Source organism: Pseudomonas sp. AGC41, assembly GCF_057334555.1.
This window is the reverse complement of the sequence record NZ_JBHFJB010000081.1, coordinates 49,472-107,142: the sequence shown is the minus strand read 5'-3', so window position 1 is coordinate 107,142 and position 57,671 is coordinate 49,472. Positions and strand designations below refer to the sequence as shown.

Sequence of the window (57,671 nt, the reverse complement as noted above, 5' to 3'; positions counted from 1 at the left end):
TCGGCGCTACGGCCATTGGCTTCGTTACGGAATTTGAACGCCAGCTTGCCCAGGTCCACCGAGGCCGCGCCGAGCTTGAGCTCGCTCATGGCCTTGAGCAGGGGGAATGTTTCGTGGACGGAGAGTTCGCTGTCGTCGGACGAACGGTGGCGAGCAAAGCGGTGGGCCTTGAGGATCGCGATGACAGACTGGTTGATCAGGCTGCGGCCATAGATCGAGCTCACCACGTTGTTATTGCGGTAGAGCTGACCGATGAGAGGGATCATCGCTTCTGCGAGAGCTTCACGATCAATCCATTCACCAAGACACTGGTCGGGCTTCTGAGTCACGGTAACCTTCCACATGTAGGGGCTGAAAAAAGGGGCTACATTATGCCGCCGAGTCATCGGCGGAGCAATGCGCGCCCGTCGCGCCGTGGTTTTGCGTTCCTGCAGCATAGTCCGCGACTGACAGAAGCCCCCTTCCCCCGCTACAATTGTCGACTTTGTCGCAACGCTGGAGCTCAACCTTCCGTGCCCGTTCTGCGTCTTCCGCTTCTCCCTGCCGCGGCAGGTAAACAGCACTGGGGCAACCTGCCCGGTGCCGCCCTGAGCCTGGCTATCGCCGAGGCTGCCAGCGCTGCAAAGCGCTTCACCCTGTTGTTGACCGCCGACAGCCAGAGCGCCGAGCGGCTGGAACAGGAGCTGGGTTTCTTCGCCCCGGATTTGCCAGTGCTGCATTTCCCGGATTGGGAAACCCTGCCCTACGACCTTTTTTCGCCGCACCAGGACATCATTTCCCAGCGCATCGCCAGCCTTTACCGGCTGCCGGAGCTCAGTCATGGCGTTTTGGTAGTGCCGATCACGACAGCCCTACATCGCCTGGCGCCGACCCAGTTCCTGCTGGGCAGCAGCCTGGTGCTGGACATCGGCCAGAAGCTCGACGTCGAGCAAATGCGCACCCGGCTTGAGGCCAGCGGCTACCGCTACGTCGATACGGTGTACGAGCACGGCGAGTTCACGGTCCGCGGCGCGTTGATCGACCTGTTCCCGATGGGCAGCAAATTGCCCTATCGCATCGACCTGTTCGATGACGAAATCGAGACCTTGCGCACCTTCGACCCGGAAAACCAGCGCTCCATCGACAAAGTACAGTCGATCCGCCTGTTGCCGGCCAAGGAATTCCCCCTGCAAAAAGACGCCGTGACGCGTTTCAAGGCGCGGTTTCGCGAGCGTTTCGACGTGGACTTCCGCCGCTGCCCGATCTTCCAGGATTTGAGCAGCGGCATTACCCCGGCCGGTATCGAGTATTATCTGCCGCTGTTCTTCGAAGAAACCTCCACGCTGTTCGATTACCTGCCCCAGGACACCCAGGTATTCTCCCTGCCCGGCATCGAGCAAGCGGCAGAAAACTTTTGGAATGACGTGCGCAACCGCTACGAAGAGCGGCGTGTCGACCCGTCCCGTCCTTTGTTGCCACCCGCCGAGTTGTTCCTGCCGGTTGAAGACTGCTTCGCCCGCCTCAAGAGCTGGCCGCGCGTGGTGGCGAGCCAACAGGACGTGGAAACCGGCGCTGGTCGCGAACGCTTCCCCGCCAAGCCACTGCCGGACCTGGCAATCGAAGCCAAGGCCACGCAACCGTTGGCGGCCCTGGCCGGTTTCCTCGATGAATTCCCTGGCCGCGTGCTGTTCACCGCCGAGTCCGCCGGCCGTCGCGAAGTATTGCTGGAGCTGCTCGAACGCCTGAAGCTGCGACCGAAGACTGTCGACAGCTGGCCGGATTTCGTCGCCGGCAAGGATCGTTTGGCAATCACCATCGCGCCACTCAATGATGGGCTGGTCCTGGATGACCCCGCCCTGGCCCTGGTCGCCGAGAGTCCGTTGTTTGGCCAGCGGGTGATGCAGCGTCGCCGTCGCGAGAAGCGCGCCGACGCCGCCAACGACGCGGTCATCAAGAACCTCACCGAGCTGCGCGAAGGCGCGCCGGTGGTGCACATCGACCACGGCGTGGGCCGCTACCTGGGCCTGGCGACCCTGGAGATCGAAAACCAGGCCGCCGAATTCCTCACTCTGGAATACGCCGAGGGCGCCAAACTCTACGTGCCGGTGGCGAACCTGCACCTGATCGCCCGCTACACCGGCAGCGATGATGCGCTGGCGCCGCTGCATCGCCTGGGCTCGGAAACCTGGCAGAAAGCCAAGCGCAAGGCCGCCGAACAGGTGCGCGACGTGGCCGCCGAATTGCTTGATATCTACGCCCGTCGCGCCGCGCGCGAAGGCTACGCGTTCGCCGACCCGAAAGCCGATTACGAAACCTTCAGCGCCGGCTTCCCGTTCGAGGAAACCGTCGACCAGCAGACCACCATCGAAGCCGTGCGCGCCGACATGCTCGCGCCCAAGCCGATGGACCGACTGGTCTGCGGCGACGTCGGCTTCGGCAAGACCGAAGTGGCGATGCGCGCCGCGTTCATCGCCGTGCACGGCGGCAAGCAGGTGGCGATCCTGGTGCCGACCACCCTGCTCGCCCAGCAGCACTACAACAGTTTCCGCGACCGCTTCGCCGACTGGCCGGTGACCGTGGAAGTGATGAGCCGCTTCAAGTCGACCAAGGAGGTGAATGCCGCCGTGGCCGACCTGGCCGAGGGCAAGATCGACATCGTCATCGGTACGCACAAACTGCTCCAGGACGACGTGAAATTCAAAAGCCTCGGGCTGGTGATCATCGACGAAGAACACCGTTTCGGGGTGCGCCAGAAAGAACAGCTCAAGGCGCTGCGCAGTGAAGTCGACATCCTGACCCTGACGGCCACGCCGATCCCCCGGACGCTGAACATGGCAGTGTCGGGCATGCGCGACCTGTCGATCATCGCCACGCCGCCGGCCCGCCGCCTGTCGGTGCGCACGTTCGTGATGGAGCAGAACAAAAGCACGGTCAAGGAAGCGCTGCTGCGGGAGCTGCTGCGCGGCGGCCAGGTCTATTACCTGCACAACGACGTGAAGACCATCGAGAAATGCGCCGCCGACCTCGCCGAGCTGGTGCCTGAAGCCCGCATCGGCATCGGCCACGGACAGATGCGCGAGCGCGAACTCGAACAGGTGATGAGCGACTTCTATCACAAGCGCTTCAACGTGTTGATCGCCTCGACCATCATCGAGACCGGCATCGACGTGCCAAGCGCCAACACCATCATCATCGAGCGCGCCGACAAGTTCGGCCTGGCCCAGTTGCACCAGTTGCGCGGCCGGGTCGGACGCAGCCACCACCAGGCCTATGCCTACCTGCTGACGCCGCCGCGCCAGCAGATCACCCCAGACGCGGAAAAGCGCCTGGAGGCCATCGCCAACACCCAGGACCTCGGCGCCGGCTTCGTGCTGGCCACCAATGACCTGGAAATCCGTGGCGCCGGCGAATTGCTCGGCGACGGCCAGAGCGGCCAGATCCAGGCCGTCGGCTTCACGCTGTACATGGAAATGCTCGAACGCGCGGTCAAGTCGATTCGCAAGGGCGAGCAACCGAACCTCGACCAGCCCCTGGGCGGCGGGCCGGAGATCAACCTGCGGGTACCAGCGCTGATCCCGGAAGACTATCTGCCGGACGTCCATGCGCGGCTGATCCTCTACAAACGCATCGCCTCGGCCACCGACGAAGAAGGCCTCAAGGACTTGCAGGTGGAAATGATCGACCGCTTCGGCCTGCTCCCGGAGCCAACCAAGAACCTGGTGCGCACCACGCTGCTCAAGCTCAAGGCCGAGCAACTGGGCATCAAGAAAGTCGACGGCGGGCCCAACGGCGGCCGCATCGAATTCGAAGCCCAGACGCCGGTCGATCCGCTAGTACTGATCAAGCTGATCCAGGGCCAGCCCAAACGCTACAAGTTCGAAGGCGCCACGATGTTCAAGTTCATGGTGCCCATGGAACGCCCGGAAGAGCGTTTTAATACCGTGGAGGCGCTGTTCGAGCGCCTCACTCCGACCACTGTTTGAAGGACGCCCGATGCGCCTGTTTCGCTCCTTGACGTTGTTGATGCTCCTGGTCGCCCCCCTGGCCTTCGCCGACGATCTGTATCAGGTGGAAATGATCCTGGTTCGCCAGAACGCCGAACCGGCCATTATCAGTCGCGCCGCACCGGAAGACTGGGACGCCGGCGCACAACGCCTGGGCGCGGACAGCCAGCGCACGCCGGCATTGGGCAACATCGTCGAGAAACTCAATGCCAGCGGCCAATACAGCGTGCTGATGCATAAGGCCTGGCAACAGAACCTCGGCGAACAGGGCAGCAAGATCGCCGTCAGCGACGGCGCCGAACAGTTCGGCCAGTTCCCCATCGAGGGCACCCTGGAGCTGAAACTGGGTCGTTTTACCGACGTCGACGCCGACTTCTGGGTCAACCAGATCGACGCCAATGGCCTGGTCACCGCCAGCGAACGCCTCAAGCAACAGAGCCACACCAAGAACGGCCAGCTGAATTTCCTCGATAACGGCCACCTCGGCCTGCTGATCAAGATCACTTCGCTGACCGCGCCCGCGCCACGGCAGGCGCCCGAAGCGATTCCGGACTGACCGGCGCGCCTATGCCCTCGCCCCTGAGCAAACCCCTGGCACCCTCCTGGGTCAATCGATTCAAGGAACAAAGCCTGGAGCGCGGACGCCGATACGCGCTGGAGAATCGCGTCAGGATCGTCGAGACAGGCGACAGCACCGTCATCGCCAGCTGCGAAGGCTCTGGCGGCAGCGTCTATCGTCAGACCATTCGCCTCAAGGAGTCAGCCAAGGGCACGCTGATCCTGCTCGAAGCGGCCTGCTCCTGCCCGGTGCGCATCAACTGCAAACATTGCGCAGCGGTCTTGTTGCAGGTCCAGGAAACCCTGGCCTACCCAGCCGCCGAAAAAGACGCACACCTGCTGGAAAAACTCCAGGCGGTGCTCGACAACCGCAGCCCCAAGGCTCCGCCGCAGGTGCTGGTGGAAAACGTGCAACCGGTGCCGCGCCTGTGGCTGGCGAGTATCGAGTTCAGCGCCTTCGAGCCGCGCAACGGCAAAATGCAGCGCTACATCCAGCACCGCGCCGCCCTGTCCTTCAGCTACCTGGACGAATACGTCAGCGGCCAGCGCAACACCGACGTACTGATTCGCCAGGAAACCCAGACGCTGCGCATAAAACGCCAAACCGATGTGGAACAGTCCTACCGCGAGCAACTGCGAATCCTCGGCTTCAAAATCGCGACCCGGCAAAGCAAGGCGCTCCCGGAAAGCGCTGGCGAGCTTTACGAGATGGTCAACGACAGTGCCTGGTTGACCTTTACCCTCAATGACCTGCCAAAACTGCGCAACCAAGGTTGGGAGCTGCAGATCGACGAAGACTTCGGCTTCGACCTGACGGCCGTGGACGAGTGGTACGCCAGCGTCGAGGAAACTCCGGAGCGAGACTGGTTTGATCTGGAACTGGGGATCATCGTCAACGGCGAGCGCTTGAGCCTGCTGCCGATCCTGCTGAACCTGATGCGCTCGCACATCGAGCTGTTCAACCCGGAACGCCTGGCCCGGCGCCGCGATGACGAACTCATCCTGGTCAACTTGCCGCACCGCCCCAACTCGGAATTCGGCCCGCAGCAAGTCGCGCTGCCCTATGGACGCCTGAAACCGGTACTGGCGACCCTCGGCGAGTTTTACCTGCAAGAACCCGGCACCAGCAAACTGCGCCTGAACAGCGCGGACGCCCTGCGCCTGAACCCGCTGCAAGACATGCCGCTGCGCTGGGAAGGTGGCGAACACATCCGTGGCCTGGCCCAGCGGCTGCGCGACATCAAGGATTACACCGCCACAGCGCCGGAAGGCTTGAACGCCACGCTGCGGCCCTATCAGCTCGAAGGCCTGAGCTGGATGCAATCGCTACGACAACTGGAGGTTGGCGGCATTCTCGCGGATGACATGGGCCTGGGCAAAACCCTACAGACCCTGGCGCACATCCTTAGCGAAAAAAACGCCGGCCGCCTCGACAGACCGTGCATGGTGGTGATGCCGACGAGCCTGATTCCCAACTGGCTCGATGAAGCCAGCCACTTCACCCCGCAGCTCAAGGTATTGGCGCTGTACGGTGCCGGACGCAAGAAACATTTCGAACGGTTGGCCGACTACGACCTGATCCTGACCACCTATGCATTGCTGCCCAAGGATGTCGAGCGCCTTAAAGAGCAACCGCTGCACGTATTGATCCTGGATGAAGCCCAGTACATCAAGAACCCCACCAGCAAGGCCGCCCAGGCCGCCCGTGAGCTCGATGCCCGGCAGCGGTTGTGCCTGTCCGGCACGCCACTGGAAAACCACCTGGGTGAATTGTGGTCGCTGTTTCATTTCCTGTTACCGGGCTGGCTCGGCGACATCAAGGATTTCAACCGCGACTACCGGGTGCCGATCGAAAAACGCGGCAGCGCCGTACGATTGCAGCACCTTAACGGTCGGATAAAACCGTTTCTGCTGCGCAGGACCAAGGAACAGGTCGCAACCGAATTGCCGCCAAAGACCGAGATCATCCACTGGGTCGAACTCAGCGACGCCCAGCGGGACGTCTACGAAACCATGCGCCTGGCGATGGACAAGAAGGTGCGTGACGAGATCACCCGCAAAGGCGTGGCGCGCAGCCAGATCATCATCCTCGAGGCGCTGCTCAAGCTGCGCCAGGTGTGCTGCGACCTGCGCCTGATCAGCGACGCCGCCCTGCCAACCCGAGGCAGCGCTTCGGGCAAGCTCGACAGCCTGATGGAAATGCTTGAGGCATTATTTGAAGAAGGTCGGCGGGTGCTGCTGTTTTCCCAGTTCACGTCCATGCTGGCGCTGATCGAAGACGAACTGAAAAAGCGCGGTGTGGAATACGCCATCCTGACCGGCCAGACCCGAGACCGACGCACTCCGGTGAAGGAATTCCAGAGCGGCAAGCGTCAGATCTTTCTGATCAGCCTGAAGGCCGGAGGTGTGGGTCTGAACCTGACGGAAGCGGACACGGTGATTCACTACGACCCGTGGTGGAACCCGGCCACCGAAAACCAGGCAACCGACCGCGCCTATCGCATCGGCCAGGAGAAGCCGGTGTTCGTCTACAAGCTGATAGCCCGGGGAACGGTCGAAGAAAAGATCCAACTCCTGCAGAAGGAAAAATCCGATCTCGCGGCCGGCGTGCTGGATGGGCGCGTGGCCGGGGACTGGAAACTGCAGAACGAAGACATCGAGGCGTTGTTCGCACCGCTGCCGGATAAGCTGGAGAAACGCTGAGGTTGGTTTATGCCTGTGGGAGCAAGCCCGCTCGCGATGGCTGACTTTCAAACGACATGGACTGAATGTGCGGATCAGGCCTTGGGCAACGGAGCAAACAATGCTTCGATGTCGCTTTGCTCAAGCTTCCATCCTCCCGCTGCTCCGCCATCCAACACCCCGCCTGTCAATGCCGCCTTGTTCTCCTGGAGGGCCTGTATCTTCTCCTCCACCGTACCCCGGGCAATCAGCTTGTAAACGAAAACAGGCTTGTTTTGACCGATCCGATAAGCCCGGTCGGTCGCCTGATTTTCCACCGCCGGATTCCACCACGGATCGAAGTGGATAACGGTATCGGCAGCCGTCAGATTGAGTCCTGTACCACCCGCCTTGAGGCTGATCAGAAAAAGCGACACCTTGCCACTCTGGAAATCCCTCACCGGTGTACGACGATCGACCGTACTACCGGTCAACAGCGAATAGGCAAGGCTGCGCTTTTGCAGTTCTTCCTCAATCAACGCCAACATGGAGGTGAACTGGGAAAACAACAGGATCTTGCGTCCTTCGCTGAGCAGTTCTTCGAGCATCTCCATCAAGCTGACCAACTTGCCACTGCCAAAGCGCGGTGTTTTAGTGGCTTGCTCGGTATTGAGCAATCGCAGATCGCAACAGACCTGGCGTAGCTTGAGTAACGCGTCAAGGATGATGATCTGGCTACGAGCCACGCCGCTGCGAGCAATTTCGTCGCGGACTTTCTTGTCCATGGCCACGCGCACCGTTTCATAGACATCCCGCTGCCCGTCGCTGAGATCGACCCAATGGGTGATTTCGGTCTTGGGCGGCAGCTCGGTCGCGACCTGTTCCTTTTTTCGGCGCAGCAAGAAGGGTTTTATGCGGGCAATCAAATGCCGCATGCGCTCCTGATTGCCGTGTTTTTCGATGGGCGTGCGATAGTCACGATTGAAGGTTTTGCTATCTCCCAACCAGCCGGGCAATAGAAAGTGAAACAATGACCAGAGTTCGCCGAGGTGATTTTCCAGCGGCGTGCCGGACAGACACAGACGCTGCCGGGCGTCGAGGTCGCGAGCAGCCTGGGCGGCCTTACTGGCAGGATTCTTGATATTTTGTGCCTCATCAAGAATCAGCACACTCCAGGCCTGGGGCTTCAATACCTCCAGATCCCGCGGCAACAAGGCATAAGTGGTCAATATCAGATCGTACTGACCAAGGCTGGCAAAGTCTTTTTGCCGGGCCGCACCATGAAGTGCCAGCACGCTGAGCTGAGGCGTAAAGCGTGCTGCTTCGTCGAGCCAGTTGGGAATCAGGCTGGTGGGCATGACCGCTAGCGCCGGGACATCGAGGCGCCCTGCTTGTTTCTCGCACAGCAAATGAGTCAGGGTCTGTAGAGTTTTGCCCAAGCCCATGTCATCACCCAGAATGCCGCCCACTTCCAGCTCGCGCAGGGCTTGCATCCAGTTAAGCCCTTCGAGTTGGTACGGCCGCAGCACAGCCTTGAGCCCATCGGGCGCCGGGACATGCACATGGGTCGCCTCATGCAACCTTTTGGCAAATGTGCGCAGTCTTTCTCCGCCCTTCCACACCAATGGCACGCCTTCGAGCGCATTGAGCCTGGCCGCATCAAAGGCGTTCAAACGTATCGAGTCACCCCGGTGTTCTTTCATGTACAACTCACCGAGGGTAGCCATCAACGGCTTGACGCGCCCATACGGCAACGCGACCCTCACGGAGGGGCCTGCCATGAACGTTCCACTGTTGAGCTCAAGCAACAACAACTGTTCATCACTGCGCTGATCGAGATTGGCCGGTTCCATCATCTCGGGACTTGAGCGAAGCAGATAAAGCAAAATCGGCAGAAGACTGTGCCGCTTGCCATTAACGACAATACCCAACTGCAGATCAAACCACTCCCGCCCCGGAGATTCCTCGATGTCGGCGTACAACTGCTCCACAGGTTGCAGGTCGAAGTAAAATCCATCTTCGATATCGACTCGCCAATGGGCGGCCCGCAATTGCGGCAAGCCTTTATCCATGAATGCCAACCAGGCAGCATCATCCGGCATCTGGAACAGCTCACCCGCGCTGCTTGCGAGTGCGAGGCTCTTGCGGCTGGCCTGTTTGAATCCTGCCTTACGTAGAGTGGTGCGAAAGGCCTGTTCGAGATCCGGCTTGCGCTGGATGCGCAGAGTCTCGGTCCCGGACAGAATCGAGATCTCGGTGGGGGCTTTATCGTCGGCAGCATGACCATCGTAAATAAAGGTCAACGCCGCACGATGTTCTGGAACCGATTTCCAGTGCCGAAGATTGAGCGCACTTCCCAACGTCAGCACCGCCCGTGGCTCGATATCGTCGATGATGCGTTCAGTGAGTTTTTTCGGAGGAGGGATTGCCAGACCGGCAGCGTTGATCCGATGGCTGAAAAGCGCAGCCTGGTGAGCGGGCACCTCTGGCGCAAGGCTTAAATGGCAAGCCAGCTTGTCGTCCATTTCATAGGTGAGCCGACCGAGCTCCTGGCGTGCCACATCCAGATAATGAAGCGGCTCAAGCACCAGAATCCTACCCGGCAGTTGATCGACACCTTGCCACTGAGGCAGGTAGTTACCGCTGGGTTGCTCAGCCCAGGAAAACTGTACCGACTTCTGAGGCCCCGCCCGTAGCGGCTGCGACGGTTCAAGCTCGAGAAACAGGCGGCAAGACTGCAAGGCAAGCGCAAGCACATCAGCGCCATTGCGTCCGCGCAGCGGATAGCTATTCATTTGCCCATGAAAACGTTGAGTGCTGATCAACAAGCGACCGATCTGCTGGTCAATGTCGAACAGGAAATTCGGCAAACTAATCAACATGTCCGCAAGTTGGTAAAACGCTTTCATATCTCGCAAGGAACCATCATTGAGCTGACGCCCCTTGAAGAGTTCCAGTACCCATTGGCCGGTGTGCGTATTCTTGAGCTTGTAGAGAAGCCGGATATCCGTGTTCTTTTCGTTCGCCGCCGAATCAGGACCCTGCTTAGGTATATGCTCGATCCAGGCCTCAAGATCGCGGCTCAGACGCTCGCCACCGGAGCCTCCCTGCAACACTTGCTCATCCCACATCAAGTGGAACATGACCGCCACACAATGTTTGCAGTCGCCGCCACCTGGGCATGAGCATTCGTAACGAACATCGTCATAACCCTGGTGGCGAACGAGCTCGATCACCTGCTGATAGACACTGGTACCGGCTCCTTCACACTCAGCGTGAACCGATCGTTCGTCTACCTGCAATATCCGGACTCTTTCTTCCTCGGCGTAGTCGAACCCGCGAGCGAGTGTACGTTGACCGAACGAATCCGCCCATTCAGTCTCAAGAAGTTCTGCAATCGATTCAATCATGGCCAAGGACTTCATGAAAGATAATGAAACCGGGAGCCGGAGCCATCCGGGAACCGTATATTAACGGGGCTTCCATCGGGGAACGCCTCTGCGCCCGCTTTTTCGCCGGCGCCACTATCCAGCCATCAACACCCGCGCCAGGGTCGACTTCACCTTCCCCATCCCGTCATGCAGCGCCTGCTCGATCTCGGCCATGGTGATCACCGCCGTGGATTTGCCTGCCGCCGGATTAACCACCAGGGCCAGGCACGCATAGTCCAACTCCAGCTCGCGAGCCAATGCTGCTTCCGGCATTCCGGTCATGCCGACGATGTCGCAGCCATCGCGTTCCAGGCGGGCGATTTCAGCCACCGTTTCCAGGCGCGGTCCTTGCGTGCAGGCATAGACGCCGTGGCTGCTGTAGCCGCAGCCTTCGGCAGCCAGGGCGGCAATCAACTTCTCGCGCAGCGACTCCGTGTAGGGATAGCTGAAATCGATATGGGTAACCGCTTCCAGGTCATCGGCAAAATACGTGTGCTGGCGGCCACTGGTGTAATCGATCAACTGATGAGGCACGCAGAAATGTCCGGTGCCCATCGCCGCGTGGATCCCGCCCACGGCGTTGACCGCCAGGATGGCCTCGGCACCCGCCTGCTTCAGCGCCCAGAGATTGGCGCGATAGTTGACCTGGTGCGGCGGAAAACGATGAGGATGGCCATGACGGGCCAGGAACAGCACCTCACGCCCGGCATATTCGCCAATCTGCACCTCGGCCGATGGGGCGCCATAGGGCGTTTCCACCGCCAGGGACTGGCGAATGGTCAGGCCTTCCAGCTGGGTCAGGCCAGTGCCGCCGATAATTGCGTAAACGGTCATAACAAACGTCCTTAATCGATCAGTTGGGCAGCTTTTAATGCGCCAATCGCTGTCAGCCAACGCGGATCCTGACGGTACTCGGTACTGGCGAAGGCCTTGGCCCGCATGCGGGCGATCCGCGCTGATGGCTTGATCTTCAAGCGCTGGGCGGCGCTCAATGCCAGCTCTGCGGCAGCGCGGTCGTTGCACACCAGCCCCATATCGCAGCCGGCGGTCAATGCGGCCTCGATACGACTCGCGGCATCACCCACCACATGGGCACCGGCCATTGACAGGTCATCACTGAAAATCACCCCATCGAACTGCAACTCGCCCCGCAGGATGTCCTGCAACCAACGTCGGGAAAACCCGGCCGGGCTGGCATCCACCTGCGGATAGATCACATGGGCCGGCATCACGGCGGCAAGCTGCTTGCTCAGCCTGGCAAACGGCAGCAGATCGTTGGCGCGGATCTGTTCCAGACTGCGCTCATCATTGGGGATGGCCACATGGGAATCCGCCTCGGCCCAGCCGTGGCCCGGGAAATGCTTGCCCGTGGCGGCCATGCCCGCGGCGTTCATGCCCCGGATGAAGGCACCCGCCAACAATGCGGCGCGTTCGGGATCGCCCTCGAATGAACGACTGCCAACCACGGCACTGCGCTGATAATCGAGATCCAGCACCGGAGCGAAACTCAGATCGAGGCCCACCGCGAGCACCTCGGTGGCCATGATCCAGCCGCATTGTTCGGCCAGGTATTCGGCATTCGGCTTATCGGCAATGGCGCGCATCGCGGGCAGGCGCACGAATCCTTGGCGCAGGCGCTGGACACGCCCGCCCTCCTGATCGACCGCCAGCAGCAGGTCGGGACGGATGGCGCGGATCGCCGCACTCAGCTCGCGCACTTGGCGCGGATGCTCGATGTTGCGAGCGAAGATGATCAAGCCGCCCACTTCGGGCTGACGCAACAGATGGCGATCCTCGGCCGTCAGCCAGGTACCGGCGACGTCCACCATCAACGAGCCTTGCAGGCCTGCAGTCATAGCAATTCCTTAGTAACGATGGATGCGCACGGCGACGCATGCACGATGACGCCGCCAGGCTCCAGGCCTGGCAGGTCGCACATCGGCGATGAAATTTGAAACGAACTCAAAGGGAGAATCGGCATGGGCGGCTAGCTTAGCGGATGTAAGCAGCCGCGCCCACCCGTGGCCTTACGCCTTGGCGAGCGCCGGGGCGGATTTGCTGCGAGGACGCAACTGGGCCGCCGCCATTGCCTCATCGGTGACACCGCTTTCGGCACGCATGCCGGCGGCCAGGAACGGCACCATCAGACGCATGACCTGTTCGATGGAGGTATTCACGCCAAAATCGGTTTCAGCGATGGCCCGCAGCGCTTTGATGCCAGACATGCTGAAGGCAGCGGCGCCCAGCATGAAGTGCACGCGCCAGAACAATTCAATCGGCGGTATGCGGGGCGCGGCTTCATTGACCAGCAACATATAGCGACGGAACACTTTCCCGTACATGTCTTCCAGATAACGCCGCAGGTGACCCTGGCTTTGACTGAATGCCAGGCCCAAAAGGCGCATGAAAATGGAAAGATCATTGCCGCTGCGTGGCTGAACCACGAGGGCCTGCTCGACCAGGATCTCGAGCAGCTCTTCCAGGGTGGGCTTGACGTCAGGCTTGGCCTGGCGACGCTCCAATTCACGGTCGAGACTGATACAGAACGGCCCGAGGAAACGTGAGAAAACCGCCTGGATCAGCGCTTTCTTCGAACCGAAGTGATAATTCACCGCAGCCAGGTTCACCCCAGCCTTGCTGGTTATCAGACGCAAAGAGGTTTCGGCGAAACCTTTTTCCGCGAACAACTGCTCCGCAGCATCGAGAATGCGTTCAACGGTTTCCGACTGGGCCATGGCTACTCCGCCTGACAAACACTTGTTTGAAACATACGTTTCAGCCCTGGGCTTGTCAAGCCTGCCGGGACGTTTTGCGAACGCTCGGTCAGGTATTTAACCACAGCTTTATATAGGCTGTAGCCCCACCGGTTACAACGGCCGAAACGACCGTCGAGCGGCGCACGAAAAAAGGGGCATTGCCAAGCGGCTCGCACTGTATATAATCCCAGTCACTGTATAAAAAGACAGAGCGATCGATATGCTAAAGCTGACGCCACGCCAAGCAGAGATTCTGGCCTTCATCAAACGTTGCCTCGAAGACAATGGCTACCCGCCAACCCGTGCGGAAATCGCTCAGGAACTGGGCTTCAAGTCGCCCAACGCGGCGGAAGAACACCTCAAGGCACTGGCCCGCAAGGGCGCGATCGAGATGACACCCGGTGCCTCGCGAGGCATTCGCATTCCTGGCTTCGAAGCCAAGGCCGACGAAACCACCCTGCCGATCATCGGTCGCGTAGCCGCCGGTGCTCCGATCCTCGCCCAGCAGCACGTTGAAGAATCCTGCAACATCAACCCCTCGTTCTTTCATCCGAGGGCTGATTACCTTCTGCGCGTGCATGGCATGAGCATGAAGGATATCGGCATCTTCGACGGCGATCTATTGGCTGTTCACACCACCCGCGAGGCTCGTAACGGTCAGGTCGTGGTGGCACGAATCGGCGACGAAGTCACCGTCAAGCGGTTCAAGCGCGATGGTAGCAAGGTCTGGCTGATAGCCGAAAATCCCGAGTTCGCCCCCATCGAAGTGGACCTGAAAGATCAGGATCTGGTCATCGAAGGCTTGAGTGTCGGCGTCATTCGCCGCTAAAGGAGGCTTTATGCAATTTCCTCACACACCACAGCACACGCAACTTCCGCTGTTCGAGGCATTCATGGCCCAACCGCTGGTTCCAGTCCTGAAAGAGGTCATCGAATCGCCTTGGGGCGTCGAGCCCGAGGCCTTCAGCGAATTGTCGTTGCGTGGTGCGGCCGGGAATTGCCTGAACCTGCTGGCACCTATTCTGCGAGAGTTGAGCCAGGACCAGGACGCTCGCTGGCTGACGCTGATCGCGCCACCCGCCAGCGTTACCCAGGCCTGGTTGCGGGATGCCGGTCTCAATCGTGAGCGGATCCTGCTATTGCAACCGCGCGGCACACAGAGCGCCCAGCAATTGACGTGCGAAGCGTTGCGCCTGGGTCGCAGTCATACCGTGGTCAGCTGGCTCAACCCCCTGACCGCGACAGCTCGCCAACAGTTGATCAGCGCCGCACGCACCGGGGACGCACAAAGCCTGAATATTCGACTGGGCTAAGACAAACGCAGGGCTTCTCCAGGACAGAGAAGCCAGAACAGCTATCAGATCTCAAAAGTCGCCGAACGGAATCAATGAAGAACCCGTGGCCCCTCTTCCTTGTTGAATTCGCCTTCAACCAGGCGGCCGGCCATTTGGACACCCACGCTCAGCATCGCCTTGGCGACTTCAACGTGTTGACCTTGTAGGAATACCTTGGCGTCCTCAGAGAAGTTCAGGGTAACCAGAGACCCCTCGTCTTCGGCCCGGCGCAGCTCGATGCGGCCATCAGGAAGCTCGACAATTTCTAGAAAGGACGTAGGCATAAAAGTCTGTTCTCCACGAAAGGCGGGGATTATATAGTCATCGGCCAGGCTTCGCTCGGGATCTTGACCAAGCGTCGTTAGCGAACGTTACGGGACGAACTGACTCAGCACTCGTTCAACCCTTCGCGAAAGCGAATGGCCAGGTTTTTGAGATTTTGCCGCCAGCTCTCCAACTCTTCCCGACTCAGCTCTTGCTCTGGCTCTTCTTCGTCAAGATTGACCGCCACGATTAGCGGCTGGGTCACGTCACCCTTAGGCTTGCGCGGAGCCCGTGGCGGCTGGAACAGCGCCTGATGGGCCGCCAGCAACCTGGCCAGCCAGGTTTCCGGGTTCTGCGCCAGCTCGACCATCTCGGCCAGCTCCGGAATTGCGATGGTTTCCAGCACCTCACGGGTCAGCACCAGTTCGGCTCGTGGCGCACTCGCCTGGGGCAAGCGATAAAAACCGGCGATTTCGTGGCATAGGCCCAACAACGCACCGTACAGATGAAACAACGCGGATTCGCGCCCCGCCTGGACCAAAGCCGTGGAATTCATCGCACGCCCATCCTCCGCCCGTGCAAGCGCTTCAAGCGAAAGGCCGGCGAAATAAATCTTCTGATTGGTGCGGGTATAGAGTTCGTGGGCCATGACGGCATCTCCCCAACGAAATAAAAGCGTCACGCAGGTGCGACAGTGTCGTGGATCAACCGAGGCCACTGCAAGCCAAAAACAGGAAGGCCGCATGGAAAACTATAGGTTTCATGCGGCCTTTTTTGTGCCTGGAGTGTAGGGGGACGACTACATCGGCGAGCGAGAGCAAGCGCCCTCGCCAACAAAAACCCTCACTCCACCCTGATCAGCGCTTGTCTTCAACCGTCCATTTACCGCCGTCATAAAACGCCTTCCAGCCGGTAGGCTTGCCGTCAACCTCGGTCTGCACGTACTGCTCCTTGGTCTTGCGGCTATAACGAATCACCGCCGGACGACCGTCCGGGTCTTTCTGCGGCGCATCGCAAAGGAAGTGATACTTCGGATCGATTTCGTCCTTGTGCGGGACGATCTCCATTACCAACGGCGCACGGGTTTCACGGTTTTTCGGGAACTGGCTCGCCGCCAGGAACAGGCCAGATGCACCGTCGCGCAAGATGTAGGTGTCATTGACCTTCTCGCATTTGAGCTCGGGCATTTTCACCGGATCCATCTTCGGCGGCGCCGCATCGCCGCTTTTGAGCAGTTTGCGGGTGTTCTTGCAAGTCGGGTTCGTGCAGCCGAAGAATTTGCCGAAGCGCCCGGTCTTGAGTTGCATCTCGCTGCCGCACTTATCGCATTCCAGGCTTGGGCCTTCATAGCCCTTGATACGGTAGCTGCCTTCTTCAATTTCGTAACCGGCACAATCCGGGTTGTTACCGCAGATGTGCAGCTTGCGCTTTTCATCCAGCAGATAGGCGTCCATCGCCGTACTGCAGATCGGGCAGCGATGCTTGCCGCGCAGTACCAGGGATTCCGATTCACCCTCATCGTCCGCAGCGATTTCATCACCTGGCACCAGGTTGACCGTCGCCTTGCAGCGCTCCTTCGGCGGCAGGCTGTAGCCCGAGCAACCCAGGAACACACCAGTCGAAGCCGTGCGGATCTGCATCGGCCGCCCGCAAGTCAGGCATGGAATATCGGTCATCACCGGCTGGTTGGCGCGCATGCCGCTGTCAGGGCTTTCGGCTACTTCGAGTTTTTTCTTGAAGTCGCCATAGAACTCGTCGAGCACGTTTTTCCAGTCCCGCTCACCTTGGGCCACGTCATCCAGGTTCTCTTCCATGCCGGCGGTGAAGCCGTAGTCCATCAGGTTCGAGAAGCTCTCGGACAGGCGCTCGGTCACGATATCGCCCATCTTTTCCGAATAGAAACGACGGTTGTGCAGCGCCACGTAGCCGCGATCCTGGATCGTCGAAATGATTGCCGCATAAGTCGAAGGGCGACCGATGCCACGCTTTTCCATTTCCTTGACCAGACTGGCTTCCGAATACCGTGCCGGAGGCTTGGTGAAATGCTGGGTCGGATCCAGCTTGAGCAGTTTCATCACGTCGCCCTGGGCCATGTCAGGCAGGACATCGTCATCCCCCGGCTTGGTGATCTGCGGCATTACGCGGGTATAGCCGTCGAATTTCAGGATACGGCCCTTGGCACGCAGCTCGAAATCGCCAGCACCGACGCTGACGGTAGTCGACAGGTATTGTGCCGGAAGCATCTGGCAAGCCAGGAACTGGCGCCAGATCAGCTCGTAGAGGCGCTCGGCGTCGCGCTCCATGCCAGACAGCTTGCTTGGCGTGGTGTTGGCGTCGGATGGACGAATCGCTTCGTGAGCTTCCTGGGCGCCTTCCTTACTGCTGTAGACGTTTGGCGTTTCCGGCAGGTATTTCTTGCCGAACTCGCTTTCTATATAAGTGCGCGCCATCGCCACGGCATCGACCGAGAGGTTGGTCGAGTCGGTACGCATGTAGGTGATGTAGCCCGCTTCGTACAGACGCTGGGCCATCATCATGGTTTTTTTCACGCCGAAGCCCAGGCGGTTACTCGCGGCCTGCTGCAGCGTGGACGTGATGAACGGCGCCGAAGGCTTGCTGCTGGTGGGCTTGTCTTCACGCTTGACGATGCTGTAGCTCGAAGCCTTGAGCTTCTCCAGCGCGGCCATGGCCTGCGCTTCATTGAGTGGCTTGAAGGCCTCGCCTTTCTCGCGGGCTACTTCGAAGCGCACGGTAGCGCCCTTGGCGGTACCCAGATCAGCGTGGACTTCCCAATATTCTTCAGGGATGAACGCGCGGATTTCCCGCTCGCGCTCCACCACCAACTTTACCGCCACCGATTGCACACGTCCGGCGGACAGGCCGCGAGCGATCTTGGCCCACAGCAATGGTGAAACCATGTAGCCCACCACGCGGTCAAGGAAGCGGCGCGCCTGTTGGGCGTTGACCCGATCGATATCCAGTTCGCCCGGCTGGGAGAAGGCTTCCTGGATGGCCTTCTTGGTGATTTCGTTGAACACCACGCGCTTGTAGCGGCTGTCATCACCACCGATGGCTTCGCGCAGGTGCCAGGCAATGGCTTCCCCTTCGCGGTCCAAGTCCGTCGCGAGATAGATGGTGTCGGCATCCTTGGCGAGCCGGCGCAGCTCTTCGATGACCTTTTCCTTGCCCGGGAGGATCTCGTACTTGGCTTTCCAGCCGTGTTCCGGATCAACCCCCATGCGCGAGACCAGCTGCTTGCGCGCCTTTTCCTTCGGCGACAGCGCTGGCGCTTCGCCGGCGGCAGCCTTGCCGCGCTTGGCAGCAGGCTCTTTGCTGGCGCTAGCCGAACCGCTGGTGGGCAGGTCTCGGATATGGCCGATACTCGACTTCACCACGTATTGGTTACCCAGATACTTGTTGATGGTCTTGGCCTTAGCCGGGGATTCCACAATGACCAGCGATTTGCCCATGGATCAGAAAATTCCTGAATTCTAAAAAGTGAAAGGCGGTTGGCGCCTGACGCGGCACCGCTATATATAGTGGCTGCAAGGTGAGGTCAAGGGCAGGCTAGCCCTCATGTTGGCCTCAAGGCTTGGAAAAAATGCTCTCCTCGGCCTGCACCAAAGCAAAGCGTGGCACCTGTTCGCCGTCAACCTCGACGGACTCCTCGAACATGCTCAAGGGACGCACCCAAAAGCCGTAATCGCCATACAGGGCTTGATAGAAGACCACTTCTTCCTCGGTCTCGGAATGCCGCGCAATACTGAATACGCGATACTGCGGACCTTTGTAATGTTGGTAGAGCCCAGGTTGTATCGGCATGCTTTGGCCCTCGCTCAAATCTTTTCAAAATAAAAACAAAATCTTTTTTACTGACCCCGGAAAAACAAAAACCGGGGCACTTGGCCCCGGCTTCCATCGACGTGACGCTTAGACGCGTTCGAAGACAGTGGCGATGCCCTGGCCGAGACCAATGCACATGGTGGACACCCCGAAAGTGCCGCCGTTCTGCTTCATGACGTTGAGCAGCGTGCCGGAGATACGCGCACCGGAGCAGCCAAACGGATGACCCAGGGCGATGGCGCCGCCGTGCAGGTTAACCTTCTCGTTCATCTTGTCGAGCACTTTCAAATCTTTCAGCACTGGCAAGGCCTGTGCGGCGAAAGCTTCGTTGAGCTCGAAGAAGTCGATATCGGCAATGCTCAGGCCGGCACGCTTCAAGGCTTTCTGCGTGGCCGGTACTGGACCATAGCCCATGATCGCAGGATCCACACCGGCGACGGCCATCGAGCGAATCACCGCCATCGGCTGGATACCCAGGTCCTGGGCACGCTGGGCCGACATCACGATCATGCACGAGGCACCATCGGTGATCTGCGACGAGGTACCGGCTGTCACGGTGCCGCCCTTTGGATTGAAAGCCGGCTTCAACGCCGCCAGGCTTTCCAGGGTGGTTTCCGGACGAATGGTCTCGTCGTAGTCGAACAGCTTCAGGAAGCCGTTCTCGTCGTAACCCTGCATCGGGATGATTTCATCCTTGAACTTGCCTTCCACCGTCGCCTTGTGGGCGAGCTGGTGGGAGCGCACGCCAAAGGCGTCCTGCTGTTCGCGGGTGATGCCGTGCATCTTGCCAAGCATTTCCGCGGTAAGGCCCATCATGCCCGAGGCTTTCGCCGCGTACAGCGACATGTGCGGATTCGGATCGACGCCATGCATCATGCTCACGTGGCCCATGTGCTCGACACCACCAACGACGAACACATCACCGTTGCCGGTCATGATCGCCTGGGCGGCAGTGTGCAGCGCGCTCATGGACGAACCGCACAGGCGGCTGACGGTCTGGCCGGCCGCGGTGTGAGGAATCTGGGTCATCAGCGAAGCCATGCGGGCGATGTTCCAGCCCTGCTCCAGGGTCTGGTTCACACAGCCCCAGATCACGTCCTCGACCTCGTTAGGGTCGACCTTGACGTTGCGCTCCAGCAACTTGCTGATCAAGTGCGCCGACATGTCCTCGGCACGGGTGTTGCGGTGCATGCCGCCCTTGGAGCGGCCCATCGGCGTACGACCGAAGTCGACAATCACGACGTCTCTAGGATTCAAGCTCATAAATGTTCTCTCGCTCTAGTCGTTGGGCGCTTAACCGAAGAAGCGCTGGCCGTTCTTGGCCATCTCACGCAGCTTCGCGGTCGGGTGGTACAGCGCGCCCAGATCAGCGTACTGGTCAGCCAGGGCAACGAACTCGGCGACACCGATCGAATCGATGTAGCGCAGCGCACCGCCACGGAATGGAGGGAAACCGATGCCGTAGACCAGACCCATGTCGGCTTCGGCGGCGGTTTCAACAATGCCGTCTTCCAGGCAGCGCACGGTTTCCAGGCACAGCGGGATCATCATCCAGTTGATGATGTCCTCGTCGGTGACTTCGCGCTGCTCGTAGACGATCGGCTTGAGCACTTCCAGCACCGACGAATCGGCGACTTTCTTCTGCTTGCCGCGCTTGTCGGTCTCGTAGGCGTAGAAGCCCTTGCCGTTCTTCTGGCCCAGGCGCTTGGCTTCATAAAGCACGTCGACAGCCGAACGGCGGTCATCCTTCATGCGATCCGGAAAACCTTCAGCCATGACATCGCGACCGTGGTGGCCGGTGTCGATGCCGACCACGTCCATCAGGTACGCCGGGCCCATCGGCCAGCCGAATTTTTCCATGATCTTGTCGATCCGCACGAAGTCCACGCCGGCGCTGACCAGCTTGGCGAAACCGCCGAAGTACGGGAACAGCACGCGGTTGACCAGAAAGCCCGGGCAGTCGTTGACCACGATCGGGTTCTTGCCCATTTTTTTCGCGTAGGCCACGGTGGTGGCGATCGCCTGCTCACTGGACTTCTCGCCACGGATGACTTCCACCAGAGGCATCATGTGCACCGGGTTGAAGAAGTGCATGCCGACGAAGTTTTCTGGACGCTTGAGGGCTTTGGCCAGCAGCGAGATGGAAATGGTCGAGGTGTTCGAGGCAAGGATCGTATCTTCCTTGACCTTGTCTTCGACTTCAGCCAGTACCGCCTGCTTGACCTTCGGGTTCTCGACAACGGCTTCGACCACCAGGTCGACATGGCCGAAATCGCCATAGGACAGCGTCGGGCGGATGCCGTTGAGCACTTCGGCCATCTTCGCGGCGGTCATGCGACCTTTGTCGACACGGCCGACCAGCAGCTTGGCAGCTTCGGCCAGACCTTGTTCGATGCCATGTTCGTTGATGTCTTTCATCAGGATCGGCGTGCCTTTGGACGCCGACTGATAGGCAATACCGCCGCCCATGATACCGGCGCCGAGCACGGCGGCCTGCTTCACGTCGCGGGCGATCTCGTCATAGGCCTTGGCCTTTTTCTTCAGTTCCTGGTCGTTGAGGAACAGACCGATCAGGCTTTGTGCAGCCGAGGTCTTGGCCAGCTTGACGAAACCGGCGGCCTCGACTTCCAGGGCCTTGTCGCGACCGAAGTTCGCGGCTTTCTGGATGGTCTTGATGGCTTCGACCGGCGCCGGGTAGTTCGGGCCAGCCTGGCCGGCGACGAAACCCTTGGCGGTTTCGAAGGCCATCATTTGTTCGATGGCGTTGAGCTTGAGCTTTTCCAGCTTCGGCTGGCGCTTGGCCTTGTAGTCGAACTCGCCACTGATGGCGCGCTTGATCGTCTCAAGGGCCGCTTCCTGAAGCTTGCCCGGTTCAACCACGGCGTCCACGGCGCCGACTTTCAGCGCGTCTTCGGCACGGTTTTCCTTGCCGGCGGCAATCCACTCGATGGCATTGTCGGCACCGATCAGCCGCGGCAAGCGCACGGTACCGCCGAAGCCCGGGTAGATGCCCAGCTTGACTTCCGGCAGACCGATCTTGGCAGCAGAGGACATCACGCGGTAATCGGCCGCCAGGCACATCTCCAGGCCGCCACCCAGGGCGATGCCGTTGATGGCCGCAACGGTTGGCACACCCAGGTCTTCGAAATCGCTGAAGATACGGTTGGCTTCGAGGTTGCCAGCGATCAGTTCGGCATCGGGCAGCTTGAAGTTGTCGACGAATTCGGTGATGTCGGCACCGACGATGAACACGTCTTTGCCGCTGCTGACGATCACACCCTTGATCGAAGCATCTGCCTTGATAGTGTCCACGGCCTGACGCAATTCGTTCAGGGTTAGACGGTTGAACTTGTTGACGGACTCACCCTTGAGATCGAACTTCAGTTCGACGATGCCACTTTCAAGAGCCTTAACCGTGATGGCTTTACCTTCGTAAATCATCAACTGATCTCCACGATATGGAAGCTGAACAGTACACGTTGAACGCTGACCGCTGGTTCGGCATGGACATTACCGTCGATGCTACGCCAATCCGCCAGGCACACCCGCCAACGCGATAGTCGGGTTCTGTAGGAACGTTCTGAAAATACAAACGCTCAATTCATACGCCCGTTTGATTTGGGTACGTCACCTTCACGGAATTTCCGACAATTGTCAATCGCCCTAAACAAGCTCCTGAACGCGACTTTACGGTCAGTTTCGGTACCTGCAGATCCGCAACACGACGCCGCATGAGCAGCCATTCATAGAATCAATAATTAGAAAAGTCGCCCTAATTCCAAGCGCACCGTATTCAACCGGCTAAGCTGGTGACAAGACGTTTGAGCGGAGTGAAGAAAGGACGTTCGAACGAACGCCCCGGACAAATGGTTTACCGGCCTGCCTGGCCAACCCGCCCGATGAACCTGTCGGGCTTTTTTACGCCTCAAGCCAAGGCATTGAGCACTGCAGATATATCCTGCAAAACACTGGCCTCGCCTTTTTCGCCCCAGTACAAGGTAATCATCTGCCGGTCGGCTTCAATTTTGTACACGTTGGCGGGCAGCTTGTGGAAATGCGCCAGCAGCGACTCGTCCAGACACGGCTCGCGCCACTGATTGACCCACACCCCAGGAGCGCTCTGCCAGTAGCTCCAAAGGGCCGGCTGCTTGCCACGTCGAGGCCGGTGGTATTGAGCGCAAGGGTTGGGCGGCGGCTGACTGAGCCAGTGCGGCCACTCCTGGGAAGCCAGTTGCATGGCCAGGCCGAGGCGTCGCGCCTCCATGCGCAGGGCCATGCGACCGCTCTGAACACGCGATGGCCGCAACCATGCCAAGGGGCTCAATACCACCAACAGGATTGACACCACTATCCAGACCGTCATATCTGTACTCCCGAATTCTGATGAGCCCGTTGACCCGCATCGCCGTCAATGCGCTTGAAACCAGCCATACTTACCGTATCGCCATTCTCTGGAGTGCTTTTCATGTACTACGAACACGTCCTGGTCGCCGTCGACCTTACTGAAGAATGCGATCCTGTGGTCAAGCGAGCCCTCGCTCTCTGCGAAGGCCGAGATAACAAACTGTCGCTGGTGCATATCGTCGAGCCAATGGCCATGGCCTTCGGCGGCGACGTCCCGATGGACCTTTCCCAATTGCAGCAGCAACAATTTGACCAAGCCAAGGAACGCCTTGATCGACTGATCGTGAAATACCCGGCATTAAAAAAGGAAAACAGTCATCTGACCTACGGCCAGCCGCGCCAGGAAATCCATCACCTGGCCAAGGAGCAGGGCTGCGACCTGATCGTTGTCGGCAGCCATGGCCGCCACGGCCTCGCGCTGCTGCTGGGCTCGACCGCCAACGACGTGCTGCATGGCGCGCCTTGCGATGTGCTGGCGGTGCACCTGGTCAAGCGCTCCTGAGCCATATACCCCCTGTGGGAGCAAGTCTGCTCGCGAAAGCGGTGTGTCAGCCAACATCAATGGCGCTGATCGACCGCTTCGCGAGCAGGCTCGCTCCCACAGGGATTGGCTTCTTGCCTCAGCGAATCAAGCGTCCAGTTCAGCCCAGCGCTCGACCAACGCATCCAGCTCGGCCTGCAACTGCTCCAGATGGGCGATCACCTTGGCGGTTTCGGCCGCTGGTCGCTGATAAAAGCCGGCGTCAGCCATCTCGGCCTCCACCGCTGCAATCTGCTGCTCCTTCGCCTCGATATCGCCAGGCAATGCTTCCAGCTCACGCTGCAGTTTATAGCTGAGCTTCTTTTTCGCAGGTGCAGGCGCGGCGGCGGCAGCAACCGGGGCTGGCTCAGCCTTGACCACCGCCGAATTCAGGTCGGCCTTGCCGGATTTGCTCTCGGTCACACCCAGGAGACGTGGGGAGCCACCCTGGCGCAGCCAGTCCTGGTAACCACCAACGTACTCGCGAACCAGCCCTTCGCCTTCGAACACCAGGGTACTGGTGACCACGTTGTCGAGGAAGGCGCGGTCATGGCTGACCATCAGCACGGTGCCGTTGAAGGTCAGCAACACCTCTTCCAGCAGTTCGAGGGTTTCCACGTCCAGGTCGTTGGTCGGCTCGTCGAGCACCAGCAGGTTCGCCGGCTTGCTGAACAGCTTGGCCAGCAACAGACGGGCGCGCTCGCCACCCGACAATGCCTTCACCGGGGTACGGGCGCGCTGCGGGCTGAACAGGAAATCGCCGAGGTAACTCAACACGTGGCGGCTCTGGCCGTCGATATCGATGAAGTCGCGACCTTCGGCCACGTTGTCGATCACGGTTTTTTCCAGATCCAGCTGGTGGCGCAACTGGTCGAAATAGGCGACGTCGATTTTTGTCCCCTCTTCCACTTTGCCGCTGCTCGGCACCAGACCGCCAAGCATCAGCTTGAGCAAGGTCGTCTTGCCGGTACCGTTGGCGCCCAACAGGCCGATCCGATCGCCGCGCTGCAGGACCATGGAGAAGTCCTTGACCAGGAACGGGCCGCCTGGGTGGGCGAAGCTGACGTTCTCCAGCACCATGACTTGTTTGCCGGACTTGTCGGCGGTTTCCAGCTGAATATTCGCCTTGCCGGTGCGCTCGCGTCGCTCGCTACGCTCCACGCGCAGGGCCTTGAGGGCGCGTACGCGACCTTCGTTACGGGTACGCCGGGCCTTGATGCCCTGGCGGATCCAGACTTCTTCCTGGGCCAGGCGCTTGTCGAACAGCGCGTTGGCGGTTTCTTCCGCCGCCAGCACGGCTTCCTTGTGCACCAGGAAACTCGCGTAGTCGCCGTTCCAGTCGATCAGGCCACCGCGATCCAGTTCGAGGATGCGGGTCGCCAGGTTTTGCAGGAAGGAGCGGTCGTGGGTGATGAACAACACCGCGCCCTGGAAATCCTTGAGGGCTTCTTCAAGCCAGGCAATGGCACCGATATCCAAGTGGTTGGTCGGCTCGTCAAGCAGCAGCAGGTCGGGTTCGGACACCAGGGCCTGGGCCAGCAGGACGCGGCGACGCCAGCCACCGGATAACTCGGCCAGGGTCTTGTCGGCCGGCAGTTGCAAGCGGCTCAGTGTGCTGTCGACCAATTGCTGCAGACGCCAGCCATCACGTGCTTCGAGGTCGTGCTGGACATGCATCAGCTTGTCCAGGTCGGCATCGGTGACGATGTTCTGGCTCAGGTGATGATATTCGGCCAACAGCGCGCCGACACCGTCCAGGCCTTCGGCGACCACGTCGAATACCGTCCGCTCGTCGGCTACCGGCAATTCCTGGGGCAATTCGCCGATCTTCAGGCCGGGCGCGCGCCAGACCGAGCCGTCGTCGGGCTTCTGGTCGCCCTTGACCAGCTTCATCATGCTGGACTTGCCGGTGCCGTTGCGGCCGATGATGCACACCCGCTCTCCACGGGCGATCTGCCAGGACACCTTGTCCAACAACGGCATCGCGCCGAAAGCAAGGGACACATCGCTGAATTTGAGCAGGGTCATGAGCTTCTCCAAAAACCGGGCGCGCATTCTACCTGAGAAGAGGCCTCAAAGGTCCGCCAATTTCGTCTGCGAAGCACTCTACGCAACAATTGTTGCGAACTTGCGCGAACGGCCCTGCAAAGCTTTCGCCGGTTGCTGGCAAAAGGCTAAGCTACAGACAGTTACCCCGGGCTTGCCCCGGGCTTGTCTTGTTTTTTCTGCCCGGACGTATCATGCGCAGTCGCCTTTTCAGTGTTTTATCTTGTTTGTTTGTATGTGCCACTGCCGTTCAGACCGCCCAGGCGGTGGATATTTCCACCCAGCGCCAGTATTACGATGAGGCCAAGCGCGCCCTGGCCAAAGGTGATTCCGGCCCCTATTTGCGCTACAGCCAGGCCCTGCGCGATTACCCGCTGGAACCCTACCTGGCCTACGATGAACTGACCGCGCGCCTGAAAAGCGCGAGTAACGCCGAGATCGAAAAATTCCTCGCCGAGCATGGCGACCTGCCCCAGGCCAACTGGATGAAGCTGCGCTGGTTGCGCTGGCTGGCGGAGCGTGGCGACTGGACGACCTTCGTCAAGTATTACGACCCCAAGCTCAACTTCACCGAACTCGATTGCCTCAACGCCCAATATCAACTGAGCCATGGTCTCAAAGCCGAAGGCTACGCCAACGCCGAGAAACTCTGGCTCACCGGTAAATCCCAGCCGGCGGCCTGCGATGCGCTGTTCGGCATGTGGGCGGCCCAAGGCCAGTTGACTGAACAGAAACGCTGGGAGCGCGCCAAACTGGCCGCCCAGGCGCGTAACTATCCGCTGGCCAACAGCCTGGTCAGCGGCCTGACCACCCTGGCGCCCCGCGGCAGTCTGTTGATCGACGTGGCGCAGAAGCCCGAACTGCTCAACCAGCCTTCGCGCTTCGCTCCCGCCGATGAACCGATGTCCGATGTGGTGAGCCTCGGCTTGCGACGCCTGGCGCGCCAGGACCCGGAAAAGGCCATGGCGTTGCTCGACGGGTATGCCAGCACCATGCATTTCTCTCGAGACGAGAAAGTGGCAATCGCCCGGGAAATCGGTCTGACCCTGGCCAAACGCTTCGACAGCCGCGCCCTCGACGTGATGACCAAATACGACCCGGAGCTGCGCGATGACACTGTCTCGGAATGGCGTTTGCGCCTGTTGTTGCGCCTGGCCCGCTGGGAAGATGCCTATCAGTTGACCCGCCGTTTGCCCGAGTCGCTCGCCACCACCAACCGTTGGCGTTACTGGCAAGCCCGCAGCCTGGAGCTGGCGCAGCCGCAGAACCCGCAAGCGGTGACGCTCTACAAGCAACTGGCCCGGGAGCGTGACTTCTACGGCTTCCTCGCGGCCGACCGCTCCCAGTCACCCTATTCGCTCAACAACAAACCGCTGGTGATGAGCCAGGCGCTGATCAACAAAGTGCGCAATACACCTGGAGTGCGCCGCGCGCTGGAGTTTCATGCACGCGGACAGATCGTCGATGGCCGCCGCGAGTGGTATCACGTCAGCCGCCATTTCAACCGGGACGAGATGGTTGCCCAGGCGAAACTGGCCTATGACCTGAAATGGTACTTCCCGGCCATCCGCACCATCAGCCAGGCCAAATACTGGGACGACCTGGATATCCGCTTCCCGATGGCCCACCGCGACACCCTGGTGCGCGAAGCCAAAATCCGCGGCCTGCATCCAAGCTGGGCGTTCGCCATCACCCGCCAGGAAAGCGCATTCATGGACGATGCCCGCTCCAGCGTCGGTGCCAGCGGCCTGATGCAATTGATGCCAGGCACCGCCAAGGAAACCGCCCGCAAGTTCAATATTCCCCTGGCATCGCCCCAGCAAGTGTTCAACCCGGACAAGAACATCCAGCTTGGCGCGGCTTACCTGAGCCAAGTGCACAGCCAATTCAACGGCAACCGGGTCCTCGCCTCCGCCGCGTACAACGCCGGCCCCGGCCGAGTCCGCCAATGGCTGCGTGGCGCGGACCACCTGAGCTTCGACGTCTGGGTCGAAAGCATCCCTTTCGACGAAACCCGCCAATACGTACAGAACGTGCTGTCGTACTCGGTGATCTATGGCCAGAAACTCAACTCGCCGCAACCGTTGGTGGACTGGCACGAGCGGTATTTTGACGATCAGTAATCACCAGAAGGCCTGATAGAGAACCTGTGTGAGCGAGCCTGCTCGCCAAAGCGCTGTGACAGTCAACATCAATGTTGCTGGCTTATCGCCTTCGCGAGCAGGCTCGCTCCCACATCGGTTTCCCACACTGGATTTCGGCTCGTTGCTATCTTTCAGACGAGTCATGCTGACTGAACTGCAACGCCGCCAACCGCGCATACAGCGCATTACTGGCCACCAACTCCTGGTGAGTGCCCACGGCGACTACCCTGCCCTGGTCCATCACCGCGATCCGGTCGGCATTTTTCACCGTCGCCAGGCGGTGGGCGATGACCAGGGTGGTGCGGTTTTTCATCAGGCTGGGCAGGGCTTGTTGGATGAGGTGTTCGTTTTGTGCATCGAGCGCGCTGGTGGCTTCGTCCAGCAGCAGGATCGGCGCGTCAATCAGCAATGCCCGGGCGATGGCCAGGCGTTGGCGCTGGCCACCGGACAATCCCAGGCCGCCATCGCCCAGATGGGTCTGATAGCCATCCGGCATTTTTTCGATGAAATCATGGGCGTGGGCGATCCGCGCCGCTTCGCGCACTTGTTCATCGGTGGCTTGCGGATTGCCGTAGCGAATATTTTCCTCCACCGTGCCGAAGAACAGTGCCGGGCTCTGCGAGACCAGGGCGAAATGACGACGCAGGTCCAACGGGTCAAGCAAGGTCAGCGGCACGCCATCGAGGTATATCTGCCCTTGCACTGGATCGTAGAACCGCAGCAGCAGGTCGTACACGGTGGATTTACCCGCCCCGGATGGACCGACCAGCGCGACGGTTTCGCCAGCGTTGACGCTCAGGTCCAGGCCATCGACCGCGTAGCTTTCCGGCCGCGACGGGTAGGAAAACCGTACACCTTCAAGTCGCAAGTCGCCCCTGACCCGCTGCGGCAACGTGACAAGGCCCGACGCCGGCGGCTGGATGATGTTCTGCGAACGCAACAATTCGGCAATTCGCTCAGCGGCGCCAGCCGCCCGTTGCAGCTCGCCGATCACTTCGCTGAGCGTACCGAAAGCACTGCCGACAATCAGGCTGTAGAACACGAATGCCGCCAGCTCACCGCCGGAAATGCGCCCGGCGATCACGTCCATGCCACCGACCCAGAGCATCACGCCCACCGCACCCAGCACCAGAACGATCACCAGGGTAATCAACCAGGCGCGTTGGGCGATACGCTTGCGGGCCGTGTCGAAGGCCTGCTCCACAGTGACAGCGAAACGGCGCTCATCCTGGACCTGGTGATTGTAGGCCTGCACCGTCTTGATCTGGCCGAGGGTTTCGGAAACGTAACTGCCAACATCGGCGATGCGGTCCTGGCTCTCGCGGGACAGGCTGCGCACTCGCCGGCCAAAGACCAGGATCGGCGCCAGCACCAGCGGCAATGCAATCACCACGATGCTGGTGAGTTTGGGATTGGTGACGAACAGCAGCACGATGCCTCCAACCACCATCAGCGCGTTGCGCAGAAACAATGACAGCGACGAGCCGATCACCGATTGCAACAGTGTGGTGTCGGCAGTCAGGCGTGACTGGATCTCCGAACTGCGATTGTTTTCATAGAACCCGGGGTGCAGATATACCAGGTGGTTGAACACCTGTCGGCGGATGTCAGCCACCACCCGCTCGCCAATCCACGACACCAGGTAGAAACGCGCAAACGTACCGATTGCCAGCCCCGCTACCAGGACCATGAACAACCCGATCGATTGATTGAGCAGATGCGGCGAGCGCGTCATGAAGCCTTGGTCCACCAGCAACCGGATACCCTGCCCCATGGACAAGGTAATGCCGGCGGTGACGATCAGGGCGAGCAAAGCGCCAACAACCTGCTTGCGGTAGGGAGCGATGAAGCCGCTGGCCAGGCGTATGGCACGGCGTTGTCGGGAAGAAAGCATCAAGAGCATCCGATAATGCAACGGGAAAGGAACTGGTCTGAGATACCGAAACGCAGCGGAACCAATTTGAATCAGAATGACTCAGGTTAAATATGACCGCCAAGATCAGCCGCTAGATGTTATCGGTCTAAAGTCTGGCTGGAAATGCATCGGCGTTTCTGGTTGAGTGGAGCTGTCGCCATGAACCGTCAAGGAGTGTCATGGCTCGGTCACCTGGCGACATTACTATAGGCACGCAACCTGATGAGGAGACAGGCCATGTCCTTGCAACACAGCAGTGAAGACAAGATTGAAGTGATCCGCACGCAACCGGACCAGTCCCTGGGCTGCTCGTTCATCGATGCCCAAGGACGCGAAGTACCGATCACCGAAGACATGATCCAGCAAGCCTGCAGCGAACTGGAAAAACGACTGGTCAAGCCTGCCGAACAAAAGTGATACAGCCCCGTCTTCAACTGAACCCGACCTAGATGTCGGGTTTTTTATGCTTTTGATTTGCTGACTTGCGTGGTGAAGGAGCTTGCTCGCGCTGGACAGTCGCAGTCGGCGACTGCTTCGCAGCCGAGCGGGCGCAAGCTCCCTCGCCACCATTGCTCTACGCTCAAGCAATGGTGGCGCCCAGGGCAGCCACGATATTTTCCAACGTCGCCGATTGCCCTTCGATATGCACCTTCAAGCTGTCGATTTCCCGGCGCGGCGGATAATGCTTGCGCAAGGCATCGAAAGCGCTACGTTGTTCGCTGTCCGTACCGACCAGGCTGCGGCGAAAGTCCGCATCGTCCCGGCGCGGGTCGTACACGCTCCGGCACAAAGCCGCCAGCGCCCAGGCCGGGTCAGTGGCGGCATCCAGCGTGAGGCCGGCGAGCCAGGGCCGTGGCAGCAGCTCGGCGAGACTGACTTCCACCGGCCGCTGCAGAAATCCGCACAAGGCATCATAAATCTGCGCCGTGCCGCGCTGGCGACCATCAAGGCTGTAACCGGCGATGTGCGGCGTGGCGATCACACAGAGGTCGGCCAGATCGACGTCGACTGACGGCTCCTGCTCCCAGACATCCAGCACCGCTTGCAGGTCTTCCCGTTCCAGCAGCACTTCACGAAGCGCCGCATTGTCGATGACCGGGCCGCGCGCGGCGTTGATCAACCAGGTCCCCGGCTTGAGGCTGTTCAGCCGTTGCTCATCGAAAAGGTGCCAGGTCGGTTGCTCGCCGTCGCGGGTCAATGGTGTGTGCAGGCTGATCACATCGCACTGCTCGATAATCTGCTCCAGGCTCAGGTAATCGCCGCCTTCGGCAGCCTGACGCGGCGGATCACAGACTTTCACGGCCCAGCCCAGGTCTTTGAGTACCTTGATCAACCGCCCACCGACCTGCCCCGCGCCGACCACGCCAAAGGTGCGCTGCGCAAGATCCGCGCCTTCGATTTCCGCCAGGGTCATAAGGCTGCCCAGCACATAGTCCACCACTCCACGAGCGTTACAACCCGGGGCACTGGCCCAGTGGATGCCGGCTTCGGCGAAATATTCCAGGTCCAGGTGATCGGTGCCGATGGTGCAGGTGCCGACAAAACGCACCTTGCTGCCTTCCAGCAGCGCCCGATTGACCTGGCTGACCGAACGCACCAGCAGCACGTCCGCCTGCTCGACCAGCGCCCGGTCGATGCCCCGCCCCGGCACGCGGCGGATTTCACCAAAACCTTGGAAAAACGCATCGAGCAGGGGAATGTTTTCGTCGGCAACGATCAGCATGGCAAAGCTCCTTTGGCGGGATGGGCAGTGTAGGCGTTCCGGTTGCTCCGCGCATTACCAGGAGCAAGCAATCCATTGTGGCGAGGGAGCTTGCTCCCGCTGGCCTGCGAAGCGGGCCCAAATGCCAGCGACTGCTGCGCAGCCGAGCGGGAGCAAGCTGCCTCGCCACGAAAGCTGCCGTACTGCCCGATTACAAATCCCCAACACAGGTTTTTTCCTGACCGATGCGTCAAGGCGTAGAATTCGCCGCCTTGCGCTTAATATTTTTCGGATGCTTGCCCTGTGAATCCTCTGATCGACACCCCCGCTCTCTCCCGCCCGGCCCGGGTGCGTCTGGAGCTCAAGACGTTGCTGGCTCTGGCCTTGCCGATCATGGTGGCGCAATTGGCGACCACCGCCATGGGCTTTGTCGACGCGGTGATGGCCGGCCGGGTCGGGCCACGGGATCTCGCGGCGGTGGCGCTGGGCAATTCGATCTGGGTTCCGGTATTTCTGTTGATGACCGGCACGCTGTTGGCTACCACGCCGAAGGTGGCCCAGCGTTTCGGTGCCGGTACGTTTGAACAGATCGGTCCATTGGTGCGCCAGGCATTGTGGCTGGCCCTCGCGGTGGGGCTGAGCGCAACGTTGGCGCTGCTCAGCGCCGAGCCGATCCTGCATCTCATGAAAGTCGATCCCGAACTGATCGGCCCTTGCATGGAATACCTGCGCGGCATCGGCAGCGGCCTCCCGGCGGTGGCAATCTATTACGTGCTGCGCTGCTTCAGCGACGGCTTGGGGCGTACGCGACCGGCGATGGTGCTGGGGCTATGCGGGCTGGCCCTGAACATTCCGCTCAACTACATCTTCATTTATGGACACCTGGGCGTCCCCGCCATGGGTGGTGTCGGCTGCGGCTGGGCCACCGCCATCGTGATGTGGTTCATGGCGGCGGGCATGGCCGCCTGGACACGCTGGGGCCCGATCTATCAATCGAGTCAGCTGTTCAGCCGTTTCGACTGGCCGCAATGGTCGGTCATCAAGCGCCTGCTCGGCATCGGCCTGCCGATCGGCATCGCGGTGTTTGCCGAATCGAGCATCTTTGCGGTCATCGCCCTGCTGATCGGCAGCCTCGGCGCCACGGTGGTGGCCGGGCACCAGATCGCGCTGAATTTCAGCTCGCTGGTGTTCATGATCCCCTACTCCCTGGGCATGGCCGTGACCGTACGGGTCGGCCAGGCGCTGGGGCGTAGCCAGCCTCGGGAAGCGCGCTTTGCGGCGGGTGTCGGCATGGCCACGGCCCTGGCGTATGCCTGCCTGTCGGCGAGCCTGATGTTCGCCTTGCGCGGGCCTATCGCGGCGATCTATACCGCCGACCCCGTGGTGATCGAGGTGGCATCAATGCTGATCGTCTATGCCGCGCTGTTCCAGTTTTCCGATGCCATCCAGGTCACGGCGGCGGGCGCGTTGCGCGGTTACCAGGACACCCAGGTGACGATGATCCTGACGCTCTTCGCTTACTGGGGCATCGGCTTGCCGGTGGGTTACGCCCTGGGCCTGACCGACTGGCTCGGCACCGCCAGCGGCCCAAGCGGATTGTGGCAAGGCTTGATCGTGGGCTTGAGCTGCGCGGCGTTGATGCTGTCGGTCCGACTGACGCGCAGTGCGCGCGGGCAGATTCGCATCAGTCGCTCGATGGGTTAAGCGAGCTTCTTGCGGATCCAGTAGCGGTAGGTGCCATCCACTTCATCCTGGCTGACCAGTTCGTGATCGAGAAACACGCAAAACTTGGGGATATCACGGCGAGTCGACGGGTCGGTGGCAATGACTTTCAGCAATCCGCCGGGGGCCAGGTCACGGATATGCTGGTGCAGCATCATCACCGGCTCCGGGCAGTTGAGGCCGGTTGCATCCAGCGTGCCGTCGACCGGCGTATCGTTCATTTCGCTCATGTTCTACTCCTGAAACTGGCCGCTATTGTCGCGCAATGTCGGCGCTTTTAACAAATGGACACCAACCGTGGCGAGGGAGCTTGCTCCCGCTCGGCTGCACAGCAGTCGTCGCTTTTAAAACCCGACAGGGCATCGGGGTCGCTTCGCAACCCAGCGGGAGCAAGCTCCCTCGCCACAAAGGCTGGCTCTTTGGCTTTAGCGAGACTTCGGCTTCTTGCTATCCAGCCGCCGCAGATGGCACGTCACTTCCTCACGGTCGTGATACAGCTGCTTGCAGCCGATCTCGACCTTGATACCCCGGGCCTTGAAACCCTCGGCGATGCGTTCGAGCAGACGCTTCACCTCGGCGTAACGCTGCTTCATCGGCAGTTTCAAGTTGACCACCGCCTCGCGACAATGCCCCTCGCCAATCCACTCTTCCAGCATCGCCGCATTGCGCGCGGGTTTTTCGACGATGTCACAGACCATCCAGTCCACCGGCTGCTTGGGCTTGAACGTGAAGCCGTCCGCCATCAAGTGCTGCACCAGGCCGGTGTCCATCAGGCTTTCAGCCATCGGGCCGTTGTCGATGGCCGTCACCAGCATGCCCCGGTTGACCAATTGCCAGGTCCAGCCACCCGGCGCAGCGCCGAGGTCCACGCCGGTCATGTCGCTGTGCAGCCGCTCATCCCATTGGTCACGGGGAATGAAATGGTGCCAGGCCTCTTCGAGCTTGAGGGTCGAGCGGCTCGGCGCTTCGCGAGGGAATTTAAGGCGTGGAATACCCATCGGCCACATCGCCGAGTTATTGGCCTCCGCCAAACCTAGGAATACTTCGCGGCCACTCTTGAACGTCAGCAGCAGGCGCGGCTTGTGCGGGTCGTCCACCAGTTTGCCGGCGCCACCCAAGGCCTTGCGCAACGGGCCTTCGAATTTCTTGCAGAAGTTCGACAGCTCTTTGCCGTCGTTGGTATCGACCACTTCCAGCCACAGGCTGCCGCACGTCGGGAAAGCCGCCAGATGGGCGAGGATGACGCTGATGCGGTCCGTCTCCGGCAACTCGATGAACGAGCCACGCGCCCACTGGCGCGGGAAAATCAGCTCGGCAAAGCGCTGTCCACGCATCAGCCGCTCGGCGCCGTCTTCTTCAGTGCAGACGAATTCGGCGCAGGCGCTGGCCGGCTTGGCCTTGGCGTAGCCGGCCACGTTCAGCCGCGCGGCATGTTCGGCGATCTCGGAACAGACCTCGCCCTCGAAGCCCGGTCGGCAGTGCATAAAAAGCGTGTTCATTGAAACTCCGTAGCAAAGCCTGTCACGAAAACCGCCGCATGATAGCGGAGTTCGGAACCGCGAACCTGTCCATGGAGTCCAGTGATTAGTCATACGCTCAAAACAGGGCTAGGTTAAAGGCTCTGTCCGTTCCGTCAGTCCGTAGCCGTGCGGACTCAAAGGAGTGATTTCAATGCCGTCCCTCGATAGCCTGAAAACCCTTAAAACATTACAAGTCGACGCCAGGACTTATCACTATTTCAGCCTGCCGGACGCCGCGCGAAGCCTCGGTGATCTGGATAAACTGCCGATGTCCCTCAAGGTGCTGCTGGAAAACCTGCTGCGCTGGGAAGATGAAAAAACCGTCACCGGCGCCGACCTCAAGGCCCTGGCCGGTTGGCTCAAGGAGCGTCGCTCCGACCGGGAAATCCAGTATCGCCCGGCGCGGGTGCTGATGCAGGACTTTACCGGCGTGCCCGCCGTGGTCGACCTGGCCGCCATGCGCGCCGCCGTCGAAAAGGCCGGCGGCGATCCCCAACGAATCAACCCGTTGTCGCCGGTCGACCTGGTGATCGACCACTCGGTGATGGTGGACAAATTCGCCAGTAGCCTGGCCTTCGAGCAGAACGTCGACATCGAAATGCAACGCAACGGCGAACGTTATGCCTTCCTGCGCTGGGGCCAGAGCGCCTTCGACAACTTCAGCGTGGTGCCACCGGGCACCGGCATCTGCCATCAGGTGAACCTTGAATACCTCGGTCGCACCGTCTGGACCAAAGAGGAAGACGGCCGCACCTACGCCTTCCCGGACACGCTGGTAGGCACCGACTCTCACACCACCATGATCAATGGCCTCGGCGTGCTCGGCTGGGGCGTCGGCGGGATCGAGGCAGAAGCGGCGATGCTCGGCCAACCGGTATCGATGCTGATCCCCGAGGTTGTCGGCTTCAAGCTCACCGGCAAGCTGCGCGAAGGCATCACCGCGACCGACCTGGTGTTGACCGTCACGCAGATGTTGCGCAAGAAGGGTGTGGTGGGCAAATTCGTCGAGTTCTATGGCGACGGGCTTGCCGACCTGCCCTTGGCCGACCGCGCCACCATCGCCAACATGGCTCCGGAATACGGCGCCACGTGCGGTTTCTTCCCGGTGGACGACGTAACGCTGGATTACTTGCGCCTGTCCGGGCGCCCCGCGGAAACCGTGAAACTGGTGGAAGCCTATTGCAAGGCCCAGGGCCTGTGGCGCCTGCCTGGCCAGGAACCGGTGTTCACCGACACGCTGGAACTGGACATGGGCAGCGTCGAGGCCAGTCTCGCTGGCCCCAAGCGTCCCCAGGACCGGGTCTCGCTGCCGAATGTCGGTCAGGCCTTCAGTGATTTCCTCGGCCTGCAGATCAAACCCACCAGCAAGGACGAGGGCCGCCTGGAAAGCGAAGGCGGCGGGGGCGTTGCGGTAGGCAATGCCGATCAGGTCGGGGAAGCCGAGTACGAGTTCGAAGGCCAGACCCATCGCCTGAAAAACGGTGCAGTGGTGATTGCCGCTATCACTTCCTGCACCAACACCTCCAACCCCAGCGTGATGATGGCTGCCGGATTGCTGGCAAAAAAAGCCGTGGAAAAAGGCCTGACGCGCAAGCCCTGGGTCAAAAGCTCCCTGGCGCCTGGCTCCAAGGTGGTGACTGACTACTACAATGCGGCGGGCCTGACCGAGTACCTCGACAAACTCGGCTTCGACCTGGTGGGCTACGGTTGCACGACCTGTATCGGCAACTCCGGCCCTCTGCCCGACCCCATCGAAAAAGCGATCCAGAAAGCCGACCTGACGGTGGCTTCGGTGCTGTCCGGGAACCGCAACTTCGAGGGTCGGGTGCATCCGCTGGTGAAAACCAACTGGCTGGCCTCGCCGCCGTTGGTGGTCGCCTACGCCTTGGCCGGCACCGTGCGCATCGATATCAGCAGCGAACCGTTGGGCAACGACCGGGACGGCAATCCGGTCTACCTGCGCGATATCTGGCCGAGCAGCAAGGACGTAGCCGACGCCGTGGCCCAGGTCGACACCAGCATGTTCCACAAGGAATACGCCGCCGTGTTCGCCGGTGACGAACAATGGCAAGCCATCGAAGTGCCGCAAGCGGCTACTTATGTCTGGCAGGACGACTCGACCTACATCCAGCATCCGCCATTTTTCGACGACATCGGCGGGCCGCCACCGGTGGTCAGGAATGTCGAGGGCGCGCGCGTCCTTGCGCTGCTCGGAGACTCGGTGACCACCGACCATATCTCGCCCGCCGGCAACATCAAGGCCGACAGCCCAGCCGGCCGGTACCTGCGCGAACAGGGCGTGGAGCCGCGGGACTTCAACTCCTATGGCTCGCGACGGGGCAATCACCAGGTGATGATGCGCGGCACCTTCGCCAATATTCGTATCCGCAACGAGATGCTCGGCGGCGAAGAAGGCGGCAATACGATCTATATCCCCAACGGCGAAAGAATGTCGATCTACGATGCGGCCATGTTGTATCAGGCCACCGGCACGCCCCTGGTGGTCATTGCCGGGCAGGAATATGGCACCGGTTCGAGCCGGGACTGGGCGGCCAAGGGTACCAACCTGCTGGGCGTAAAGGCCGTGATTGCCGAAAGCTTCGAGCGCATCCACCGCTCCAACCTGGTGGGCATGGGCGTGCTGCCGCTGCAATTCAAGCTCGACCAGAATCGCAAGAGCCTGAACCTCACCGGCAGGGAGACCGTTGATATCCTGGGGCTGAGCGATACCGAGCTGACGCCGCGCATGAACCTGCCCGTGGTCATCACCCGCGAGGACGGCAGCCAGGAGCGGATTGAAGTGTTGTGCCGGATCGACACCTTGAACGAAGTGGAATATTTCAAGGCTGGCGGGATCCTGCATTTTGTCCTACGGCAATTGATTGCAGGATAAAAAGAAGCGTCCTACGAAAACACCGCCTCGTAAGGGCGGTGTTTTCGTTTGGGTCTGCCTATAATCCCGCCGGCCCCGACAGCCTCGAACGTTTCCGCCCAAAGGACTTCACATGCTTGCCCTACCCTGGCCGTACCTGGCCCTTCTCTCGATCGGTTATGGCCTGGCCCTTGCGTACGGCCATCTGGCCTGGACTGCCATTATCTCGGTCGCGCTGCTGCTGTTTGCCGGGTACGCGGTTCGCCAGCGGCAGACGCCGGTCGGGCAGTTTCTCGGGCATTGCTTGTTCATTGTCCTGGCGGTCGCGCTGGCATTGCACTGGATGCCGGGTTTCTTCAATGGCCGGGCGATCGCGGCGCAACGCTTCAGTGACGACGCTGTGCGGTTTGCGATGTATCTGAACCAGGACAAACCCCTGATCGGTTTCTGGCTGTTGCTGGCGTGCCCCTGGATCGTTGGCCGCCGCTCGTTTCGTGGCGCTGTCTACGGCACGGCGCTGGGGCTTGCGCTAAGCGCGATAATGGCCTTGGGCGGGGCCATGTTGCTGGGCATGATCCATTGGGCACCGAAATGGCCGAATCAGGCCTGGATCTGGTTGCTCAACAATCTTTTGTTGGTGACCTTGGTGGAGGAAGCACTGTTTCGTGGCTACATCCAGGGCGGCCTGAGCCGACGCTTCGAACATCTGCGCCATGGCGACAACCTCGCATTGCTGCTGGCCTCGCTGCTGTTCGGCCTGGTGCATGCCGGGGCCGGTTGGCAGTGGGTATTGCTGTCGGGGCTGGCCGGGATCGGCTATGGCCTGGCCTATCGGTTTGGCGGCCTGGGCGCGGCGATTGCCACACATTTCGGCCTCAACCTGCTGCATTTCGCCTTGTTTACTTACCCGATGCTGGCGTGACGCCGCCGGGCAGAATTTTTTCAACAAAAAGCTGACGGTGCCGACAACCTTTCAAAGCCTTGCGGACTACACCACCATGCGTAACAACCAACCTATTACACAACGCGAAAGGACCTTCCCGGCCCAGCAAAGATTGATTTCCACCACCAATACCAAAGGTGTGATCACCTACTGCAACGACGCGTTCGTTGAAATCAGTGGGTTCTCGAAGGAAGAGCTGATCCATGCACCGCACAACCTGGTACGCCATCCCGACGTTCCGTCGGCCGTGTTCGCCCACATGTGGGACACGCTGAAACAAGGCTTGCCATGGATGGGCATCGTCAAGAACCGCTGCCAGAACGGTGACCATTATTGGGTCAACGCCTACGTCACGCCGGTATTCGAAGGCAATCAGGTGGTCGGCTATGAATCGGTACGGGTCAAACCCAGCGCCGAGCAGATCTCCCGCGCCGAAGCGCTCTATCAACGCATCAACCAGGGCAAGGCCGCGGTACCCGGCAGCGACAAATGGCTGCCGATCCTGCAGGACTGGCTGCCATTCATCCTGGTCAGCCAGTTGAGCTTCGTCGTCGGCGCGTTCCTCAATTCTTCCTGGGGCTTCGCCCTGGCTGCCCTGTTGTCGGTGCCATTGGGGCTGATGGGCCTGCAGTGGCAGCAACGCGGGATCAAGCGCCTGCTGCGCCTGGCCGAGCAGACCACTTCCGATCCGTTGATCGCACGGATGTATACCGACAGCCGTGGTGTCCAGGCACGCCTGGAAATGTCGATCCTCAGCCAGGAAGCACGTCTTAAAACCTGCCTGACCCGCCTGCAGGACACCGCCGAACATCTTAATGCCCAGGCGCGGCAATCCAATTCCCTGGCCCACGACAGTTCCACAGGCCTTGAGCGCCAGCGGGTGGAAACCGAACAGGTGGCCACCGCCGTCAACCAGATGGCCGCGACTACGCAGGAAGTTGCCAGCCACGTGCAGCGCACGGCCGATGCCACCCAGGAAGCCAATCGCCTGACCGGTCGCGGTCGTGATATTGCCGGGGAAACCCGCGAAGCCATTGAACGCCTGTCGGTGGTAGTGGGCGAGACCGGGCAGACCGTGACCCAGCTGGCCAAGGACAGCGACGAAATCGGTGGTGTGGTCGACGTGATCAAGGGAATTGCCGACCAGACCAACCTGCTGGCGCTCAACGCCGCCATCGAAGCGGCCCGTGCCGGTGAAATGGGCCGCGGCTTTGCCGTAGTGGCCGACGAAGTGCGGCAACTGGCCCAGCGTACCAGCGAATCCACCGGGCAGATCCATGCCCTGATCGCCAAACTCCAGCAGACCGCCAACAACGCAGTACAAACCATGGACGCCGGCCATCGCCAGGCTGAAGAAGGCGTGGCGCGAGTCATGGAAGCGGACCAGGCGCTGGTCGGGATCAGCGAAGCCGTGGCCCACATCACCGACATGACCACTCAGATCGCGGCTGCCACCGAGGAGCAGAGCTCGGTGGCCGAGGAGATCAGCCGCAACATCAGCAACATCTCGGAACTGGCCGACCAGACCTCGGGACAGGCCCACAGCTCGGCGCTGCTCAGCGAAGAACTGACGCGAACGGCCAATACCCAGTATTCGTTGGTGGAGCGGTTCAACCGCTGATTTCAGTTGGCAAACTGAAAACCCGGACAGCGAAAGCTTCCGGGTTTTTTACTCTCTGAAAGATCGCTTTCGCGAGCAGGCTCGCTCCCACAGGAGTTCCAGGTTGCTCATTGAAATGCACTCCAATTGTGGGAGCGAGCCTGCTCGCGAAGAGGCCCGCACAAGCGCCATCAATCTTGAGACAAGAACCCAGCCACTCCCTGCGCCGCCGCCTCCAGATGCTGCCCATGGCTGAATCCCGAAGCCTTCAGCGGCTTTAAATCATGATCCCCTGCCGTCAACCACAGCACTTCGATAGCAGGTGACAAGGCATAACCTTCGACCGCCTCGCGATTACCCAACGCATCCCGCTCGCCCTGGACAATCAACGCCCGGGTTTCCAACGCCGCCAAATGCTCGACCCGCGGTTTCTCCGGCTTGCCCACGGCATAGAAGGGATACCCGAGGCATACCAGCGCATCGGCACCCAGCTCATCGGCCACCAGGCTTGCCATGCGCCCGCCCATGGATTTGCCGCCAATCGCCAGCCGCCCAGCGACATACGGTCGCACCGTGGCGTACACCTCACGCCAGCATTCCAGCAGCTTAGGCGCCGGGTTAGGTGGCCGCTTGCCCCCGTCCACGCGCCGTTGGGCCATGTAGGGAAACTCGAAGCGCAACACATTGACGCCTTGAGCTACAAGGCGCGCGGCCATTTCGTTCATGAAGCCGCTGTCCATCGGCGCACCCGCACCATGGGCCAAAATCAGCGTCGGCAATTCGGCGCCAGCACCTGGTTTCGCGGCTGTCCACAACCAGCCGCGCTCGGTCACGCATCGCGCCCATTGATCCCCGTCAATACTGGCCTTGTGCTGTTTGTTCATGCTTGCCTCGCTTTCAGTCTGCCTATAACTCCAGGCGAAGAACGCTGCACCTGCCCTGCGCGGGCGCGCACTTCGGCTGAACCGTGGATGGGGAACCATGAACACTTCTATCAGTACCGCCTACAACTACAAGGTGGTCCGCCAATTCGCCATTATGACGGTGGTGTGGGGCATCGTCGGCATGGGCCTCGGGGTTTTTCTCGCGGCCCAATTGGTCTGGCCACAGCTCAACTTCGATTTGCCCTGGACCAGCTTCGGCCGCCTGCGCCCACTGCACACCAACGCGGTGATCTTCGCCTTCGGCGGCTGCGCCCTGTTCGCCAGTTCGTTCTACTCGGTGCAACGCACCTGCCAGACCCAGCTGTTTGCGCCGAAACTCGCCGCGTTCTGCTTCTGGGGCTGGCAACTGGTGATCCTGCTGGCGGCCATCAGCCTGCCACTGGGCTACACCAGTTCCAAGGAATATGCCGAGCTCGAGTGGCCAATCGACATCCTCATCACCATTGTCTGGGTCGCCTACGCCATCGTGTTCTTTGGCACCGTGGCCAAACGCAACACCAAACACATCTATGTCGGCAACTGGTTTTTCGGCGGGTTCATCCTGACCGTGGCGCTCCTGCACATCGTCAACAACCTGGAACTGCCGGTGAGCCTCACCAAATCCTACTCGGTGTATGCCGGCGCCACGGACGCGATGGTGCAGTGGTGGTACGGGCACAACGCCGTGGGCTTTTTCCTCACCGCCGGTTTCCTCGGAATGATGTATTACTTCGTGCCGAAACAGGCCGAGCGCCCGGTGTATTCCTATCGCTTGTCCATCGTGCACTTCTGGGCGCTGATCACGCTGTACATCTGGGCCGGCCCGCACCATCTGCACTACACCGCGCTGCCTGACTGGGCACAGTCGTTGGGCATGGTGATGTCGCTGATCCTGCTGGCGCCCAGCTGGGGCGGCATGATCAACGGCATGATGACCCTCTCGGGAGCCTGGCATAAGTTGCGCAGCGACCCGATCCTGCGCTTTCTCGTGGTATCCCTGGCGTTCTACGGCATGTCGACCTTCGAAGGCCCGATGATGGCGATCAAGACCGTCAACGCCCTCTCCCATTACACCGACTGGACCATCGGCCACGTGCACGCCGGTGCACTCGGCTGGGTGGCGATGATTTCCATCGGCGCGCTGTACCACATGATCCCGAAAGTCTTCGGCCGGGCGCAGATGCACAGCATCGGCCTGATCAATGCGCACTTCTGGCTCGCCACCATCGGCACCGTGCTCTACATCGCCTCGATGTGGGTCAACGGCATCGCCCAGGGCCTGATGTGGCGAGCGGTGAACGAGGACGGCACGCTCACCTACTCGTTCGTCGAAACCCTGGTGGCCAGCCACCCGGGCTTCATCGTGCGGTTGGCGGGTGGGGCGATCTTCCTCGCCGGCATGCTGCTGATGGCCTACAACACCTGGCGCACCGTGCGGGCCTACCAGCCTGCCGAAGCCGCCGCTGCCGCGCAGATGGCTTGAGGAGTCCGCCATGAAACACGAAACAATTGAAAAAAACGTCGGCCTGCTGATGCTGCTGATGGTCCTGGCCGTGAGTATCGGCGGCCTGACCCAGATCGTGCCGCTGTTCTTCCAGGACGTGACCAACAAACCGGTGGACGGCATGAAGCCCTACACCGCCCTGCAGCTCGAAGGCCGCGACGTCTACATCCGCGAAGGCTGCGTCGGCTGCCACTCGCAGATGATCCGTCCATTCCGCGCCGAAACCGAACGCTACGGGCACTACTCCGTCGCCGGCGAAAGCGTCTGGGATCACCCGTTCCTGTGGGGCTCCAAACGCACCGGGCCGGACCTGGCCCGGGTCGGCGCGCGCTACTCCGATGACTGGCACCGCGCCCACCTGTACAACCCGCGCAACGTCGTGCCCGAGTCGAAAATGCCGGCCTACCCATGGCTGGTGACCCAGGCGGTCGACAGCAGCCACACCGAAGGCAAGCTGCGCGCCATGCGCACCCTTGGCGTGCCGTATACCGACGAGGACATCGCTGGCAGCGTCGCCTCGCTGAAGGGCAAGACCGAGATGGACGCGCTGGTGGCCTACCTGCAAGTGCTCGGCACTGCCATCAAGAGCAAGAGGTAAGCGCCATGGTCCTTGAAATGAGCACTGGAATGATTCGCGGCCTGGGCACGGTCGTGGTGTTCGTGGCCTTCATCGGCCTGACCCTGTGGGTGTTCAGCAGCAAGCGCGGCCCGGAATTCGCCCTGGCGCGCCTGCTGCCGTTCGCCGACGAGCCGCCCGCTGACGCTACCCCCCAAGACCCCGCACCAAGGAGTACCCGGTCATGAGCACTTTCTGGAGTACGTGGATCTGCGTACTGACCCTCGGCAGCCTCATCGGCCTGACCTGGCTGCTGATCGGCACCCGCAAGGGCGAGACCAAGGGCAGTGTCGACCAGACCATGGGCCACAGCTTCGACGGCATCGAGGAGTACGACAACCCGCTGCCGCAATGGTGGTTCCTGTTGTTTGCCGGCACCCTGGTATTTTCCGTCGGCTACCTGATCCTGTATCCCGGCCTGGGCAACTGGAAAGGGATCCTGCCCGGCTATGAAAACGGCTGGACCGGCGCCCATGAATGGGAACGGGAAATGGCCAGGGCCGACGCCAGGTTCGGGCCGATCTTCGCTAAATTCGCCGCGATGCCGATAGAGGATGTCGCCAAGGACCCGCAAGCGTTGAAGATGGGGGGCCGCCTGTTCGCCTCCAACTGCTCGGTCTGCCATGGCTCGGACGCCAAGGGCGCCTTCGGCTTTCCGAACCTGACTGACAGCAACTGGCGCTGGGGCGGCGATGCCGAGACCATCAAGGCAACCATCATGGGCGGCCGCATGGCAGCGATGCCGGCCTGGGGTGAAGTACTCGGCGATGCCGGGGTCAAGAACGTCGCCGCCTATGTACGCCATGACCTGGCCGGCCTGCCTCTGCCGGCCGATAGCGGTGCCGACTTGCAAGCCGGTCAACAAGCCTTCAACACCACCTGCGTTGCTTGCCACGGCGCCAACGGCCAGGGCACCGAAGCCATGGGCGCGCCGAACCTGACGCAACCGGCCGGTTTCATCTACGGCACTAGCCTCGCCCAGTTGCAGCAGACCATCCGCCATGGCCGCCAAGGGCATATGCCGGCGCAGAACGAGCTGCTCGGCAACGACAAGGTGCAACTGCTCGCCGCCTACGTCTACAGCCTTTCCCACGGCACCGGTACCGAGCGCCTGCAAGCTGAACGCAAAAGCGAATAAATCCTGTCCACTTGATCAGTCGCATTCATCCGGATGCGGCTGATCCATATCATTGCGCGACCCATTGTCGCACCCTTCCAAGGTCTTCCTTTCGGTTCGCTGCAATCGCGTCTAAGCTTGCCCCAAAGCATGTGGGCGACTGCCGGGACCTGGTCGAGCCGACCCGATGTGTTTGCCGCTCGTTCGACAAAAATCCCGTGAAGTCAGGCAGATACTGACTGTTGCCAGGAAGCCCGGGCATCACTCGAACGCAGCGTTTGAACACACCCCGTTACAACCGACCCGCCCCCCTCGCCTCGTACATTTGACGCGACAATTTGTCGGGGGCGATTTTTGTCCCTACGCGGCGCATGGAAAGGCCGCAGAATCAGCGTTGGAAAGCATTGACGCAGGTCATGGCGCGTTGCAATGACCCCCCGCTTTCTCCATACTTGCGGCCGATTTTTATCCTAATAAAATACCCAAACCGTGGAACCTTAGAATGAGCACAGCAATCAGTCCGACTGCTTATAACTATAAGGTAGTCCGCCAGTTCGCCATCATGACGGTGGTCTGGGGGATCCTTGGCATGGGGCTCGGTGTCTTCATCGCCTCGCAACTGGTCTGGCCGGAGTTGAACTTCGATCTGCCATGGACGACATTTGGACGCCTGCGCCCGCTGCACACCAACCTGGTGATCTTCGCCTTCGGTGGTTGTGCGTTGTTTGCCACCTCCTACTACGTCGTGCAGCGAACCTGCCAGACGCGACTGATTTCCGACAGCCTCGCCGCCTTCACCTTCTGGGGTTGGCAAGCGGTGATCGTCGGCGCGATCGTGACCTTGCCAATGGGTTTCACCACCACCAAGGAATACGCGGAACTGGAATGGCCGCTGGCTATTCTGTTGGCCATTGTCTGGGTGACCTACGGTCTGGTGTTCTTCGGCACCATCGTCAAGCGCAAGACCAAGCACATCTATGTCGGCAACTGGTTCTACGGTGCATTCATCGTCGTGACCGCCATGCTGCACATTGTCAACCACGCTTCGCTGCCGGTCAGCTTCTTCAAGTCCTACTCGGCCTACTCGGGCGCGACCGACGCGATGATCCAGTGGTGGTACGGCCACAACGCCGTGGGCTTCTTCCTGACCACCGGCTTCCTGGGGATGATGTACTACTTCGTGCCGAAACAGGCCGAGCGTCCGATCTATTCCTACCGCCTGTCCATCGTGCACTTCTGGGCGCTGATCACCCTGTATATCTGGGCCGGTCCGCACCACCTGCACTACACCGCGCTGCCGGACTGGGCGCAATCCCTGGGCATGGCAATGTCGATCATCCTGCTGGCGCCAAGCTGGGGCGGCATGATCAACGGCATGATGACCCTCTCGGGCGCCTGGCATAAGCTGCGCACCGACCCGATCCTGCGCTTTCTGGTGGTATCCCTGGCGTTCTACGGCATGTCGACCTTCGAAGGTCCGATGATGGCTATCAAGACCGTCAACTCCCTGAGCCACTACACCGACTGGACCATCGGCCACGTACATGCCGGTGCGCTCGGCTGGGTCGCGATGATCTCCATCGGCGCCATCTACCACATGATCCCGAAATTGTTCGGTCGTGCGCAGATGCACAGCACCGGCCTGATCAACGCGCACTTCTGGCTCGCCACCATCGGTACCGTGCTCTACATCGCCTCGATGTGGGTCAACGGCATCACCCAGGGCCTGATGTGGCGCGCGATCAACGACGACGGCACCCTGACCTATTCGTTCGTTGAAGCGCTGCAAGCCAGCCACCCCGGTTTCATCGTCCGTGCCCTGGGCGGCGCGTTCTTCGCCAGCGGCATGCTGCTGATGGCCTACAACGTGTATCGCACCGTTCGTGCCTCTGACCCGGCTGAAGCTGAAGCCGCCGCCAAGATCGCCGTAGTTGGAGCTCACTGATGAAGCACGAAGCAGTAGAGAAGAATATCGGCCTGCTGGCCTTCTTCATGGTCATCGCCGTCAGCATTGGCGGCCTGACCCAGATCGTTCCGCTGTTCTTCCAGGATGTCACCAACAAGCCGGTCGAAGGCATGAAGCCGCGCACCGCTCTTGAACTGGAAGGCCGCGACGTCTACATCGCCAACGGTTGTGTCGGCTGCCACTCGCAGATGATCCGTCCGTTCCGTGCTGAAACCGAACGCTACGGCCATTATTCCGTTGCCGGTGAAAGCGTCTGGGACCACCCGTTCCTGTGGGGTTCCAAGCGCACCGGTCCGGACCTGGCCCGCGTCGGTGGTCGCTACTCCGATGACTGGCAGCGTGCGCACTTGTACAACCCGCGCAACGTGGTGCCTGAATCGAAGATGCCGGCCTACCCGTTCCTCGTAGAAAACAAGCTCGACGGCAAAGACACCGCCAAGAAAATGGAAGTCCTGCGCGCCCTCGGCGTGCCCTACACCGACGAAGACATCGCCGGTGCAAGGGATGCCGTAAAAGGCAAGACTGAAATGGACGCGCTGGTGGCCTATCTGCAAGGCCTGGGCACCATCATCAAAAGCAAACGGTGATCTGGATGGATATCGGGATGATTCGTGGCCTGGGCACCGTCGTTGTGATGGTGGCCTTTATCGGCCTGGCCCTGTGGGTGTTCAGCCCCAAGCGCAAGTCGGAGTTCGAAGACGCGACCTTGCTGCCGTTCGCGGATGATCCCGAAGCCATCAAGCACGTCGAGCAAGCTTCTAGGAGTAACAAAGAATGACTACGTTCTGGAGTCTGTACGTCACAGTCCTCAGCCTGGGAACGATCTTCGCCCTGACCTGGCTGCTGCTGTCGACCCGCAAGGGCCAGCGCAGCGAAGCCACCGAGGAGACGGTCGGCCACTCCTTCGACGGGATCGAGGAGTACGACAACCCGCTGCCGAAATGGTGGTTCATGCTGTTCGTCGGCACCATCGTGTTCGCCCTTGGTTACCTGGTGCTCTACCCTGGCCTGGGCAACTGGAAAGGCCTGCTGCCAGGCTATAACTACCTGGACACTGAAAAGCAGACCTCTTTCGCCAACGGCCAGACCGGCTGGACCGGCGTACACGAATGGGAAAAGGAAATGGCCCGCTCGGATGCCAAGTTCGGCCCGATCTTCGCCAAGTTTGCCTCCATGCCGATTGAAGAAGTCGCCAAGGACCCGCAGGCCCTGAAAATGGGTGGCCGCCTGTTTGCCTCCAACTGCTCGGTCTGCCACGGTTCCGACGCCAAGGGCGCCTACGGCTTTCCTAACCTCACCGACGCCGACTGGCGCTGGGGTGGCGAGCCGGAGACCATCAAGACCACCATCATGGGTGGTCGTCATGCCGTCATGCCGGGCTGGGCTGCCGTAGTTGGCGAACAAGGCGTCGCCGATGTGGCTGCCTATTTGGTAACCAACCTGCACAGTCGCAAACTGCCGGAAGGCGCCAAGGCCGATCCGGCCAACGGCCAGAAGCTGTTCGCCGCCAACTGCGTGGCCTGCCACGGACCCGCCGGCAAAGGCACGCCCGCCATGGGCGCACCCGACCTGACACACCCGGCCGGTTTCATCTATGGTTCGAGCTTCGCGCAGTTGCAGCAGACCATCCGCTACGGTCGCCAAGGCCAGATGCCGGCCCAGGCCGATCTGCAAGGCAACGACAAGGTCCACTTGCTGGCCGCCTATGTCTACAGCCTGTCCCACGGCGAAAAGGCTCCGGCTGCTGACGCTCAGTAAGACAAATAGCTGATACACGAAGGCCCCGCCAATCACATTGGCGGGGCCTTTTTTTTTCCACAGGGAAACATGCTGCACCTGTTCACCCTTGCTTGCATCCGGCGCCGGTAGTAACGTGCCTACATTCTCACTCGATGGGAGACGCCGCCGTGTCCATCACCACCATTTCCAGCCGCGAGTTCAACCACGACACAAGCGGTGCCAAAAAAGCTACCCGAGAAGGCCCGGTCATCATCACCGACCGTGGTAAGCCGGCCCATGTGCTGCTAAGCATTGAGGAGTACCAGAAACTGACCGGCGCTGGCACCAGCATCGTCGAGTTGCTGGTCATGCCCGATGCGCCGGATATCGACTTCGATCCCGAGCGCGCCGTCATCACGCCCCGCTCGGTGGACCTGTCCTGAATGTTCCTACTCGATACCAACGTCATCTCGGAGCTGCGCAAGCCCCAGGCCGATAAAAACGTACAAGCCTGGGCACGCAGTGTCCCCGCTCCCAGCCTGTATGTTTCGGCCATCACCGTATTGGAACTGGAAACCGGAGTCTTGCGCTTTGAGCGCAAGGACCCGGCGCAAGGCAGCCGTTTGCGTGCATGGCTGGATAACCACGTCATGCCCACATTTGCCGGCAGGATCCTCGCGGTCGACCGCGCCGTGGCGCTGCGCTGCGCCCGCCTGCATGTCCCGGACCGCAGCAATGAGTGCGATGCGCTGATCGCCGCCACGGCGCTGGTCCATGGGCTGACCGTGGTGTCCCGCAACGTGGCGGATTTCAGAAGCAGCGGCGTGGCGCTGATCAATCCATGGGTTGCTAGCCAGTAACAGATGCGTGCGCCGGATACCATGACATGGCTATAGTCAATTGATCTGGGTCATGAGTTGTTACATCCGCTACACCATTCGGCGCCGACGCCCAACGCGACCAAAGGTCGCAGCCTTGAGCCAGAGCGACAGGCGTATCATTGCGCCATTGCAACACCCTTTCTGACCGTGGTCGGCACGTACTGGCCTCGGCATTTTTCCACTGCCGTGGGATGCAATTGATGAGCAACCAGATTCCGGTACATGACGTTACCCCGCCTGCCAAGGACGCCAACAAAAGCGTCGACCTCTATGCCTCTCGGGAAAAAATCTACACCCGCGCCTTCACTGGCCTGTTTCGCAACCTGCGCATGGTTGGCGGGGCGGTTCTGTTCCTGCTGTATTTCGGTACAGTCTGGCTGAACTGGGGCGGTCATCAGGCCGTCTGGTGGAACCTGCCGGAGCGCAAATTCTTTATTTTTGGCGCGACCTTCTGGCCTCAGGACTTCATCCTCCTTTCGGGGCTGCTGATCATCGCGGCCTTCGGCCTGTTTTTCATTACCGTCTATGCCGGTCGAGTGTGGTGCGGCTATACCTGCCCACAAAGCGTATGGACGTGGATTTTCATGTGGTGCGAAAAGGTCACCGAAGGCGATCGCAACCAGCGCATCAAGCTCGACAAAACGCCCATGAGCGCCAACAAATTCCTGCGCAAGTTCGCCAAGCACAGCCTGTGGCTGCTCATCGGTTTTGTCACCGGCATGACCTTCGTTGGTTATTTCACCCCCATCCGCGAGCTGGTCTTCGAGTTCTTCACCGGCCAGGCCGACGGCTGGTCATATTTCTGGGTCGGCTTCTTCACCTTGGCCACCTACGGCAATGCCGGCTGGCTGCGTGAGCAAGTGTGCATCTACATGTGCCCGTACGCTCGCTTCCAGAGCGTGATGTTCGACAAGGACACCCTGATCGTTTCCTACGACCCGCGTCGCGGCGAAGCCCGTGGCCCGCGCAAGAAAGGTATCGACTACAAGGCGCTGGGCCTGGGGGACTGCATCGATTGCACCATGTGCGTCCAGGTCTGCCCTACCGGTATCGACATCCGCGACGGCCTGCAGATCGAATGCATCGGCTGCGCAGCCTGCATCGATGCCTGCGACAACATCATGGACAAGATGGATTATCCACGTGGCCTGATCAGCTACACCACGGAACACAACCTCTCGGGGCAGAAAACCCATAAACTGCGCCCGCGCCTGATCGGTTATGCCCTGGTGCTGCTGGCGATGATCAGCCTGTTGGTAGCCGCGTTCTTCATGCGCTCGCTGGTGGGTTTCGACGTCAGCAAGGACCGCGTGCTGTACCGCGAGAACGCCGAAGGCCGGATCGAGAACGTCTACAGCCTGAAAATCATGAACAAGGACCAGCGTGACCATACCTATGTGCTGGAGGCGACCGGTCTGCCTGATCTGAAGTTGCAGGGTAGACGGGAGATCAAGGTCGCGGCCGGTGATATCTACAGCCAGCCGGTAGAGTTATCCAGCGCACCGGAACAATTGCCGTCCAGCACCAATGAGGTGACCTTCATCCTCAAGGATGCCGATGACGACAGCGTCCATGTTGAAGCCAAGAGCCGGTTCATCGGCCCACAGACTCGTTGAGAGAAATGCACATGCCTGCAGCAACCGCCACCAGCCCTTGGTACAAGCACCTCTGGCCGTGGATCATTATCGGGATTCTCGCTTGCTCGGTGACACTGAGCCTGACCATGGTGACCATCGCAGTGAAGAACCCGGACAACCTGGTCAACGACAACTATTACGAAGCTGGCAAGGGCATCAATCGCTCGCTGGAACGCGAACTGCTGGCCCAGACCCTGCAGCTGCATGCCAACGCGCAACTGGACGACCTCACCGGTGAAGTGAGCCTGCGCCTGAACGGCAACAGCCGGCCCCAGACCGTGGAGCTGAGCCTGATCTCGCCGACGCAACCGGAAAAAGACCGCAAGATTGTGTTGACCCGCAACGACAGCGAACCAGGACGCTACGTCGGCCAATTGGCGGACAAGATCGAAGGCCGCCGCTTCGTCGAATTGCTGGGTATGGAAAACCACCAGACCTGGCGCCTCTTTGAAGAAGAACAGATCACCCATGGCCAGGATATCCAGCTTGGCGACGAGCCGCTGCAAGGCGCTGAAGACCTGAAAAAATAAACCGCTGTTGTGTGGCGAGGGAGCTTGCTCCCGCTGGGCCGCAAAGCGGCCCTGTTGTTAATCCAGCGCTTCTCACGCGTCTTGTTGTACTCACACTGTGACTGCTTCGCAGCCGAGCGGGAGCAAGCTCCCTCGCCACAAAAAGGTTTTCGCGCGACAACCATGACCACTCCACAGCCTTGCTACCACTGCGCCCTGCCCGTACCTCCTGGCAGTCGCTTCACCGCCGTTGTCCTCGGTGAGACCCGTGAGCTGTGTTGCCCCGGTTGCCAGGCGGTGGCCGAAGCAATCGTTGCCGGTGGCCTTGAGCATTATTATCTGCATCGCAGCGAAGCGTCGGCCAACCCACAAGCCCTGCCCGTCCAATTGACCGACGAGCTGGCGTTGTATGATCGCCCCGACGTGCAGCAATCGTTCGTCCGCCATGAAGGCGAGCTGGCCGAAACCACCCTGCTGATGGAAGGCATCAGTTGCGCCGCCTGCGGCTGGCTGATCGAAAAGCAATTGCGCAGCCTGCCGGCCGTGGCCGAGGCGCGGTTGAACCTGTCCAACCACCGCCTGCACGTACGCTGGGCCGACGCCCAACTGCCGCTGAGCACGCTGCTCGCCGAACTGCGCCAGATCGGCTATGCCGCGCACCCGTACCAGGCCGATCAGGCCAGCGAGCAACTCGCCGCACAGAACCGCCTGGCCCTGCGTCAATTGGGCGTGGCCGGGCTGCTGTGGTTCCAGGCGATGATGGCGACGATGGCGACCTGGCCCGAATTCAACATCGACCTGAGCCCGGAGATGCACACCATCCTGCGCTGGGTCGCACTGTTCCTCACCACGCCTATCGTGTTCTACAGTTGCGCGCCCTTCTTCAAAGGTGCGCTGCGAGATTTGCGCACCCGCCACCTGACCATGGACGTTTCGGTGTCCTTGGCCATCGGCAGCGCCTATATCGCCGGGATCTGGACCTCCATCACCGGCGTGGGCGAGCTGTACTTCGATGCGGTCGGCATGTTCGCCCTGTTCCTGCTCGCCGGTCGCTACCTGGAACGCCGGGCCCGGGAGCGCACCGCCGCGGCCACCGCCCAACTGGTCAACCTGCTGCCAGCGTCGTGCCTGCGCCTGGATGGGCGCGGCCAGAGCGAACGCATCCTGCTCAGCGAACTGCGTACCGGCGACCGTGTGCTGGTCCAGCCTGGAGCGATCCTGCCCGCCGATGGCACGATTCTCGACGGCCAGTCCAGCGTCGACGAATCGCTGCTGACCGGCGAATACCTGCCGCAACCGCGCCAGGCAGGCGACGCGGTAACGGCAGGCACGCTCAACGTCGAAGGCGCCCTGACGGTCGAAGTACGGGCGCTGGGACAGGACACGCGGTTATCGGCCATCGTGCGCCTGCTGGAACGGGCCCAGGCCGAGAAGCCACGATTGGCGGAAATCGCCGACCGCGCCGCCCAATGGTTCCTGCTGTTCTCCCTGGTCGCCGCGGCGGCCATCGGCCTGTTGTGGTGGCAGCTGGATGCTTCGCGTGCGTTCTGGATAGTCCTGGCGATGCTGGTCGCGACCTGTCCTTGCGCGCTGTCTCTGGCGACCCCAACCGCTCTGACAGCTGCCACCGGAACCCTGCACAAACTCGGCCTGCTGCTGACGCGTGGTCATGTGCTGGAAGGCCTTAACCAGATCGACACGGTGATTTTCGACAAGACCGGCACCCTCACCGAAGGCCGCCTCGCATTGCGCGCCATCCGGCCACTGGCCACTCTCGACGGTGATCAATGCCTGGGTTTGGCCGCGGCCCTGGAAAACCGTTCGGAACACCCCATCGCGCGAGCTTTTGGTCGCGCACCATTGGCCGCTGAACAGGTACAAAGCACTCCGGGGCTGGGACTTGAAGGCCTGGTCGCCGAACAACGCCTGCGCATCGGCCAGCCCGGTTTTGTCTGCGAACTGAGCGGCTCGGCCGTACCGCCGATGCCGGACGAACCCGGACAATGGCTGTTGCTGGGCGACGACATCGGGCCACTGGCCTGGTTCGTCCTCGATGACCGCCTGCGCGCAGATGCGCCGGCGCTGCTCGCCGCCTGCAAGGCGCGGGGCTGGCGGACGCTATTGCTCTCCGGTGACAGCTCGCCGATGGTGGCCAGTGTCGCCGCCGAATTGGGCATCGACGAGGCCCGCGGCGGCTTGCGTCCGGACGACAAGCTGGCCGTGCTCCAGCAGTTGCACCAGCAGGGTCGCAAGGTGCTGATGCTCGGTGATGGCGTGAATGACGTGCCGGTGCTGGCGGCGGCGGACATCAGTGTCGCCATGGGTTCGGCCACCGACCTTGCCAAGACCAGCGCCGACGCGGTGCTGCTGTCCAACCGCCTCGATGCCCTGATTCATGCGTTCAGCCTGGCCCGGCGTACCCGCCGCGTGATCATCGAGAACCTGGTCTGGGCAGGGCTGTACAATGGCCTCATGTTGCCGTTCGCCGCCCTCGGCTGGATCACGCCGGTATGGGCCGCGGTCGGCATGTCCATCAGTTCGTTGACCGTGGTGCTGAATGCCTTGCGGCTGACCCGCCAACCGCAGGCGCAGGTTGGCGAAACCACGCCCGATACCCGTCCGCTGCCGGCCTGAGCCGCGCGGGCCTGGAGTTCCGAGATGCCAGCTCTCTACGTGATGATCCCCGCCGCACTGTTGATCGTGGCCGTCGCCGTCTACATTTTTTTCTGGGCCGTGGACAGCGGCCAGTACGACGACCTCGACGGCCCGGCCCATAGCATCCTGTTCGACGATCAGGACCCGAACCACAAGGCGGCCGTCGAGGAAGCCAGCGGCACGGAACAGAAACCGGACGACAAGGCGCCGCCCCATGCTTGACCTGGCGCCGATGCTGGTTTCCGCCGTCATCCTCGGCCTGCTCGGCGGCGGTCATTGCCTGGGCATGTGCGGTGGCCTGATGGGCGCCCTGACCCTGGCGATTCCCAAGGAACAACGCAGCCGCCGCTTGCAATTATTGCTCGCATATAACCTGGGACGCATCATCAGCTACGCCGCGGCCGGCCTGCTGATCGGCCTGGCCGGCTGGGCCGTGGCGAACAGCCCGGCGGCGATGATCCTGCGCGTGCTGGCCGGTTTACTGCTGATCGTCATGGGACTCTACCTGGCAGGCTGGTGGAGCGGCCTGACCCGCATCGAAAGCCTGGGCCGTGGTTTGTGGCGGCATATACAACCCATCGCCAACCGCCTGCTGCCGGTATCAAGCTTGCCCCGGGCGCTACTGCTCGGTGCGCTGTGGGGCTGGCTGCCCTGCGGACTGGTCTACAGCACCCTGCTGTGGTCCGCCAGCCAGGGGAACGCGCTGGACAGCGCACTGCTGATGCTCGCCTTCGGCCTGGGCACCTGGCCGGTGCTGCTCGCCACCGGCCTCGCGGCAGAGCGCGTCACGGCGCTGCTGCGCAAACGCAGCGTGCGCATGGCCGGGGGGTTGCTGGTGATTGTCTTCGGCATCTGGACATTGCCGGGGCCGCATCAGCACTGGCTCATGGGGCATTGACCGAGCCCACAGACAATGGGGAATGCTCGCCACGGGTTTGAGTTGCCTGGGCTGGCATGATCACTGACAACCCCATGCCCCGTTGACGCAAATCAACACGCTTGCTCCCCCGCCCCCATAGACTTCAAGCATGCCAGCCTAACCGGGGAACGCCCGCATGCTCGACGCCATTCGTTGGGATTCAGACCTGATCCGCCGCTACGACCTGGCGGGACCACGCTATACCTCGTACCCGACCGCGGCCCAGTTCGCCGGCCAGGTGGGCACGTTCGACCTGCTCCACGCTCTGCGCGAAAGCCGCAAAGCCCGCAGGCCATTGTCGCTTTATGTTCACGTGCCGTTTTGCGCGAATATTTGCTACTACTGCGCCTGCAACAAGGTCATCACCAAGGACCGCGGCCGCGCCCATGCCTACCTGCAGCGCCTGGAGCAGGAAATCCAGCTGATCGGCTGCCACCTGGACCCGGCCCAGCGCGTGGAACAGTTGCATCTGGGTGGTGGCACGCCAACCTTCCTCAGTCACGACGAGCTGCGCCAGTTGATGGCCAAGCTGCGCGAGCATTTCAACCTGATGGACGACGATTGCGGTGACTACGGCATCGAGATCGACCCTCGGGAAGCGGATTGGTCGACCATGGGCCTGCTGCGGGAACTGGGTTTCAACCGGGTCAGCATCGGCCTGCAGGACCTTGACCCAACCGTGCAGCGTGCCGTCAACCGCCTGCAGAGCCTGGATGAAACCCGCGCAGTGATCGAAGCCGCCCGGACCCTGCAGTTTCGCTCGATCAACATCGACCTGATCTATGGCTTGCCCAAGCAGACCCCGGAAAACTTCGCCCGCACCGTCGAGGAAGTGATCAGCTTGCAGCCGGACCGTCTCTCGGTGTTCAACTACGCCCACCTGCCGGAGCGCTTCATGCCGCAGCGGCGCATCAACAGCCAGGACCTGCCGAATCCAGTGCAGAAACTGGCCATGTTGCAAAGCACTATCGAACAGCTGACCGCCGCCGGGTATCGCTACATCGGCATGGACCACTTCGCCCTGCCCGACGACGAACTGGCGATCGCCCAGGAGGAAGCGACCTTGCAGCGCAATTTCCAGGGCTACACCACTCACGGTCATTGTGATCTGATCGGCCTCGGGGTCTCGGCAATCAGCCAGATCGGCGACTTGTACTGCCAGAACAGCAGTGACCTGAACCAGTACCAGAACGCCCTAGCCGACGGACAATTGGCTACCAGCCGGGGCACGGTGTGCAATGCCGACGACAGGCTGCGGCGCGCAGTGATCCAGCAATTGATTTGTCATTTCACCCTGGCATTCGCCGAGATCGAGCACACCTTCAATATCGATTTCCGGGCCTATTTCGGCTCTTTATGGCCGCAGTTACAGGCGATGGCCAACGACGGACTGGTCGAACTGACGGCTACGCACCTCAAGGTCCTCCCCGCCGGACGTCTGCTGGTGCGTTCTGTCTGCATGGTATTCGACGCGTATCTGGAGCAGCAGAATCGACAGCGTTTTTCCCGCGTCATCTGAGCGCGACAATTTGACGGCAATACCGCACTGGCCCGTGTTTGCGTGCTGAGTTACCCTTACGGCTTATGTGTGTTTTCCCACAAGGATTTAAGAAATGTCCGAGCCAGTCAAATCGCGCGCTCATAACCAGGCCCATTGCAAGGACTGCAGCCTGGCCCCTCTGTGCCTGCCACTTTCGTTGAATCTGGAGGACATGGACGCGCTGGACGACATTGTCAAACGAGGCCGTCCGTTGAAAAAAGGCGAGTTCCTGTTCCGCCAGGGCGATGCCTTCGATTCGGTCTATGCCGTGCGCTCGGGCGCCTTGAAGACCTTCAACCTGAGCGACGGTGGCGAAGAGCAACTCACCGGTTTCCACTTGCCCAGCGAGCTGGTCGGCCTGTCGGGCATGGACACCGAGACCCATCCGGTCTCGGCCCAGGCGCTTGAGACGACCTCGGTGTGCGAAATTCCGTTTGATCACCTGGATGAGCTGGCCTTGCAACTGCCGCAACTGCGCCGTCAATTGATGCGCGTGATGAGTCGGGAAATCCGTGATGACCAGCAGATGATGCTGCTGCTCTCGAAGAAAACCGCCGACGAGCGCATCGCGACCTTCCTGGTCAACCTCTCGGCACGTTTTCGCGCCCGTGGTTTTTCGGCCAATCAGTTTCGCCTGAGTATGTCGCGCAACGAGATCGGCAACTACCTGGGCCTGGCGGTGGAAACCGTATCCCGGGTGTTTACCCGTTTCCAGCAGAGCAAACTGATTGCCGCCGAGGGCAAGGAAATCCATATCCTTGACCCGATCCAGCTCTGCGCGCTGGCCGGCGGCTCGGTCGAAGGCTGATGCGCCTGCGCGGCTGAGGCTTTTGCCGCCGCCGCGCTATACTGCCGCGTTTGCAGCCAGCCAGGACACCTCGACGATGGTCTTCGACTCCTTCGACATCAAATCCCTGATCCGCCCGGTAATCGACTTCCCCAAGCCAGGCGTGATCTTTCGCGACATCACCCCGCTGTTCCAGTCCCCCACCGCGCTGCGGCTGGTCATGGACAGCTTCGCCCATCGCTACGTCGAGGCCAGCTTCACGCATATCGGCGCGATGGACGCACGCGGCTTCCTGATCGGCTCGATCCTGGCCTATCAGTTGAATAAACCGCTGGTGCTGTTCCGCAAGCAAGGCAAGCTGCCAGCTGACGTGTTGGCCGAGGGCTACCAGACCGAGTATGGCGAGGCTTTCCTGGAGGTCCACGCCGACAGCCTGTGCGAGGGCGATTCGGTGGTGATGTTCGATGACCTGATTGCCACTGGCGGCACGTTGATTGCCGCCGCCAACCTGATCCGCCGCATGGGCGCCACGGTCCATGAAGCCGCCGCGATCATCGACTTGCCGGAATTGCTCGGTTCCCGGCGGCTGGAGGACATGGGAATACCGACGTTCTGCCTGACCCGGTTTTCGCTCAGCGAGAAATAATTCCCGCCAACAACACCTCTGTCCCTTGTGGGAG

At 60.9% G+C, this 57,671-nt stretch carries 48 protein-coding genes (1 of these 48 cut by a window edge); 30 read left to right on the top strand and 18 right to left on the bottom strand.

The window, feature by feature from the left end; genetic code table 11:
• Window positions 1-344, bottom strand: partial view of a glyceraldehyde-3-phosphate dehydrogenase gene (locus ACE04F_RS14155; protein WP_486107602.1) — the 5' portion only. The gene continues 1,120 nt to the left of window position 1, outside the view; only the first 344 of its 1,464 coding nucleotides appear in the window; its start codon is at window positions 342-344; its stop codon lies off the left edge, out of view.
• 168 nt (window positions 345-512) lie between these two features.
• On the opposite strand from ACE04F_RS14155, the gene mfd reads away from it, so the two are divergent.
• The 3 genes from mfd to ACE04F_RS14140 are packed head-to-tail and all read left to right on the top strand — an operon-like array spanning window position 513 to window position 7,244.
• A complete protein-coding gene (gene mfd, locus ACE04F_RS14150) occupies window positions 513-3,962 on the top strand; it encodes a transcription-repair coupling factor (RefSeq protein WP_486107600.1) in 3,450 nt (1,149 codons plus the stop codon).
• 10 nt (window positions 3,963-3,972) lie between these two features.
• Window positions 3,973-4,539, top strand: a complete 567-nt coding sequence (locus ACE04F_RS14145) for a CsiV family protein (protein ID WP_486107598.1) — start codon at window positions 3,973-3,975, stop codon at window positions 4,537-4,539.
• An 11-nt stretch (window positions 4,540-4,550) separates the two neighbouring features.
• A complete protein-coding gene (locus ACE04F_RS14140) occupies window positions 4,551-7,244 on the top strand; it encodes a DEAD/DEAH box helicase (protein ID WP_486107596.1) in 2,694 nt (897 codons plus the stop codon).
• Window positions 7,245-7,318: 74 nt separating this feature from the next.
• Here the strand turns inward: ACE04F_RS14140 and ACE04F_RS14135 are convergent, their stop codons facing one another.
• From ACE04F_RS14135 to ACE04F_RS14120, 4 genes are all read right to left on the bottom strand, one after another.
• Window positions 7,319-10,612: a DEAD/DEAH box helicase gene (locus ACE04F_RS14135; RefSeq protein ID WP_486107594.1), complete on the bottom strand. Its 3,294-nt coding sequence runs from the start codon at window positions 10,610-10,612 to the stop codon at window positions 7,319-7,321.
• A 114-nt stretch (window positions 10,613-10,726) separates the two neighbouring features.
• On the bottom strand, window positions 10,727-11,467 hold the full coding sequence (locus ACE04F_RS14130; RefSeq protein ID WP_486107592.1) for an S-methyl-5'-thioinosine phosphorylase: 741 nt from the start codon (window positions 11,465-11,467) through the stop codon (window positions 10,727-10,729).
• A gap of 11 nt (window positions 11,468-11,478) precedes the next feature.
• Window positions 11,479-12,489 (bottom strand): beta-N-acetylhexosaminidase, encoded by a 1,011-nt coding sequence (gene nagZ / locus ACE04F_RS14125; protein ID WP_486107590.1) that lies wholly within the window; start codon window positions 12,487-12,489, stop codon window positions 11,479-11,481.
• Window positions 12,490-12,660: 171 nt separating this feature from the next.
• Window positions 12,661-13,368 (bottom strand): TetR/AcrR family transcriptional regulator, encoded by a 708-nt coding sequence (locus ACE04F_RS14120; RefSeq protein WP_181286907.1) that lies wholly within the window; start codon window positions 13,366-13,368, stop codon window positions 12,661-12,663.
• A gap of 241 nt (window positions 13,369-13,609) precedes the next feature.
• Here ACE04F_RS14120 and lexA point away from each other — a divergent pair, with 241 nt between their 5' ends.
• Window positions 13,610-14,218 carry a transcriptional repressor LexA gene (gene lexA, locus ACE04F_RS14115; protein WP_030139954.1) on the top strand — a complete coding sequence of 203 codons (609 nt, stop codon included), beginning with the start codon at window positions 13,610-13,612 and terminating at the stop codon, window positions 14,216-14,218.
• 10 nt (window positions 14,219-14,228) lie between these two features.
• Entirely contained in the window at window positions 14,229-14,702 is a 474-nt protein-coding gene (gene sulA, locus ACE04F_RS14110; RefSeq protein WP_003199648.1) for an SOS-induced cell division inhibitor SulA, read from the top strand.
• Window positions 14,703-14,773: 71 nt separating this feature from the next.
• Here sulA and ACE04F_RS14105 read toward each other — a convergent pair whose 3' ends face one another.
• From ACE04F_RS14105 to ACE04F_RS14075, 7 genes are all read right to left on the bottom strand, one after another.
• Window positions 14,774-15,007 carry a hypothetical protein gene (locus ACE04F_RS14105; RefSeq protein WP_003183419.1) on the bottom strand — a complete coding sequence of 78 codons (234 nt, stop codon included), beginning with the start codon at window positions 15,005-15,007 and terminating at the stop codon, window positions 14,774-14,776.
• Between the two features lie 104 nt (window positions 15,008-15,111).
• Window positions 15,112-15,636: a DUF6586 family protein gene (locus ACE04F_RS14100; RefSeq protein WP_486107587.1), complete on the bottom strand. Its 525-nt coding sequence runs from the start codon at window positions 15,634-15,636 to the stop codon at window positions 15,112-15,114.
• A gap of 208 nt (window positions 15,637-15,844) precedes the next feature.
• Window positions 15,845-18,457 carry a type I DNA topoisomerase gene (gene topA / locus ACE04F_RS14095; RefSeq protein ID WP_434573021.1) on the bottom strand — a complete coding sequence of 871 codons (2,613 nt, stop codon included), beginning with the start codon at window positions 18,455-18,457 and terminating at the stop codon, window positions 15,845-15,847.
• Window positions 18,458-18,572: 115 nt separating this feature from the next.
• A complete protein-coding gene (locus ACE04F_RS14090; protein ID WP_003199644.1) occupies window positions 18,573-18,809 on the bottom strand; it encodes a DUF1653 domain-containing protein in 237 nt (78 codons plus the stop codon).
• A 108-nt stretch (window positions 18,810-18,917) separates the two neighbouring features.
• Window positions 18,918-20,093 carry an acetyl-CoA C-acyltransferase FadA gene (fadA, locus tag ACE04F_RS14085; protein ID WP_186636541.1) on the bottom strand — a complete coding sequence of 392 codons (1,176 nt, stop codon included), beginning with the start codon at window positions 20,091-20,093 and terminating at the stop codon, window positions 18,918-18,920.
• A gap of 30 nt (window positions 20,094-20,123) precedes the next feature.
• Window positions 20,124-22,271, bottom strand: a complete 2,148-nt coding sequence (gene fadB / locus ACE04F_RS14080) for a fatty acid oxidation complex subunit alpha FadB (protein ID WP_486107584.1) — start codon at window positions 22,269-22,271, stop codon at window positions 20,124-20,126.
• Window positions 22,272-22,755: 484 nt separating this feature from the next.
• The gene (locus ACE04F_RS14075; RefSeq protein ID WP_486107582.1) at window positions 22,756-23,193 is read right to left on the bottom strand and encodes a hypothetical protein; all 438 of its coding nucleotides are present in this window, start codon (window positions 23,191-23,193) and stop codon (window positions 22,756-22,758) included.
• A 102-nt stretch (window positions 23,194-23,295) separates the two neighbouring features.
• Here ACE04F_RS14075 and ACE04F_RS14070 point away from each other — a divergent pair, with 102 nt between their 5' ends.
• On the top strand, window positions 23,296-23,736 hold the full coding sequence (locus ACE04F_RS14070; RefSeq protein ID WP_305499988.1) for a universal stress protein: 441 nt from the start codon (window positions 23,296-23,298) through the stop codon (window positions 23,734-23,736).
• Between the two features lie 126 nt (window positions 23,737-23,862).
• Here the strand turns inward: ACE04F_RS14070 and ACE04F_RS14065 are convergent, their stop codons facing one another.
• Window positions 23,863-25,782, bottom strand: coding sequence for an ATP-binding cassette domain-containing protein (locus ACE04F_RS14065; RefSeq protein WP_486107579.1), 1,920 nt, complete (start codon window positions 25,780-25,782; stop codon window positions 23,863-23,865).
• A gap of 212 nt (window positions 25,783-25,994) precedes the next feature.
• Here ACE04F_RS14065 and ACE04F_RS14060 point away from each other — a divergent pair, with 212 nt between their 5' ends.
• Complete coding sequence (locus ACE04F_RS14060) at window positions 25,995-27,923, top strand: transglycosylase SLT domain-containing protein (protein WP_486107577.1); 1,929 nt, start codon at window positions 25,995-25,997, stop codon at window positions 27,921-27,923.
• Between the two features lie 145 nt (window positions 27,924-28,068).
• Here ACE04F_RS14060 and ACE04F_RS14055 read toward each other — a convergent pair whose 3' ends face one another.
• Entirely contained in the window at window positions 28,069-29,847 is a 1,779-nt protein-coding gene (locus tag ACE04F_RS14055) for an ABC transporter transmembrane domain-containing protein (protein WP_486107575.1), read from the bottom strand.
• A gap of 249 nt (window positions 29,848-30,096) precedes the next feature.
• On the opposite strand from ACE04F_RS14055, the gene ACE04F_RS14050 reads away from it, so the two are divergent.
• Window positions 30,097-30,276, top strand: a complete 180-nt coding sequence (locus tag ACE04F_RS14050) for a PA1571 family protein (RefSeq protein ID WP_486107573.1) — start codon at window positions 30,097-30,099, stop codon at window positions 30,274-30,276.
• Between the two features lie 163 nt (window positions 30,277-30,439).
• On the opposite strand, the gene pdxB is transcribed toward ACE04F_RS14050, so the two are convergent.
• On the bottom strand, window positions 30,440-31,582 hold the full coding sequence (gene pdxB / locus ACE04F_RS14045; RefSeq protein WP_486107571.1) for a 4-phosphoerythronate dehydrogenase PdxB: 1,143 nt from the start codon (window positions 31,580-31,582) through the stop codon (window positions 30,440-30,442).
• Window positions 31,583-31,864: 282 nt separating this feature from the next.
• Here pdxB and ACE04F_RS14040 point away from each other — a divergent pair, with 282 nt between their 5' ends.
• A complete protein-coding gene (locus ACE04F_RS14040; protein WP_486107569.1) occupies window positions 31,865-33,265 on the top strand; it encodes an MATE family efflux transporter in 1,401 nt (466 codons plus the stop codon).
• Here the strand turns inward: ACE04F_RS14040 and tusA are convergent.
• The gene (gene tusA / locus ACE04F_RS14035; RefSeq protein ID WP_486107567.1) at window positions 33,262-33,513 is read right to left on the bottom strand and encodes a sulfurtransferase TusA; all 252 of its coding nucleotides are present in this window, start codon (window positions 33,511-33,513) and stop codon (window positions 33,262-33,264) included. The two genes, ACE04F_RS14040 and tusA, sit on opposite strands and share 4 nt — an antisense overlap.
• Before the next feature lie 195 nt (window positions 33,514-33,708).
• Complete coding sequence (gene rlmM, locus ACE04F_RS14030) at window positions 33,709-34,782, bottom strand: 23S rRNA (cytidine(2498)-2'-O)-methyltransferase RlmM (protein ID WP_486107566.1); 1,074 nt, start codon at window positions 34,780-34,782, stop codon at window positions 33,709-33,711.
• 172 nt (window positions 34,783-34,954) lie between these two features.
• On the opposite strand from rlmM, the gene acnA reads away from it, so the two are divergent.
• The 3 genes from acnA (at window position 34,955) to ACE04F_RS14015 (ending at window position 40,239) form a co-directional block, all read left to right on the top strand.
• On the top strand, window positions 34,955-37,696 hold the full coding sequence (gene acnA / locus ACE04F_RS14025) for an aconitate hydratase AcnA (RefSeq protein ID WP_486107564.1): 2,742 nt from the start codon (window positions 34,955-34,957) through the stop codon (window positions 37,694-37,696).
• A gap of 112 nt (window positions 37,697-37,808) precedes the next feature.
• Window positions 37,809-38,597, top strand: a complete 789-nt coding sequence (locus ACE04F_RS14020) for a CPBP family intramembrane glutamic endopeptidase (protein WP_486107562.1) — start codon at window positions 37,809-37,811, stop codon at window positions 38,595-38,597.
• A gap of 76 nt (window positions 38,598-38,673) precedes the next feature.
• Window positions 38,674-40,239, top strand: coding sequence for a methyl-accepting chemotaxis protein (locus tag ACE04F_RS14015; RefSeq protein WP_305499967.1), 1,566 nt, complete (start codon window positions 38,674-38,676; stop codon window positions 40,237-40,239).
• A gap of 170 nt (window positions 40,240-40,409) precedes the next feature.
• Here ACE04F_RS14015 and ACE04F_RS14010 read toward each other — a convergent pair whose 3' ends face one another.
• Window positions 40,410-41,102 carry an alpha/beta family hydrolase gene (locus tag ACE04F_RS14010; RefSeq protein ID WP_486107560.1) on the bottom strand — a complete coding sequence of 231 codons (693 nt, stop codon included), beginning with the start codon at window positions 41,100-41,102 and terminating at the stop codon, window positions 40,410-40,412.
• 97 nt (window positions 41,103-41,199) lie between these two features.
• Here ACE04F_RS14010 and ccoN (ACE04F_RS14005) point away from each other — a divergent pair, with 97 nt between their 5' ends.
• The 18 genes from ccoN (ACE04F_RS14005) (at window position 41,200) to ACE04F_RS13920 (ending at window position 57,637) form a co-directional block, all read left to right on the top strand.
• A complete protein-coding gene (gene ccoN / locus ACE04F_RS14005) occupies window positions 41,200-42,624 on the top strand; it encodes a cytochrome-c oxidase, cbb3-type subunit I (protein ID WP_305499963.1) in 1,425 nt (474 codons plus the stop codon).
• A gap of 10 nt (window positions 42,625-42,634) precedes the next feature.
• A complete protein-coding gene (ccoO, locus tag ACE04F_RS14000) occupies window positions 42,635-43,243 on the top strand; it encodes a cytochrome-c oxidase, cbb3-type subunit II (RefSeq protein ID WP_486107558.1) in 609 nt (202 codons plus the stop codon).
• Between the two features lie 5 nt (window positions 43,244-43,248).
• Window positions 43,249-43,449 (top strand): cbb3-type cytochrome oxidase subunit 3, encoded by a 201-nt coding sequence (locus tag ACE04F_RS13995; RefSeq protein ID WP_486107556.1) that lies wholly within the window; start codon window positions 43,249-43,251, stop codon window positions 43,447-43,449.
• Window positions 43,446-44,399 carry a cytochrome-c oxidase, cbb3-type subunit III gene (gene ccoP, locus ACE04F_RS13990; RefSeq protein ID WP_486107554.1) on the top strand — a complete coding sequence of 318 codons (954 nt, stop codon included), beginning with the start codon at window positions 43,446-43,448 and terminating at the stop codon, window positions 44,397-44,399. The genes ACE04F_RS13995 and ccoP (ACE04F_RS13990) overlap by 4 nt, the downstream gene beginning before the upstream one ends.
• Window positions 44,400-44,880: 481 nt before the next feature.
• Window positions 44,881-46,323 (top strand): cytochrome-c oxidase, cbb3-type subunit I, encoded by a 1,443-nt coding sequence (gene ccoN, locus ACE04F_RS13985; RefSeq protein ID WP_030140905.1) that lies wholly within the window; start codon window positions 44,881-44,883, stop codon window positions 46,321-46,323.
• A complete protein-coding gene (gene ccoO, locus ACE04F_RS13980; RefSeq protein WP_305499959.1) occupies window positions 46,323-46,931 on the top strand; it encodes a cytochrome-c oxidase, cbb3-type subunit II in 609 nt (202 codons plus the stop codon). The genes ccoN (ACE04F_RS13985) and ccoO (ACE04F_RS13980) overlap by 1 nt, the downstream gene beginning before the upstream one ends.
• A 5-nt stretch (window positions 46,932-46,936) precedes the next feature.
• On the top strand, window positions 46,937-47,122 hold the full coding sequence (locus tag ACE04F_RS13975; protein WP_003175465.1) for a CcoQ/FixQ family Cbb3-type cytochrome c oxidase assembly chaperone: 186 nt from the start codon (window positions 46,937-46,939) through the stop codon (window positions 47,120-47,122).
• A complete protein-coding gene (gene ccoP, locus ACE04F_RS13970) occupies window positions 47,119-48,102 on the top strand; it encodes a cytochrome-c oxidase, cbb3-type subunit III (protein WP_486107551.1) in 984 nt (327 codons plus the stop codon). The genes ACE04F_RS13975 and ccoP (ACE04F_RS13970) overlap by 4 nt, the downstream gene beginning before the upstream one ends.
• Before the next feature lie 149 nt (window positions 48,103-48,251).
• Entirely contained in the window at window positions 48,252-48,506 is a 255-nt protein-coding gene (locus ACE04F_RS13965; protein ID WP_434631250.1) for a type II toxin-antitoxin system Phd/YefM family antitoxin, read from the top strand.
• Complete coding sequence (locus tag ACE04F_RS13960; protein WP_486107549.1) at window positions 48,507-48,923, top strand: PIN domain-containing protein; 417 nt, start codon at window positions 48,507-48,509, stop codon at window positions 48,921-48,923. It begins immediately after the preceding gene.
• 221 nt (window positions 48,924-49,144) lie between these two features.
• Window positions 49,145-50,560 (top strand): cytochrome c oxidase accessory protein CcoG, encoded by a 1,416-nt coding sequence (gene ccoG, locus ACE04F_RS13955; RefSeq protein ID WP_486107547.1) that lies wholly within the window; start codon window positions 49,145-49,147, stop codon window positions 50,558-50,560.
• A gap of 11 nt (window positions 50,561-50,571) precedes the next feature.
• The gene (locus ACE04F_RS13950; RefSeq protein WP_486107545.1) at window positions 50,572-51,111 is read left to right on the top strand and encodes a FixH family protein; all 540 of its coding nucleotides are present in this window, start codon (window positions 50,572-50,574) and stop codon (window positions 51,109-51,111) included.
• A gap of 162 nt (window positions 51,112-51,273) precedes the next feature.
• Window positions 51,274-53,724, top strand: a complete 2,451-nt coding sequence (locus ACE04F_RS13945; protein ID WP_486107543.1) for a heavy metal translocating P-type ATPase — start codon at window positions 51,274-51,276, stop codon at window positions 53,722-53,724.
• Window positions 53,725-53,748: 24 nt separating this feature from the next.
• Complete coding sequence (gene ccoS, locus ACE04F_RS13940; protein WP_486107541.1) at window positions 53,749-53,967, top strand: cbb3-type cytochrome oxidase assembly protein CcoS; 219 nt, start codon at window positions 53,749-53,751, stop codon at window positions 53,965-53,967.
• Window positions 53,960-54,643 carry a sulfite exporter TauE/SafE family protein gene (locus ACE04F_RS13935; protein ID WP_486107539.1) on the top strand — a complete coding sequence of 228 codons (684 nt, stop codon included), beginning with the start codon at window positions 53,960-53,962 and terminating at the stop codon, window positions 54,641-54,643. Before ccoS ends, ACE04F_RS13935 begins: the two co-directional genes overlap by 8 nt.
• A 157-nt stretch (window positions 54,644-54,800) precedes the next feature.
• Window positions 54,801-56,183: an oxygen-independent coproporphyrinogen III oxidase gene (gene hemN, locus ACE04F_RS13930; RefSeq protein ID WP_486107537.1), complete on the top strand. Its 1,383-nt coding sequence runs from the start codon at window positions 54,801-54,803 to the stop codon at window positions 56,181-56,183.
• Window positions 56,184-56,277: 94 nt separating this feature from the next.
• Window positions 56,278-57,012, top strand: coding sequence for a fumarate/nitrate reduction transcriptional regulator Fnr (gene fnr / locus ACE04F_RS13925; RefSeq protein ID WP_305499946.1), 735 nt, complete (start codon window positions 56,278-56,280; stop codon window positions 57,010-57,012).
• A gap of 76 nt (window positions 57,013-57,088) precedes the next feature.
• On the top strand, window positions 57,089-57,637 hold the full coding sequence (locus ACE04F_RS13920) for an adenine phosphoribosyltransferase (RefSeq protein ID WP_305499944.1): 549 nt from the start codon (window positions 57,089-57,091) through the stop codon (window positions 57,635-57,637).
• The last annotated feature ends 34 nt before the right edge of the window (window positions 57,638-57,671 follow it).

Bases quoted from the DNA above. Each gene is read 5' to 3' on its own strand.
- ACE04F_RS14090 (WP_003199644.1), bottom strand. From the start codon at position 18,809: ATGCCGATACAACCTGGGCTCTACCAACATTACAAAGGTCCGCAGTAT.
- ACE04F_RS13995 (WP_486107556.1), top strand. From the start codon at position 43,249: ATGGTCCTTGAAATGAGCACTGGAATGATTCGCGGCCTGGGCACGGTC.
- ccoP (WP_486107554.1), top strand. From the start codon at position 43,446: ATGAGCACTTTCTGGAGTACGTGGATCTGCGTACTGACCCTCGGCAGC.
- ACE04F_RS14145 (WP_486107598.1), top strand. From the start codon at position 3,973: ATGCGCCTGTTTCGCTCCTTGACGTTGTTGATGCTCCTGGTCGCCCCC.
- acnA (WP_486107564.1), top strand. From the start codon at position 34,955: ATGCCGTCCCTCGATAGCCTGAAAACCCTTAAAACATTACAAGTCGAC.
- ACE04F_RS14105 (WP_003183419.1), bottom strand. From the start codon at position 15,007: ATGCCTACGTCCTTTCTAGAAATTGTCGAGCTTCCTGATGGCCGCATC.
- ACE04F_RS13960 (WP_486107549.1), top strand. From the start codon at position 48,507: ATGTTCCTACTCGATACCAACGTCATCTCGGAGCTGCGCAAGCCCCAG.
- ACE04F_RS13935 (WP_486107539.1), top strand. From the start codon at position 53,960: ATGCTTGACCTGGCGCCGATGCTGGTTTCCGCCGTCATCCTCGGCCTG.
- ACE04F_RS14075 (WP_486107582.1), bottom strand. From the start codon at position 23,193: ATGACGGTCTGGATAGTGGTGTCAATCCTGTTGGTGGTATTGAGCCCC.
- topA (WP_434573021.1), bottom strand. From the start codon at position 18,457: ATGGGCAAATCGCTGGTCATTGTGGAATCCCCGGCTAAGGCCAAGACC.
- ACE04F_RS14065 (WP_486107579.1), bottom strand. From the start codon at position 25,782: ATGACCCTGCTCAAATTCAGCGATGTGTCCCTTGCTTTCGGCGCGATG.
- fnr (WP_305499946.1), top strand. From the start codon at position 56,278: ATGTCCGAGCCAGTCAAATCGCGCGCTCATAACCAGGCCCATTGCAAG.
- ccoS (WP_486107541.1), top strand. From the start codon at position 53,749: ATGCCAGCTCTCTACGTGATGATCCCCGCCGCACTGTTGATCGTGGCC.
- hemN (WP_486107537.1), top strand. From the start codon at position 54,801: ATGCTCGACGCCATTCGTTGGGATTCAGACCTGATCCGCCGCTACGAC.
- ACE04F_RS13975 (WP_003175465.1), top strand. From the start codon at position 46,937: ATGGATATCGGGATGATTCGTGGCCTGGGCACCGTCGTTGTGATGGTG.
- ACE04F_RS14060 (WP_486107577.1), top strand. From the start codon at position 25,995: ATGCGCAGTCGCCTTTTCAGTGTTTTATCTTGTTTGTTTGTATGTGCC.
- rlmM (WP_486107566.1), bottom strand. From the start codon at position 34,782: ATGAACACGCTTTTTATGCACTGCCGACCGGGCTTCGAGGGCGAGGTC.
- ACE04F_RS14130 (WP_486107592.1), bottom strand. From the start codon at position 11,467: ATGACCGTTTACGCAATTATCGGCGGCACTGGCCTGACCCAGCTGGAA.
- ACE04F_RS14140 (WP_486107596.1), top strand. From the start codon at position 4,551: ATGCCCTCGCCCCTGAGCAAACCCCTGGCACCCTCCTGGGTCAATCGA.
- ACE04F_RS14100 (WP_486107587.1), bottom strand. From the start codon at position 15,636: ATGGCCCACGAACTCTATACCCGCACCAATCAGAAGATTTATTTCGCC.
- ACE04F_RS13950 (WP_486107545.1), top strand. From the start codon at position 50,572: ATGCCTGCAGCAACCGCCACCAGCCCTTGGTACAAGCACCTCTGGCCG.
- fadB (WP_486107584.1), bottom strand. From the start codon at position 22,271: ATGATTTACGAAGGTAAAGCCATCACGGTTAAGGCTCTTGAAAGTGGC.
- ccoN (WP_030140905.1), top strand. From the start codon at position 44,881: ATGAGCACAGCAATCAGTCCGACTGCTTATAACTATAAGGTAGTCCGC.
- pdxB (WP_486107571.1), bottom strand. From the start codon at position 31,582: ATGCTGATCGTTGCCGACGAAAACATTCCCCTGCTCGATGCGTTTTTC.
- tusA (WP_486107567.1), bottom strand. From the start codon at position 33,513: ATGAGCGAAATGAACGATACGCCGGTCGACGGCACGCTGGATGCAACC.
- ccoG (WP_486107547.1), top strand. From the start codon at position 49,145: ATGAGCAACCAGATTCCGGTACATGACGTTACCCCGCCTGCCAAGGAC.
- nagZ (WP_486107590.1), bottom strand. From the start codon at position 12,489: ATGACTGCAGGCCTGCAAGGCTCGTTGATGGTGGACGTCGCCGGTACC.
- sulA (WP_003199648.1), top strand. From the start codon at position 14,229: ATGCAATTTCCTCACACACCACAGCACACGCAACTTCCGCTGTTCGAG.
- ACE04F_RS14020 (WP_486107562.1), top strand. From the start codon at position 37,809: ATGCTTGCCCTACCCTGGCCGTACCTGGCCCTTCTCTCGATCGGTTAT.
- ACE04F_RS14015 (WP_305499967.1), top strand. From the start codon at position 38,674: ATGCGTAACAACCAACCTATTACACAACGCGAAAGGACCTTCCCGGCC.
- lexA (WP_030139954.1), top strand. From the start codon at position 13,610: ATGCTAAAGCTGACGCCACGCCAAGCAGAGATTCTGGCCTTCATCAAA.
- ccoP (WP_486107551.1), top strand. From the start codon at position 47,119: ATGACTACGTTCTGGAGTCTGTACGTCACAGTCCTCAGCCTGGGAACG.
- ccoO (WP_305499959.1), top strand. From the start codon at position 46,323: ATGAAGCACGAAGCAGTAGAGAAGAATATCGGCCTGCTGGCCTTCTTC.
- ACE04F_RS13945 (WP_486107543.1), top strand. From the start codon at position 51,274: ATGACCACTCCACAGCCTTGCTACCACTGCGCCCTGCCCGTACCTCCT.
- ccoN (WP_305499963.1), top strand. From the start codon at position 41,200: ATGAACACTTCTATCAGTACCGCCTACAACTACAAGGTGGTCCGCCAA.
- ACE04F_RS14120 (WP_181286907.1), bottom strand. From the start codon at position 13,368: ATGGCCCAGTCGGAAACCGTTGAACGCATTCTCGATGCTGCGGAGCAG.
- ACE04F_RS14070 (WP_305499988.1), top strand. From the start codon at position 23,296: ATGTACTACGAACACGTCCTGGTCGCCGTCGACCTTACTGAAGAATGC.
- fadA (WP_186636541.1), bottom strand. From the start codon at position 20,093: ATGAGCTTGAATCCTAGAGACGTCGTGATTGTCGACTTCGGTCGTACG.
- ACE04F_RS14135 (WP_486107594.1), bottom strand. From the start codon at position 10,612: ATGATTGAATCGATTGCAGAACTTCTTGAGACTGAATGGGCGGATTCG.
- ccoO (WP_486107558.1), top strand. From the start codon at position 42,635: ATGAAACACGAAACAATTGAAAAAAACGTCGGCCTGCTGATGCTGCTG.
- ACE04F_RS14050 (WP_486107573.1), top strand. From the start codon at position 30,097: ATGTCCTTGCAACACAGCAGTGAAGACAAGATTGAAGTGATCCGCACG.
- ACE04F_RS14010 (WP_486107560.1), bottom strand. From the start codon at position 41,102: ATGAACAAACAGCACAAGGCCAGTATTGACGGGGATCAATGGGCGCGA.
- ACE04F_RS13920 (WP_305499944.1), top strand. From the start codon at position 57,089: ATGGTCTTCGACTCCTTCGACATCAAATCCCTGATCCGCCCGGTAATC.
- ACE04F_RS14055 (WP_486107575.1), bottom strand. From the start codon at position 29,847: ATGCTCTTGATGCTTTCTTCCCGACAACGCCGTGCCATACGCCTGGCC.